This window comes from Ruegeria sp. HKCCA6837 (genome assembly GCF_013034475.1).
Lineage (GTDB): Bacteria > Pseudomonadota > Alphaproteobacteria > Rhodobacterales > Rhodobacteraceae > Ruegeria.
Map to the genome: position 1 here is coordinate 1 of NZ_WQGD01000005.1, position 54421 is coordinate 54421.

62 protein-coding genes (1 of these 62 cut by a window edge) are annotated in these 54421 nt (G+C 56.7%); 29 read left to right on the plus strand and 33 right to left on the minus strand.

What is annotated here, in order from left to right:
• Positions 1–429: 429 nt before the first annotated feature.
• Entirely contained in the window at positions 430–1452 is a 1023-nt protein-coding gene (locus tag GOV91_RS08820; protein ID WP_170570598.1) for an AraC family transcriptional regulator, read from the minus strand.
• A gap of 96 nt (positions 1453–1548) precedes the next feature.
• Between GOV91_RS08820 and GOV91_RS08825 the strand changes: the two genes are divergently transcribed.
• The 3 genes from GOV91_RS08825 to GOV91_RS08835 all read left to right on the plus strand — a co-directional run bounded on the left by GOV91_RS08825 (position 1549) and on the right by GOV91_RS08835 (position 5878).
• Positions 1549–3060, plus strand: coding sequence for a DUF1214 domain-containing protein (locus GOV91_RS08825; protein ID WP_217352023.1), 1512 nt, complete (start codon positions 1549–1551; stop codon positions 3058–3060).
• A gap of 34 nt (positions 3061–3094) precedes the next feature.
• On the plus strand, positions 3095–4588 hold the full coding sequence (locus GOV91_RS08830; protein WP_170570601.1) for a DUF1254 domain-containing protein: 1494 nt from the start codon (positions 3095–3097) through the stop codon (positions 4586–4588).
• Positions 4589–5281: 693 nt separating this feature from the next.
• The gene (locus GOV91_RS08835) at positions 5282–5878 is read left to right on the plus strand and encodes a hypothetical protein (RefSeq protein ID WP_171235225.1); all 597 of its coding nucleotides are present in this window, start codon (positions 5282–5284) and stop codon (positions 5876–5878) included.
• 134 nt (positions 5879–6012) lie between these two features.
• Here GOV91_RS08835 and GOV91_RS08840 read toward each other — a convergent pair whose 3' ends face one another.
• The gene (locus GOV91_RS08840; RefSeq protein WP_170704308.1) at positions 6013–6255 is read right to left on the minus strand and encodes a helix-turn-helix domain-containing protein; all 243 of its coding nucleotides are present in this window, start codon (positions 6253–6255) and stop codon (positions 6013–6015) included.
• A 106-nt stretch (positions 6256–6361) separates the two neighbouring features.
• On the opposite strand from GOV91_RS08840, the gene GOV91_RS08845 reads away from it, so the two are divergent.
• A complete protein-coding gene (locus GOV91_RS08845; RefSeq protein ID WP_170704309.1) occupies positions 6362–6664 on the plus strand; it encodes a hypothetical protein in 303 nt (100 codons plus the stop codon).
• A 253-nt stretch (positions 6665–6917) separates the two neighbouring features.
• Here GOV91_RS08845 and GOV91_RS08850 read toward each other — a convergent pair whose 3' ends face one another.
• Positions 6918–7187: a DUF2312 domain-containing protein gene (locus GOV91_RS08850; protein WP_171093977.1), complete on the minus strand. Its 270-nt coding sequence runs from the start codon at positions 7185–7187 to the stop codon at positions 6918–6920.
• 151 nt (positions 7188–7338) lie between these two features.
• Between GOV91_RS08850 and GOV91_RS08855 the strand changes: the two genes are divergently transcribed.
• On the plus strand, positions 7339–7557 hold the full coding sequence (locus tag GOV91_RS08855) for a hypothetical protein (protein ID WP_171235226.1): 219 nt from the start codon (positions 7339–7341) through the stop codon (positions 7555–7557).
• A gap of 10 nt (positions 7558–7567) precedes the next feature.
• Here GOV91_RS08855 and GOV91_RS08860 read toward each other — a convergent pair whose 3' ends face one another.
• On the minus strand, positions 7568–7783 hold the full coding sequence (locus GOV91_RS08860) for a hypothetical protein (RefSeq protein WP_171235227.1): 216 nt from the start codon (positions 7781–7783) through the stop codon (positions 7568–7570).
• A 244-nt stretch (positions 7784–8027) separates the two neighbouring features.
• On the opposite strand from GOV91_RS08860, the gene GOV91_RS08865 reads away from it, so the two are divergent.
• The 4 genes from GOV91_RS08865 to GOV91_RS08880 are packed head-to-tail and all read left to right on the plus strand — an operon-like array spanning position 8028 to position 10217.
• On the plus strand, positions 8028–8891 hold the full coding sequence (locus GOV91_RS08865) for an MBL fold metallo-hydrolase (protein ID WP_171177693.1): 864 nt from the start codon (positions 8028–8030) through the stop codon (positions 8889–8891).
• A 25-nt stretch (positions 8892–8916) separates the two neighbouring features.
• The gene (locus tag GOV91_RS08870; protein ID WP_171177695.1) at positions 8917–9345 is read left to right on the plus strand and encodes a YeeE/YedE family protein; all 429 of its coding nucleotides are present in this window, start codon (positions 8917–8919) and stop codon (positions 9343–9345) included.
• A complete protein-coding gene (locus GOV91_RS08875) occupies positions 9345–9776 on the plus strand; it encodes a DUF6691 family protein (protein WP_171177697.1) in 432 nt (143 codons plus the stop codon). The genes GOV91_RS08870 and GOV91_RS08875 overlap by 1 nt, the downstream gene beginning before the upstream one ends.
• A 9-nt stretch (positions 9777–9785) precedes the next feature.
• Positions 9786–10217 carry a TIGR01244 family sulfur transferase gene (locus GOV91_RS08880; protein ID WP_171235228.1) on the plus strand — a complete coding sequence of 144 codons (432 nt, stop codon included), beginning with the start codon at positions 9786–9788 and terminating at the stop codon, positions 10215–10217.
• Between the two features lie 13 nt (positions 10218–10230).
• Here the strand turns inward: GOV91_RS08880 and GOV91_RS08885 are convergent, their stop codons facing one another.
• The 5 genes from GOV91_RS08885 to GOV91_RS08905 all read right to left on the minus strand — a co-directional run bounded on the left by GOV91_RS08885 (position 10231) and on the right by GOV91_RS08905 (position 16147).
• Positions 10231–11334, minus strand: a complete 1104-nt coding sequence (locus tag GOV91_RS08885) for a FliM/FliN family flagellar motor C-terminal domain-containing protein (RefSeq protein WP_171235229.1) — start codon at positions 11332–11334, stop codon at positions 10231–10233.
• A gap of 78 nt (positions 11335–11412) precedes the next feature.
• Positions 11413–14091, minus strand: a complete 2679-nt coding sequence (locus GOV91_RS08890; RefSeq protein WP_171235230.1) for a sensor histidine kinase — start codon at positions 14089–14091, stop codon at positions 11413–11415.
• Positions 14091–14396: a hypothetical protein gene (locus tag GOV91_RS08895; RefSeq protein WP_171235231.1), complete on the minus strand. Its 306-nt coding sequence runs from the start codon at positions 14394–14396 to the stop codon at positions 14091–14093. Before GOV91_RS08895 ends, GOV91_RS08890 begins: the two co-directional genes overlap by 1 nt.
• Entirely contained in the window at positions 14396–14776 is a 381-nt protein-coding gene (locus GOV91_RS08900; RefSeq protein WP_171235232.1) for a response regulator transcription factor, read from the minus strand. The genes GOV91_RS08895 and GOV91_RS08900 overlap by 1 nt, the downstream gene beginning before the upstream one ends.
• 78 nt (positions 14777–14854) lie before the next feature.
• Entirely contained in the window at positions 14855–16147 is a 1293-nt protein-coding gene (locus tag GOV91_RS08905) for a helix-turn-helix domain-containing protein (protein WP_171235233.1), read from the minus strand.
• Between the two features lie 211 nt (positions 16148–16358).
• On the opposite strand from GOV91_RS08905, the gene GOV91_RS08910 reads away from it, so the two are divergent.
• The 4 genes from GOV91_RS08910 to aat all read left to right on the plus strand — a co-directional run bounded on the left by GOV91_RS08910 (position 16359) and on the right by aat (position 19586).
• Positions 16359–16895, plus strand: a complete 537-nt coding sequence (locus GOV91_RS08910; RefSeq protein ID WP_171177712.1) for a LuxR C-terminal-related transcriptional regulator — start codon at positions 16359–16361, stop codon at positions 16893–16895.
• Positions 16896–17045: 150 nt separating this feature from the next.
• Positions 17046–17546 carry an acetyl-CoA carboxylase biotin carboxyl carrier protein gene (accB, locus tag GOV91_RS08915; RefSeq protein ID WP_171235234.1) on the plus strand — a complete coding sequence of 167 codons (501 nt, stop codon included), beginning with the start codon at positions 17046–17048 and terminating at the stop codon, positions 17544–17546.
• 9 nt (positions 17547–17555) lie between these two features.
• Positions 17556–18902: an acetyl-CoA carboxylase biotin carboxylase subunit gene (accC, locus tag GOV91_RS08920; protein WP_171235235.1), complete on the plus strand. Its 1347-nt coding sequence runs from the start codon at positions 17556–17558 to the stop codon at positions 18900–18902.
• Positions 18903–18953: 51 nt separating this feature from the next.
• The gene (aat, locus tag GOV91_RS08925) at positions 18954–19586 is read left to right on the plus strand and encodes a leucyl/phenylalanyl-tRNA--protein transferase (protein ID WP_171235236.1); all 633 of its coding nucleotides are present in this window, start codon (positions 18954–18956) and stop codon (positions 19584–19586) included.
• On the opposite strand, the gene GOV91_RS08930 is transcribed toward aat, so the two are convergent.
• From GOV91_RS08930 to GOV91_RS08955, 6 genes are all read right to left on the minus strand, one after another.
• Positions 19541–19909, minus strand: coding sequence for a DUF2155 domain-containing protein (locus tag GOV91_RS08930; RefSeq protein WP_171177720.1), 369 nt, complete (start codon positions 19907–19909; stop codon positions 19541–19543). The genes aat and GOV91_RS08930 overlap by 46 nt on opposite strands.
• Positions 19906–20358, minus strand: coding sequence for an outer membrane lipid asymmetry maintenance protein MlaD (gene mlaD / locus GOV91_RS08935; protein WP_171235237.1), 453 nt, complete (start codon positions 20356–20358; stop codon positions 19906–19908). Before mlaD ends, GOV91_RS08930 begins: the two co-directional genes overlap by 4 nt.
• A gap of 11 nt (positions 20359–20369) precedes the next feature.
• A complete protein-coding gene (locus GOV91_RS08940) occupies positions 20370–20753 on the minus strand; it encodes an NADH:ubiquinone oxidoreductase subunit NDUFA12 (protein WP_171177723.1) in 384 nt (127 codons plus the stop codon).
• A gap of 80 nt (positions 20754–20833) precedes the next feature.
• Positions 20834–21196, minus strand: a complete 363-nt coding sequence (locus GOV91_RS08945) for a RidA family protein (RefSeq protein ID WP_171235238.1) — start codon at positions 21194–21196, stop codon at positions 20834–20836.
• 158 nt (positions 21197–21354) lie between these two features.
• The gene (gene clpX, locus GOV91_RS08950) at positions 21355–22623 is read right to left on the minus strand and encodes an ATP-dependent Clp protease ATP-binding subunit ClpX (RefSeq protein ID WP_171177726.1); all 1269 of its coding nucleotides are present in this window, start codon (positions 22621–22623) and stop codon (positions 21355–21357) included.
• A gap of 131 nt (positions 22624–22754) precedes the next feature.
• Positions 22755–23387 (minus strand): ATP-dependent Clp protease proteolytic subunit, encoded by a 633-nt coding sequence (locus GOV91_RS08955; protein ID WP_171177728.1) that lies wholly within the window; start codon positions 23385–23387, stop codon positions 22755–22757.
• A gap of 363 nt (positions 23388–23750) precedes the next feature.
• On the opposite strand from GOV91_RS08955, the gene GOV91_RS08960 reads away from it, so the two are divergent.
• A complete protein-coding gene (locus tag GOV91_RS08960) occupies positions 23751–24092 on the plus strand; it encodes a helix-turn-helix transcriptional regulator (protein ID WP_171177730.1) in 342 nt (113 codons plus the stop codon).
• Positions 24093–24153: 61 nt separating this feature from the next.
• Positions 24154–24291 (plus strand): entericidin A/B family lipoprotein, encoded by a 138-nt coding sequence (locus GOV91_RS08965; protein WP_171177732.1) that lies wholly within the window; start codon positions 24154–24156, stop codon positions 24289–24291.
• Positions 24292–25406: 1115 nt separating this feature from the next.
• Here the strand turns inward: GOV91_RS08965 and GOV91_RS08970 are convergent.
• Both GOV91_RS08970 and GOV91_RS08975 read right to left on the minus strand, forming a co-directional pair.
• Positions 25407–25856: a hypothetical protein gene (locus tag GOV91_RS08970; RefSeq protein WP_171235239.1), complete on the minus strand. Its 450-nt coding sequence runs from the start codon at positions 25854–25856 to the stop codon at positions 25407–25409.
• 107 nt (positions 25857–25963) lie between these two features.
• Complete coding sequence (locus GOV91_RS08975; RefSeq protein ID WP_171235240.1) at positions 25964–26284, minus strand: hypothetical protein; 321 nt, start codon at positions 26282–26284, stop codon at positions 25964–25966.
• 144 nt (positions 26285–26428) lie between these two features.
• Here GOV91_RS08975 and GOV91_RS08980 point away from each other — a divergent pair, with 144 nt between their 5' ends.
• Positions 26429–27229 carry a hypothetical protein gene (locus GOV91_RS08980; RefSeq protein ID WP_171235241.1) on the plus strand — a complete coding sequence of 267 codons (801 nt, stop codon included), beginning with the start codon at positions 26429–26431 and terminating at the stop codon, positions 27227–27229.
• Positions 27230–27313: 84 nt separating this feature from the next.
• On the opposite strand, the gene lepA is transcribed toward GOV91_RS08980, so the two are convergent.
• Entirely contained in the window at positions 27314–29113 is a 1800-nt protein-coding gene (gene lepA, locus GOV91_RS08985; protein WP_171235242.1) for a translation elongation factor 4, read from the minus strand.
• A 118-nt stretch (positions 29114–29231) separates the two neighbouring features.
• Entirely contained in the window at positions 29232–29762 is a 531-nt protein-coding gene (locus tag GOV91_RS08990) for a hypothetical protein (RefSeq protein WP_171235243.1), read from the minus strand.
• A 264-nt stretch (positions 29763–30026) separates the two neighbouring features.
• Here GOV91_RS08990 and GOV91_RS08995 point away from each other — a divergent pair, with 264 nt between their 5' ends.
• Together GOV91_RS08995 and GOV91_RS09000 are read left to right on the plus strand one after the other, a co-directional pair.
• Positions 30027–30335, plus strand: a complete 309-nt coding sequence (locus GOV91_RS08995) for a hypothetical protein (RefSeq protein ID WP_171094041.1) — start codon at positions 30027–30029, stop codon at positions 30333–30335.
• Positions 30336–30401: 66 nt separating this feature from the next.
• On the plus strand, positions 30402–31355 hold the full coding sequence (locus GOV91_RS09000) for a LysR family transcriptional regulator (protein WP_171235244.1): 954 nt from the start codon (positions 30402–30404) through the stop codon (positions 31353–31355).
• Here GOV91_RS09000 and GOV91_RS09005 read toward each other — a convergent pair.
• Entirely contained in the window at positions 31352–31795 is a 444-nt protein-coding gene (locus tag GOV91_RS09005; protein ID WP_171235245.1) for a low molecular weight protein-tyrosine-phosphatase, read from the minus strand. The genes GOV91_RS09000 and GOV91_RS09005 overlap by 4 nt on opposite strands.
• A gap of 27 nt (positions 31796–31822) precedes the next feature.
• On the opposite strand from GOV91_RS09005, the gene GOV91_RS09010 reads away from it, so the two are divergent.
• A complete protein-coding gene (locus tag GOV91_RS09010) occupies positions 31823–32521 on the plus strand; it encodes an NAD-dependent deacylase (RefSeq protein ID WP_171235246.1) in 699 nt (232 codons plus the stop codon).
• A 61-nt stretch (positions 32522–32582) separates the two neighbouring features.
• Positions 32583–33191 carry an HdeD family acid-resistance protein gene (locus tag GOV91_RS09015; RefSeq protein ID WP_171235247.1) on the plus strand — a complete coding sequence of 203 codons (609 nt, stop codon included), beginning with the start codon at positions 32583–32585 and terminating at the stop codon, positions 33189–33191.
• Between the two features lie 90 nt (positions 33192–33281).
• Here the strand turns inward: GOV91_RS09015 and GOV91_RS09020 are convergent, their stop codons facing one another.
• The 5 genes from GOV91_RS09020 to meaB all read right to left on the minus strand — a co-directional run bounded on the left by GOV91_RS09020 (position 33282) and on the right by meaB (position 36020).
• The gene (locus tag GOV91_RS09020) at positions 33282–33773 is read right to left on the minus strand and encodes a copper chaperone PCu(A)C (protein WP_171235248.1); all 492 of its coding nucleotides are present in this window, start codon (positions 33771–33773) and stop codon (positions 33282–33284) included.
• Between the two features lie 43 nt (positions 33774–33816).
• Positions 33817–34167 carry a hypothetical protein gene (locus tag GOV91_RS09025; RefSeq protein ID WP_171235249.1) on the minus strand — a complete coding sequence of 117 codons (351 nt, stop codon included), beginning with the start codon at positions 34165–34167 and terminating at the stop codon, positions 33817–33819.
• Between the two features lie 68 nt (positions 34168–34235).
• The gene (locus GOV91_RS09030) at positions 34236–34385 is read right to left on the minus strand and encodes a hypothetical protein (RefSeq protein ID WP_171235250.1); all 150 of its coding nucleotides are present in this window, start codon (positions 34383–34385) and stop codon (positions 34236–34238) included.
• Positions 34386–34575: 190 nt separating this feature from the next.
• Entirely contained in the window at positions 34576–34863 is a 288-nt protein-coding gene (gene rpmB / locus GOV91_RS09035) for a 50S ribosomal protein L28 (RefSeq protein ID WP_171094054.1), read from the minus strand.
• Between the two features lie 185 nt (positions 34864–35048).
• Entirely contained in the window at positions 35049–36020 is a 972-nt protein-coding gene (meaB, locus tag GOV91_RS09040; protein WP_171235251.1) for a methylmalonyl Co-A mutase-associated GTPase MeaB, read from the minus strand.
• 173 nt (positions 36021–36193) lie between these two features.
• Here meaB and hrpB point away from each other — a divergent pair, with 173 nt between their 5' ends.
• From hrpB to GOV91_RS09055, 3 genes are all read left to right on the plus strand, one after another.
• Positions 36194–38647 (plus strand): ATP-dependent helicase HrpB, encoded by a 2454-nt coding sequence (gene hrpB / locus GOV91_RS09045; RefSeq protein ID WP_171235409.1) that lies wholly within the window; start codon positions 36194–36196, stop codon positions 38645–38647.
• Positions 38648–38798: 151 nt separating this feature from the next.
• Entirely contained in the window at positions 38799–39257 is a 459-nt protein-coding gene (locus GOV91_RS09050) for an NUDIX hydrolase (RefSeq protein ID WP_171178093.1), read from the plus strand.
• An 89-nt stretch (positions 39258–39346) separates the two neighbouring features.
• On the plus strand, positions 39347–40825 hold the full coding sequence (locus GOV91_RS09055; protein ID WP_171235252.1) for an inorganic phosphate transporter: 1479 nt from the start codon (positions 39347–39349) through the stop codon (positions 40823–40825).
• Between the two features lie 6 nt (positions 40826–40831).
• Here the strand turns inward: GOV91_RS09055 and GOV91_RS09060 are convergent, their stop codons facing one another.
• The 3 genes from GOV91_RS09060 to GOV91_RS09070 form a co-directional block, all read right to left on the minus strand.
• Complete coding sequence (locus GOV91_RS09060) at positions 40832–41806, minus strand: 2-dehydropantoate 2-reductase (protein WP_171235253.1); 975 nt, start codon at positions 41804–41806, stop codon at positions 40832–40834.
• A gap of 77 nt (positions 41807–41883) precedes the next feature.
• Positions 41884–42846: a pirin family protein gene (locus GOV91_RS09065; RefSeq protein WP_171235254.1), complete on the minus strand. Its 963-nt coding sequence runs from the start codon at positions 42844–42846 to the stop codon at positions 41884–41886.
• A 123-nt stretch (positions 42847–42969) separates the two neighbouring features.
• Entirely contained in the window at positions 42970–43803 is an 834-nt protein-coding gene (locus tag GOV91_RS09070; protein WP_171235255.1) for a phytanoyl-CoA dioxygenase family protein, read from the minus strand.
• A gap of 210 nt (positions 43804–44013) precedes the next feature.
• Between GOV91_RS09070 and GOV91_RS09075 the strand changes: the two genes are divergently transcribed.
• Together GOV91_RS09075 and GOV91_RS09080 are read left to right on the plus strand one after the other, a co-directional pair.
• Positions 44014–44502 (plus strand): twin-arginine translocation pathway signal, encoded by a 489-nt coding sequence (locus GOV91_RS09075; protein WP_171235256.1) that lies wholly within the window; start codon positions 44014–44016, stop codon positions 44500–44502.
• Between the two features lie 18 nt (positions 44503–44520).
• Complete coding sequence (locus GOV91_RS09080; protein WP_254440632.1) at positions 44521–45105, plus strand: ferric reductase-like transmembrane domain-containing protein; 585 nt, start codon at positions 44521–44523, stop codon at positions 45103–45105.
• Here GOV91_RS09080 and argF read toward each other — a convergent pair.
• Together argF and GOV91_RS09090 are read right to left on the minus strand one after the other, a co-directional pair.
• Entirely contained in the window at positions 45102–46028 is a 927-nt protein-coding gene (gene argF, locus GOV91_RS09085; RefSeq protein WP_171235258.1) for an ornithine carbamoyltransferase, read from the minus strand. The two genes, GOV91_RS09080 and argF, sit on opposite strands and share 4 nt — an antisense overlap.
• Before the next feature lie 75 nt (positions 46029–46103).
• Entirely contained in the window at positions 46104–47291 is a 1188-nt protein-coding gene (locus GOV91_RS09090; RefSeq protein WP_171235259.1) for an aspartate aminotransferase family protein, read from the minus strand.
• A gap of 300 nt (positions 47292–47591) precedes the next feature.
• Here GOV91_RS09090 and GOV91_RS09095 point away from each other — a divergent pair, with 300 nt between their 5' ends.
• Complete coding sequence (locus GOV91_RS09095; RefSeq protein ID WP_171235260.1) at positions 47592–48473, plus strand: DMT family transporter; 882 nt, start codon at positions 47592–47594, stop codon at positions 48471–48473.
• Between the two features lie 33 nt (positions 48474–48506).
• Here GOV91_RS09095 and GOV91_RS09100 read toward each other — a convergent pair whose 3' ends face one another.
• Positions 48507–49310, minus strand: a complete 804-nt coding sequence (locus GOV91_RS09100) for an ABC transporter permease (RefSeq protein WP_171235261.1) — start codon at positions 49308–49310, stop codon at positions 48507–48509.
• A gap of 126 nt (positions 49311–49436) precedes the next feature.
• Between GOV91_RS09100 and GOV91_RS09105 the strand changes: the two genes are divergently transcribed.
• Together GOV91_RS09105 and GOV91_RS09110 are read left to right on the plus strand one after the other, a co-directional pair.
• On the plus strand, positions 49437–50012 hold the full coding sequence (locus GOV91_RS09105; protein WP_171235262.1) for a GcrA family cell cycle regulator: 576 nt from the start codon (positions 49437–49439) through the stop codon (positions 50010–50012).
• 5 nt (positions 50013–50017) lie between these two features.
• Positions 50018–50662 carry an NUDIX hydrolase gene (locus GOV91_RS09110; protein ID WP_217352025.1) on the plus strand — a complete coding sequence of 215 codons (645 nt, stop codon included), beginning with the start codon at positions 50018–50020 and terminating at the stop codon, positions 50660–50662.
• Between the two features lie 3 nt (positions 50663–50665).
• On the opposite strand, the gene GOV91_RS09115 is transcribed toward GOV91_RS09110, so the two are convergent.
• Positions 50666–51742 (minus strand): DUF2235 domain-containing protein, encoded by a 1077-nt coding sequence (locus tag GOV91_RS09115; RefSeq protein WP_171235263.1) that lies wholly within the window; start codon positions 51740–51742, stop codon positions 50666–50668.
• Positions 51720–54011, minus strand: a complete 2292-nt coding sequence (locus GOV91_RS09120) for a xanthine dehydrogenase family protein molybdopterin-binding subunit (protein ID WP_171235264.1) — start codon at positions 54009–54011, stop codon at positions 51720–51722. Before GOV91_RS09120 ends, GOV91_RS09115 begins: the two co-directional genes overlap by 23 nt.
• Before the next feature lie 112 nt (positions 54012–54123).
• On the opposite strand from GOV91_RS09120, the gene GOV91_RS09125 reads away from it, so the two are divergent.
• A protein-coding gene (locus tag GOV91_RS09125; protein ID WP_171235265.1) for a dienelactone hydrolase family protein crosses the window boundary here: on the plus strand, positions 54124–54421 show its beginning. Its footprint extends 431 nt past the window's final position; the window shows 298 of its 729 coding nt (coding positions 1–298); its start codon is at positions 54124–54126; the stop codon falls past the right edge of the window.

The following is a 54421-nucleotide window of genomic DNA, read 5'->3' on the forward strand; positions in this document are numbered from 1 at the left end:
CCCTTGTTCCCCCCTCTCGACCAAAGTAGTGGCCCAATTTTACGGGGCAAAGACATAAGCAGTTGGATCTATCAAATATCCAAATTGGATACATAAATAGAGCAAGCATCGAAATATCAGAATGTTTCCCGTAGTGAGTGCGGGCGTCATTTGATTACCTAGCACTTTCCTACAGCCCCGCGTTGATCCTATCCCAGGGTAATCGACGCGGGGCAACAGATAGAATCACCTCTACAAGCAAATAGTCTGCAACTTTGTCATTGTTCCAGTTCACTTTGTTTCTTGATCCTAAAAGAAAACGTATAAAGTGATCGAACTAGGTTAGCTTCCCGCCCTACTCGGGTTGGACGCGGTTACTCGTCGCATCCAACCTGAACTTAAATTTGTGAGCAATGCAGACGCCAACGGCTTGCTTTTGCAGACGACCATTCAAGTATGACCGGAATTCCTTTGGCGATAGTCAGAGGGTGCCAATCCCGTTACCTTCTTAAATGCGCGGCTGAAATTATTTGCGGTTTCGTATCCTAGCATGGAGGAGATACTGGAGACTGTCTCGCGCGTATCTGTAAGGAGTTCCTCGGCCCTTGCTACCCTGATATCGTTGACGATTTCGCGAAAACGAACCCCTTCGCTTGCTAACTTCCGTTGTAGTGTGCGAACGCCAAGATCGAGCGAACGCGCGGTGGCATCAATCGACATTTCCTCCCGATGAAGTTGTTGCCAAACCACCTCCTCGACTTGTCCTCTAAGTGTTTGAGGTGGGCCGCCCAATCGTTCGCGTGAAATATCTCCGACAGTTGTCGAGCCTCCGCTAAGTTTTTTGGGCGCGGCTTCGGAGCTCAAAGCCGAAGCTTCAAACTCAACCCCAAGGCGGGTGGCGTTCCAGATTACAGGACAAGCGTAAGTGTCTTCTGCCTCGACAAACCCAGGAACTTTCGGGAAGTCCAAGAGCACGGCCGATGGCTTCCAATCGTTTCCTAAATACGCGCGGAATATGCTCAGAAAAACCCCAACGGCCGAGAAACCGATGTCCGGATACGCGAAATGCGAGCGAAGTCCAAAACGATAACAGTAGCGCGCGCTAGTGCCCGAAGTTTCAAGCCACGCGCGATCCGTGGACGAATGAAATGGCATGACGGCAGAAGCTCGTATTAGCGCTGCCCCCAGCGTTGGAGCAGAAAGAACGTAACTCCCCCAGGCGCCGTAGTCAGCGACAGTGAGATACGGTGACCACAACAATCCGATGTTTTGTTGTCCCGTGGATCGTGCGGCTTCGTGCACAAAGGTCGCCAAGGCATGCTCCGAGATGTAACCGCCTCTTTCCTCAATGAAGTGAACAGGAAGATCGGCAGAGTCAAAAGCACGCAACAAGCGTCTTTCCCCAGCGGCCTCAAGCACAAACTGGGGCATCGCGCCCAAGGCCTTGGCCGAAATCATCGGTGGTAGGTTCAATCCGTCAACCCGCTTGTTCGCCCGCGTGTCGTGAAATGATACGCATCGGCTGAACGGATGTGCAAGCTTTCCCTAAACAGCAGGGAGCATTGCAATATGAAAATACTTCGGCCATTACACGGCGGTTTTTCGATGCATTTTTTGGGAATGGTGCTCGGCGCAGGTATTTCTGCTTCACCAGTTTTCTCCCAGTCCTTCAACGACACGGGCGACATCCTTGCACGATCAGCCGAGGTCGAGGACATCGAGTACAAGATTATGGTGCAGCGTGCCACCCAGACGGCCATTTGGGGAATGCCTGCCGCCGGTATGATCGATTTCCTCAAGGGCATTCGCCGCGACCTCGGTGGCGACTACAATGACATCATTTATCTCAACAAGCCGTTCGACTCCAAACATGGGTTTCTTACGGCCAACGATGTTACGGCCTATGCTTGGGCTTCAATGACCTCCGAACCCGGTCCCCTTGTCATTGAAGTGCCCGCTGCCACCGACAAGGTGAACTACTTCGGTACAATCGTGAATGCTTGGGATGTTCCTATTGTGGACGTAGGTCCCGATGGTTTCGATGAAGGTGTCGGCGGCAAGTACCTCATGCTACCCCCAGGCTACGAAGGGGAAATGTCGCTGGAGGAATTAACTGAAGCGGGATACCTTCCCTTTGAAACAGATACCTACGAATATGGTTTTTCGTTCCGGCCAAAACTGACGAATGGCGGAACGGACGCCGATGCGGCCGAGTACGCTCAGACGATCAAAGTGTACTACCTGTCCGAGGCCGACAATCCGCCACCCAACAACTATCTCGAAGCGTCAGAAGTGCCGTACGACTCGCTTCCATACTACAACGAGACATTCTTTCAGGACCTGAACGATTACGTTCAAAACAACCCGATCCGTCCACAAGACAAGGTTATGGTGAATTTTCTGAAAGATCTCGGGATCGAGAAGGGAAAGCCTTTCGAACCAAGTGAACTTCAAATGCAGGCAATGAACGAGGGATTGTTGCTCGCGTACGCCTCGATGCAGAACTACTTTGTGACGCCCGGGAAAGCCATGATCCCACTTTGGGTCGACGATAGCGGCGAGATGAGGAGCCAGTGGTTGATTTGGGATTTCGCGGATGGTCAACCCGAGGCTGGTTTCCCCTATGAGACTGAGACCGAAGTCCTTGTGGATGCGCGTGCGGGCGGCAGTTATTTCTGGATTACATACCTGCCGAAACAACTGGGCGGAGGTACATTTTATCTGACAGGCCTGCGCGACAGCGACGGGGAAATGTACGATCACAATCAGACCTATAAACTGAACGTCCCAGCGGATACACCTGCCGACGATTTCTGGTCCGTGATTGTTTATTCGATGGAGACCAAGAGCTTCATTCGGAACGTTGATCCTGTCGGTTTGTCCGAGCGCGACACTGATGCGATGCAGGCTAATGAAGACGGTTCTTACGACATCTTTTTTGGACCAGAAGCACCGGAAGGCATGGAAAGCAACTGGATACCAACCACAGAGCCGTACTTCCTTTTGTTTCGTCTATATGGGCCGCAAGACGGATGGCTGGAGAGTGGCTGGATGCTGGGCGATCTAGAAAAAGTAAACTGATCAAAACAAACAGTAATTCCCAATGGAGCGAACAATGAAAACAAAGTCGTTAGCTGTGCTGACTGCCCTGATACTCGCATCGCATTCTTCAGCCCAAGAATTCAAAGCCGACGTTCCTGAGAATGTTCTTACACCAGACAAGGTCGAGACCCAGACGCTTGGTGATCTGGAATTCTTCGATGGTATGCCATCACCTGAGACGGTGGAGAAAGTCTTCGACAACCTTGATCTGATCAGAGCAACGACGGCTTTCCTGGATGGCATGAAGATCGCTTCGCTTCGAGCTATGTTTCAGGGATACGAAGACTTGGGCGTCAATCCCAATGACGTCGTGATTGCAGAAGACCTGCTGGACGCGCGGTCCATCTGGCTGACGCCCAATACAACCACAATCTACATTGGTTCGAATGTCGATATCTCGGATGGCCCGATGGTGATTGAGGTTCCGGCAGGCCTGCTTGGGTTGCTTGATGACGCCGCGTTTGACTATGTGACGGATATCGGGGCGCTTGGCGCGGATAAGGGAGAAGGTGGCAAGTATCTACTTTTGCACAACGACGATGAAACGCCGGTGCCCGAGGGCTACTTCGAACTACGCACAAAGACATATGAGCACTGGTTGTTGCTAAGACGCTCGCCAGACGCAGACGGAGATACGGCTGGCCCTGTTGCCGAGATCAAGGCGGGTCTGAATATCTATCCGCTTAGTGAAGCGGACAATCCTCCCGCGGAAATTTTCCTGAATATCTCCGGTGTTCAACACAACACTGTTCACGCGAACAACGAAGACTTCTTTGAAGAGATCCACGTCGCACTCGAAAACAATCCAATTGGTGCGTTCAGTCCGGAAATTGTAGGAACGTTTGCTTCCATAGGGATCAGGAAGGGCGAGCCCTTCGAACCCGATGCCCGTATGCAGGCCATTTTCAAGGAGGCAGCAGCAATCGCAAACGCCACGGCGCGAGCGATCACGTATGCCTCGCGCGATCCGGGAGTTTTCTTTTATGAAGACCGGCAATGGAACTCACCGTTCCAACGCCAGAGCTATCTTTTTCTTGAGGACGGCGCGCGCATCCTCGATGATCGGTCGTACTTTTTCTATATGGCAACGGGCATAACGCCTGCGATGACCTCGCCACCGGTCGGGACGGGGTCTGTCTATGCGATGACAGCGCGAGACAGCAACGGACAGTACCTTGACGGCTCAAAAACCTATAAGGTAACGCTACCGGCGCCGGTTCCCGCCAAAAACTTTGCGTCGTTTATGTTGTATAGCGGACAGACTCGGTCAATCCTTGAAACTGACCAGCAATCCGGTGGTATCGACTCTAATAGACCGGGGATAAAACCTAATGAGGATGGGAGTACCAGCATCTATTTTGGTCCAGAAGCCCCAGAAGGTTGGGAGAACAACTGGGCGCAAACCATGCCCGGGCAAAGCTTCAACGTGATGATGCGCCTCTACGGCCCGCTCGAGCCTTGGTTCGACAAGACCTGGCGTCCCGGTGATCTGGAACTGGTAGAATAAAGCGACAACCGCGACTATCGGGCGACGCTACTTTTTGGCGTCGTCTGACATTTTTTCGGTGTCCGCTTCGGGCTCAATGCGGCCATTCGACGAAAAACTACTAATGACAATTGTGCGGACAAAACGGCGGTTCGCATTCATCGTCGCAGAGTCCGCATCCAGCCCAAACCGGACATTCGATACTGGAATTCGCAACGCCAGAGATGCAGGAAGAGGTACTTATCCGAAAGTCGCTTAGAGGGGAATTTTGCACTAAGCCACACATGACCCTTTTAACACCGATCTAGCGACGCCGTTCCTGACATCCGACAAAAAGCGGTGGAACTGCTAAGTGTATTCGAGTGTTCGAAGATCGGATGAATAACTAAAGGTGCTGCGGGAGAACGATTAGTCTTTGTTCGATACTTTGTTGCTCTTGATTTCGTAAACATCCGCAGATACTTCCAATCCGGCGTTCAGCAGCGCTTCATGGATGTTTGTGTACAACTCCTCCCGGCCTTGGAACATGCTGGGATAGTTAGGGAAAAATATCCGCCGTGATCATTGTCGCGTTGGCGATCTATGTAAGACACATCGTCCGCACTGCTGGAAAAGATCGCGAAGTCGATCCAGAGCAAGTGCAAAGGATCATGCCTGATCTGGACTACAGCCACCTGGACCGAGTGATGAACCGGCGAAGGAAGGGGTAGCGGGATGTTGAAGGTAGTTGTCTATGTTGGTGATCAAGAGGTCGCCCGAGCTGTGGCCGAGAACGATTCAGAACTCGCGGACGTGTCCGACTACAATATCCGGATGAACGAGCGTGCTGCCGAGCAGTTTGGCATTCAAGAAAGAGGTCTCGGCGGCCGGATTAAAGGCCACCCTAGAAATCAAACTGTTTGGTCGCTTGTTCGCAAGATCGCAGACCTTTGGCTTGCAGGGACTGGTGCTGGTGAAGAAAGCGCTCAGGCAAAGCTGCTGTCGTTGATCCGTGAGTCCATTCGCGAACTAGATGAGAGGGTCGAGAAGGAATCGAACCAAAGCGAAGATTGGAATGCTGTGATCAAGCAGATTTCTGATGACGAGCCGTATTCCCTGGGCTTCTACGCTGACAAATTTGAGTCGTGGACAGCGGACGAGATTGAAGCTCTTCGATGTGATGTGGTTGAGACAGCCACAGAGGAAGAACTAATGGCCGAGGTCGAACGCCGGCGAAGAGCTGGTCTACTGCCCAAGGAGGCCTCGAATGATGGCTTCTCAGATATGGTTGATGATCTCTGGGGCAAACTCGATACAGACCCAGACCGCTAGCACAGCGTACCTGCCGTCATTACCGAATATTTAACATAAGCTGTCCCATTGGCGCTGAAGTCAGACAGTTTTACTATCCGCAATCGCCCTCGCAGCACTCGTTTTACTCTGGCTATGAGTTTTGCTTTAAGATGTTACTCAGCCTCTTCTTCAATTTCAGAAACCAATTTGGTCAAAGTAAGACCCAGTGCACCACTGAGAAGTTGCAGCGTTCCCAGTGTTGGTTGATGCCGGCCGGATTCCAGAAGTGAGATGTATTGCATGCTTCGGTTCGCATGGGTGGCAAGCTCTTGTTGCGAAAACTCCTTGGCGAGCCTGTGACGACGCAAAACTCTGGAAAATGCTGCTAGTAATTGGTCTTCTGGTGCGTTCGCCATGTTTTGACAAATCGCCCACGCAACGCTAGTCGTCTATACAGTATACTTTGAATCTCAGAGTAAATTCCAACAGCACAAAGGTTTGGCAAAAAGCGGGGGCCGTTACATGGCGGAAAGAGTTCATCTGACAGAAGCCCAGATGATTGAAATACTGAACAGACTGGAAATGCGCTTCTTGGAGCGAATGGCTCTCGACAAAGACCACAAGACTTTTGTCAAACCGCACCTTGCTTCGGGTGAAATGCCAGCTCGAAACGGTGGTAGGCCACGGTCTCAATATGTTGGGCAACTGCATCTATCGATTTTGGAAGAAGATGAAGCCTGGTTCAAAATGACTGCACAAGCCAACAACCTTCAGTACGGAAAGTTCTTCACGTACTTACGACAAATCTTCGAGCAACACGGTTAGGTTCGTAGTGGAAGAATGCAAAAAGCCAAACTAGCTTTTTTGCTTAGAACAGGCGCGGGCGTCTAAAGGGGTATTCAATCCAAACACTCGTTAGTGATTCGCAAGGATAACCGCACTGCAATCTGGGGCTGCGATGTTTGATGTCTCCGCCCCAGATAGCAGTGCTATGTCGCTCTTCTTGGCATTCGCCAGCCCTCATCACCACTCCAAAGGCAAGTGACCTGAGTCTCAGAGCTGGTTCATAGACTCGGTTTTAGGTCATACCAAGAATTTCTTTGTACATTTCCAAAACCGCCTCTTCCTCGGCGATGTCATCCTTGTCCCGCTTTCGCAACGCGATCACCTTACGCATGACCTTGGTGTCGTAACCCCGCGCCTTGGCTTCGGCCATGACTTCCTTCTGTTGCTCGGCCAGGTCCTTTTTCTCGGCATCCAGACGTTCAAACCGTTCGATGAACTGGCGCAGCTCGCCTGCGGTTACGCGATAGTTGGCGGCGGCCTGATCTTCGGTGATATCTTCCATATGCGTCTCTCCCAAAGGCTGAAAATCTGATGCAAGATGCCGGATACAGTGCTGCCGCCCGGGTCGCAAGCACCCAATCCCCGGTCGCACTTGTACGATCTGATTCCATCCGTTAAGCGCGGTGTCAGTTCACGATGAGATGTGGGGAACCATGTTCGAATTCATCACCTGGGGCGGTGCAGCCCTTTCCCTTGCCGGGCTCTTTGGTCTGGTCTGGTGTATTCTTCGCGTGATGAAAGCGCGCAAGGCCGGTTTGTCGGATGACGAGTTGCGCACGGTGGTTCAGGGCGTTCTGCCCTGGAACCTGGCCTCTTTGTTCTTGTCTGTGATTGGACTGATGATAGTCATCTTAGGAATATCCTTCGGATGACCCCCCCTTGTCAGATCGGCAGGTTGTCGAACTGCGCTTCCATAGCGTCTTCACACAACGCCGCATCCAGACGCCGCAATCGAGATGGCACATGCATCCCCTGCTGGCGCATACGATCCACAACCTTGCTTACACTCGGTTGAAGCGCCAACCGCGTGTCCAGACACGCGCCTTCCAGTTTCTGCTCAAGCCGTTCTGCTTCGGAATACAGATTAGTTGCTGTCATAACCATCCTCCCAAGTGTTGCCAGTATTCCAGATATAGGTAACGGGAATACGACCCACAGATATTAACCTGAACTTGTGCGGGAATTTGCCTGACGTACTCGTAATTTCGGCAATTCGGCGCAGATAGGTTAAAGTTTAAGCCAATTTAACCGAACCTGCCTTGACGGGCATCAAATTCAGATTGGCAGTTGTGTCACATTCCAAATTACATATATGATATACACAACGGAAACGGAGGACCTCATGACGCCCGCAGTGAAAGCGTTTTTCGACGATCAGACCTTTACGGTGTCCTACGTCGTTCACGAACCACAAGGGCGCGCCTGCGCCATCATCGACAGTGTTTTGGATTTCGATCATGCCTCGGGTCGAACAGCGACCACATCTGCAGATCAAATCATCGACTATGTGCGCAGTCGCGATCTCAAGGTCGAATGGGTTTTAGAAAGCCACGTTCACGCCGATCACCTGTCTGCGGCCCCCTATCTGCAACAGGAACTTGGAGGCAAGATCGGGATTGGTGCCCAGATCGTTACCGTTCAGGACACGTTCGGCAAGGTCTTCAATGAAGGAACCGAATTCCAACGCGATGGCAGTCAGTTCGACGCGTTGTTCTCGGAAGGTGACAGTTTCCACATTGGCCAGATGCGCGGCGACGTGCTGCACACTCCGGGTCACACACCTGCCTGCCTGACCTATGTCATTGGCGACGCCGCCTTTGTGGGCGACACGCTGTTCATGCCTGATTTTGGTACAGCGCGCTGCGACTTCCCCGGCGGCTCTTCGGCAACCTTGTATGAGTCGATCCAGAAAATTCTGGCCCTGCCTGATGAAACGCGAATCTATGTGGGCCACGACTACAAAGCCCCGGGCCGCGAAGAATACGCCTGGGAAACAACGGTAGGCGAACAAAAGGCGCTGAACGTGCACATCGGACAGGGGCGTAGTATCGAAGAATTTGTGGAAATGCGCGACGCACGTGATGCGACCTTGGCGATGCCGCGCCTGATCTTGCCCTCCTTACAGGTGAATATGCGCGCAGGACAGATGCCTCCGGCGGATGAGCAAGGTGATGTCTTTCTGAAACTGCCGGTCAACAAGCTCTGACGCGAGTTAAAAAAGGATATAACTTATGGAAATAGAATGGGTCTGGGGCCTGTGCGGCGGTTTACTGATTGGGCTGGGCGGCGCAGTTTACCTGCTTGGGAATGGCCGGGTTATGGGCGCAAGCGGCATTCTGGGCGGCCTTGTTGACGGCAGCGCCCGCGATACGAAGGCCGAGAAGTTGGCCTTTGTTGCAGGCCTGATCGGCATGCCTCTTCTGCTGCGACCGCTGATCGCGCCCGAGGCCCAAACGCATCTCACCAGCAACTTGGGCCTTGTTGTCATAGCTGGTTTGCTGGTTGGCATCGGCACACGTATCGCCAATGGCTGCACATCTGGTCACGGGGTCTGCGGCATCTCTCGGTTCTCACTCCGCGGCATTGTGGCCACCGTCTTCTACATTCTCGCCGGGGGCGTGACCCTTGTTCTGCTACGCCATATCTGGGGATTGATCTGATGCGCCTTCTTGTTGCCCTAACGGCTGGATCACTATTTGGTGCCGGATTGTTGATTTCTGGCATGACCGATACGACAAAAGTTCAAGGATGGCTGGACGTATTCGGCAACTGGGATCCGACTTTGGCGTTTGTGATGGGGGGCGCCATTTTGCCAATGCTGGTCGCATGGCGACTGACGACCGGACGCAAGCCTTTGACCGGGAATGAATTTCCGCCTCCTGCGAAGCCCGAAGTGGATCGTAGACTGGTTGTGGGTTCAGTCCTATTCGGCATGGGTTGGGGGCTGGTTGGGCTCTGCCCCGGACCGGCCATGGCCTCGCTGAGTTATGGTGGGCTTGGAGGACTGGTTTTTCTGGTCGCAATGGTGGTTGGTATGTTCCTGGCCCCGACCTTTGGCGCGCAACTGGACAGAGCAGCAAACGCAGCCTAAGGAATTGGCATGGAGATTCGACCGATCACCCCCCGCTATGCCGTCTCACCGCAGATCACAGTTGATGATGTGCCAGCGATAGCTGCTGCCGGCTTTGTCAAAGTGATCTGCAACCGACCCAACGTCGAAGTTCCACCCACAATGCAATCCGACGCGATCGGTGATGCAGTGCGCGCTGCAGGCATGGAATACGAAGTGCTTGAGTTGACCCATCAGACCATGACGCCCGAGAATGTGCGGCGTCAGCGCGATATGGCGGAAAATTGTAGCGGACCGGTCTTGGCCTATTGCGCTTCGGGCACGCGATGTTCAGTGATTTGGGCTTTGGGTCAATGCGAACATATGAGCACGGATGACATCCTGACCGCGACCACAAACGCCGGATACCAGTTGGACGGTCTGCGCCCTGCTCTCGAGCAACTTCGCAGTAAGGCTGGTTAGACCTAAAGCGTTATTACTGTTCACCCAGCCCTGGTTCTGATGCGTTCAGACCGGCCAGCTGCGAGATTTCCGCCACCATCTGCTCAGAGTCGCCAATGACCAAATCCTCCGCAAGGATCCCGCCGGTCTCGGCCAAGGGCACCGGGGGCATGATTTCAACGGCGCTGTCAATTGGCGCGTCCAGGCTGCCCTGAAGGTTTAGCCCTGCCCGGCTTTCGATAAACTCCTGGGCTTCTGCTCCGCTCAGCGCTGGTAAAGCAGCATGCTCGTTTAATCGAATGGCCCTTAGACCACCGCACTGCCCCAAGCGACCAACACCTGCTCGCGTTCGTTCAATCGTCAGAACCTCAGTTCGATCCAAGCGCGCGCCGCGCAACGGCAGGACATCACCAACCTGCATCCCAGACAACGCGGACAATGGCAACGTCATCCGACACAAGGCCGCATTCAAATCCGCCCTTACCATACCCGAAGACTGTTCAATGCGGGGGCCTGCAGGGCTTGGGGTTTCCTCCACAGCTTCTGGCGCAACCGGTGCTTCGGGTAAAATGACCGAAATCTGCCCTTGCCGTACCCCGTTGGCCAAATCGACGGTCAGGTCGAAGATGCGATACTCATCCTCGGTCATGGTCAGAGACAAGCTCTGCAAATCTGCCGCGCGTGACGAATACTCGTTCCCCTCAAGGCAAACTTGTTCTGTCGTCGGGTCGATTAGACCCGCAGATCGAGCCAAAGCCGCTTCAACCAGTGGCGCGACCATGGCCGCGTCGGTATCTGTAAAGGCCCGTGGTGTTGGCGCGTCCGACATCACCTCACCGATGGTTTGCGTTTGAACGATGGCGGACACCAAGTGCGGGTCCAGGCACGTGGCTGCACGTCCCTGTGGCCCATCAAACACCAGTAGCAACCAGTCTTGACCAATCGCTTCAACCAGATGTTCAGCAGACTGACTGGTTTGTCTGGCCCCGATCACTGCAAGCGGCAAGTTCAGGCGATCCCCCGCGGCCCGCGCGAACCCCAAGCGCAGCGCCCGCAGAACCGAGCGCGGCCGGTCGTCCAAATCCTTTTGCCCAGCTGACAGTTTGCGCACCAATGCGGCATTGACGGGTTCTGACATAACGCCTGATCACCAATTGTTTCAGCAATTGGCAACAGGTTTACACCGTCGGACGTTACGAAGTTCTTTATGACCGCTTCACTGAGCGGCCTGTCGGTGCGCCAATGGCAGGCTGACTCGGAACGCCGCCCCGCCCTGCCCCGGTAAATAGCTGATCTCGCCCCCCAACCGCTGCATGATTTCGCGGCAAATTGCCAAGCCCAGACCTGCCCCTCCGGCCTTGTCGCCGCCGACGCGGGCAAATTTCTCGAACACCATCGAGCGCGCGCCGGGCGGAATGCCACTGCCATTGTCGATGAAATCTATGATTACGCGCCCGCCAACATCATATGCGGAAATGGTCAGAACGGGCTCGTCCGCGTCACAGTATTTCTGTGCGTTTGAGATCAGGTTAATGAACACCTGCCCCAACCTGTCCAGATCCGTGTGCAAGACAATCCGTTCGGCCGCACGGGCGCGACGCACGCTTATCTTGCGCCCAGCACCAGCCAATGCGCTGGACACGGCCCGATCCAGGACCGAGCGCAGACTATCATCACCTAAGTTGAGATTGACTTGCCCGTTTTCCAGCACGCTCAGATCCAACAGATCATCCAGCAGGCGGGTCAAACGCAGCGCTTCGTCATGGATGATCGTCGCGTATCGGGTCTGCTCATCCCTGCTCAGCCCTTCGGTATCGCGCATGATTTCAGAAAACGCGCGGATCGAGGTCATCGGCGTCCGCAACTCATGACTGACCTGACTCAGAAAGTTGTCCTTTTGCGCCGAAACCTGCGTGAGTTTGGCATTTGCTTCGCGCAGTTGCCGTGCCGTCCGGCTGAGTTCAGAGGACTTCACCTCAAGCTGACTGGAGTATTCCAGCAATTGCGCTGACTCATCCGCAACAGCCAAAAGGTCCTCGACCGAAACCGACGAGCCGCCGACGATCTGCCCAATCATGGCATGAGCCGTGGCCGTTCCAACTGATCCGCTCAATTCGCGTTCAAGGCGGCCCAGGAATGCTGGCGTGGGCTCGGGCAGATGCGATCGACCTCCTTGTTTCTCGGCCTCGGCCTGGAAAAACTCCTGCGCGGGCCCGGTGCCCAGAATCCGTTGGGTCATGATCATCAAATCTTCGCTTTGCGCGACCGATCCGGACCAGCCACGCGGCGCGACCGAATGATCGAATACATTGACAAATTGCGCGCCCTGCAACCGTTCCAACGGGCTGGGAAAACTCAGCAAAGAAGCCACACAGAACGCGATTGTGTTCAGCAACAGTGACCACATCACGGAATGGACCATTGGATCGATCCCCTCGATCCCGAACAAGGCCTGTGGGCGCAGCCAGCTTATGCCGAACAACCCGTTCTGCAGCACCGACTCCGGCATCGACGCGCCGCTCATGCCGGGCAACAACAAGGTGTAAATCCACAAAACAAAACCGACCGTCAGCCCAACCAGAGCCCCGGTTCGCGTGGCCCCGCGCCAAAACAGACCGCCGACCAAAGCGGGCAAAATTTGAGAAATCCCCGCAAAAGCGATCAATCCGATTGAAGCCAGCGCTGCGCCGCCACCGGACAGGCGGTAGTAGAAAAAGCCCAACGCCATAACAGCCGCGATGGACACACGACGGGCCATCAAAACGATATTGCGCACATCGCCAGAGACCGAGCCAGTACCTTCTTGTGTGTTCAACCAGATGGGCATGACAACATGGTTCGACACCATCGTGGACAAAGCCATGGCTGTTACGATCACCATCGAAGTCGCGGAAGAAAACCCGCCGATAAATGACAGCATCGCCAGCCAGTCATTGCCTTGCGACAAGGGTACGGTCAGGACGAACAGGTCGGGGTTGGCCCCTTGGGGCAGCAGGTCCAGACCCACTACGGCAATCGGTACTACAAACAAGCTCATTAACAGCAAGTAGAGGGGGAAAGCCCAGGCAGCAGTTCTCAGATGGCTTTCGTCGTCATTCTCGACCACCATTACCTGAAACATGCGCGGCAGACATATAAAGGCCGCCGCCGACAGGAATATAAAGGTCGTCCACCGCCCGGCATCAACATGCCATTGCCCGATTTCCGACGCGTCGATCCGCTCCATCATCGGGCCGATACCGCCAGCGATGCCCCACACGACAAAAACGCCGACCGCAATCAGCGCAAACAGCTTGACTATAGCCTCCACCGCAATGGCAGTAACCACCCCATGATGGCGTTCGTTCACGTCCAGATTGCGCGTTCCGAAGAGGATGGCAAAAACGGCCAAGCCAGCCGCAACCCAAAACACGCTGGACCCTTCGCGATACAGGCCCGATGGGTCAGCTTCGGCAAAGATCGAGAAAGACAGGGTAATCGATTGCAGCTGTAGCGCGATATATGGCGTTCCGCCCAATACCGCCAGAATGGTTACGCAGACCGCCAGCGTGTTTGATTTACCATAGCGAGACGACAGCAGGTCCGCGATTGAGGTCACTCTTTGACTGCGCCCCACACGCACCAGTTTGCGCAGCCCCCACCACCAGCTGACCATGACCAGTGTCGGGCCAAGATAGATCGTAACAAACTCCAACCCTGACCGCGCGGCGTTGCCCACGGCGCCATAGAAGGTCCACGCGGTGCAATAGATCGACAGCGACAAGGTGTAGATCAGCGGCGAGCGCAACCATTTCCCACGTCCAGCCGCAGCCATGCGATCCGCAGCAAAGGCGACGGCAAACAGAAAGACGACATAGCCCAGACAAACCAGAATCAGAACGTTTACGGTGGTCATCACTCGGCCCCTGTTTCAGGGTCCTCGGGCGTGCGCATACGGCGCGCGGCAAAGCCGAAGACCACGCTGATCAAGATCAGCGCGCCCCAGCAGACGAAGATGTAGAAAATTGCCGAAGAAAGCGGTACGGCCGCATCTCCGCTGGACCGATCCGGCCAAAGAAGCGGCAGTGCGAACAAGAGCGCCCCAAGAAACGGCAAAAGCCGGGCCGCATCCGTCAATCTGCGTCGGCGATAGCTTTGACGTTCCAGAAAAAGCGAGGGTCTGGCGCTGGATGGCTGACCTTTGTCGCTCTCGTCTGACATTACATTTGCGTCGCCTGCGCGTGAAGATCACGCACAGCCGTCAACACTTCGGCGTTGGAAAACGGTTTGGTCATAAAGCGGCTAACGCCTGCATTTTCTGCCATTTCCCGGTCGCGCGACTGCCCGCGCGCCGTCAGCATCAAGACCGGAAGGCTTGCCAGTTCTTCCATCTCTCTGAGATCGCGCAGAATATCCATGCCGTTTTTACCCGGCAACATAACATCCAGAATAACCAAGTCGGGCTGAGCCCCCTGGATAACCTCAAGCGCATCGGTGCCATCGCCATGAATCTCGACCTGCCACCCCTCGCGGGACAACAGGAACCGGATTGCTTCGGCAATGTTCGGCTCGTCCTCGATCAACAGAACCTTGCGGCTCATATTTTCTGTTCCTCCCCAAAACCGGTCGTCCGTCCCGCAACCGATTAGGATCAGATTAAGCGTTCTGTCAGGAAAGTGTCAAAAACCTTCGCTCAAAATCGACGGTTCGCGTCGAGCAGTGCATTCTTTGCGGGGGCAGACCCGGCAGTTCGGCCCAACTTGCGTAACCGGTGCGTCACCGGCTTGCTCTTGAACCGGCCGTACCAGCATGACAGATCGATAAGCCGGATCCTGATCATAGCCGGGCACCGCATGGGGCCACGCATAGGCAAAGCACTCGAACTCAGCCGAAGCCCGCCCGGTTTGCTCGACTTGCTTACGCACCGGAACCAAAGGTCGGTTCAGCGCCGTGAAAACAGGCCAAAGCGGACAAGCCTCGCCATGTCTGGGCATGGCAAATCCTGGTGTTGGTTTCAGAAACAAGATGCTGCCGGATGCATCGCACAACACCAACCCCGCCGGTTCAGAAACAACACTTTCTGGCAAAAAGGCCAAACGCCGCAGCACGGTCGCCATGTCGACAGAAAAATGATGGGCCAAATCAACGGGGTCTGGTTGGGCGCCCCGAACACGAGCGGCGACAGCATCCAGTGGCATTGCCCGGGCGTCAGCCCTGTAAATCTCCAACATCTCGCGTGCCAAGGTTTGGGCTGCTGTGGTATTTAGGCTGCTCAGATCGACGGCATCCGTAGCGCCCCCCTCTTCCAGTTCCGTGAAACTATAATCGCGGGCCTGGAAAAACGCTTCGACCTCCTCCAACGGAACGCCACGCGGGTCGACGGCTGCGTCGCTTTCATCCAGAAAGGTCACCAACGCCTTGGAGCTGTCCGCCAACCGCTCGGCATCCTGGTGCAGGTTTTTATGGAACCGTTCGCGCCATTCAGCCTCGATGTCTTCAGTATCCGCAAGAATCGCGGCCGTAGATCGAATCGCTGCCGCGGTCGACAAAACCTCGTGCATCGAGGCCGCCAGATGAGGGTCATGAGTCAGCCGGTCCGATAGGATCTCAACATTTCGTTCCAGCGAGACGACACGGCGATGCATCTGCGCCAGAACACCTGCCCAGCCGGTAAAGCGCCCGGCGAACTCCTCCAAGCTGTCCAACTCTGCATTCTGGCCAACCGCATCATCTGCCGCTTCGCGCAAGGCCGACACCAGCGTGGCTTCTATCCCTCGCGTCAACACCGATGGTTCAACCGACAGGGCCGCAGCAATATCCACCAGCAACTTACCCCCGATCCGACGGCGATTGTGCTCGATAAGGTTCAGGTAAGAGGCCGAAATCCCCGCCAAACGGGCCAGTTCCGCTTGCTTAAGCCCGGCAATCTGCCGCCGCTCGCGAATGCGGCTTCCAGTCAAAGCGTCACGCATGTTAGTTGCCTCCTGACCCGCGACAAGCTAAGCACCCCAAGTTATTTTCGAAACATACTATATTTCTCATTTAGTTAGGTCAAAATTTTCTATTTCGATTTACATAGTTTACACAATCCAGCCACACTCCACGACAGCGCAACTTGTCATCATCATGTAAGAAGTTGCTTCACCCCTTCTCTTCCGTGCTGTTTCCCGGCACGATACCCACATGAGCGACCCCGCCTTTGAATACGCACCCATCGGCCTTGTAGAGCTGGAAAACCGGATTATCCGGCGCTGCAATCTGCAGTTCTCGCGCACGTTTGGTGGTGAGGAAGCTGACTATCGCAATATGCCTTTGCTGCACCTCTATCCCTCGGTCGCCGATTGGGAGCGGATCGGAGAGCGCAGCCTGCAAGTGATGCGCGACACCGGATACTACACCGATGAACGCGTCATGCGGCGGCGCAATGGCGATCTGTTCTGGTGCCGCGCTCGGGGCCGCTCACTCACCCCTGATGACCCGTTCCGACACGGTATCTGGAGCTTTTCCGACATCTCGGAAGAACGACCTCTGGTTGAGTTGACGGTACGTGAACGCGAGGTGGCCATCCTGTCGTGTCGCGGCTTGTCGGCCAAGGAAATCGGTGGGGAACTGGGGCTGAGTTATCGGACAATCGAAGCCTATCGTGCCCGCTTGCTTGAAAAGTTCGGCGCTCGAAAACTTTCTGAGTTGGTCGCAAAGCTGTCGGGAATGCCATTGTGACCCATTCGGCCCCTTAATTTTAGCGGCAAACCAGTTCGCGATGGTGCGAGTCGGCGCTTTTCATGCACGGCTGCTTGGCCTATAACGCTGCGTAATTTGATTAGAGCCCGCAAAAACAGACGGGCCAAAGGGGAACCGTCGAGGACACTCATGACAGATACCAAACACGAAGCGGATGTGGCATTCATCAAGGCTCTGGCTGAATTGCTGCGCGAAAACGACCTGACGGAACTGCAGGTCAAACGCGAATATGGCGAGGAAGACAGCCTCAACGTGCGCGTCAGCCGCATGACACAGGCCGCAGCCGCTCCGGTTCAGGTCGCAGTACCCGCCGCGGCCCCTGCACCAGCCGTCGCCCCTGCGGCTGCCCCTGTCGCAACCGAAACCCCCGCAGCGCAAGAAGACCCGGCCAATCACCCTGGCGCTGTCACCTCGCCCATGGTTGGAACGGTCTATATGCAGCCCGAACCCGGCGCGCCTGCATTCATTAGCGTCGGTGCTTCTGTTTCTGAAGGCGACACACTGCTGATCGTCGAAGCGATGAAAACCATGAACCACATCCACGCCCCCAAATCGGGCTCGATTAAACGCATTCTGGTTGGCGATGGCGACGCAGTGGAATTCGGCACCCCTCTGGTCATCATCGAGTAAGGCGGGCCCATGTTCGACAAGATCCTGATTGCCAACCGAGGCGAGATCGCCCTGCGCGTCATCCGCGCCGCCCGCGAGATGGGGATTAAGACGGTCGCCGTCCATTCCACCGCTGACAGCGACGCGATGCACGTGCGCATGGCAGACGAATCGGTCTGCATTGGCCCCCCGCCTTCACCGCAAAGCTATCTGTCCGTACCGGCGATCATCTCGGCTTGTGAGATTACAGGTGCGCAAGCGATCCACCCGGGCTATGGCTTCCTGTCAGAGAATGCCGAGTTCGTGCAGATCGTCGAAGATCACGACATCACCTTTATCGGCCCCACCGCGGAACATATCCGCGTGATGGGCGACAAGATCACCGCCAAGGACACGATGAAGGCGCTGGGTGTGCCCTGCGTGCCCGGCTCGGACGGTGGCGTTCCCACGCTGGAAGATGCCAAGCGTATCGGTGAGGAATTCGGCTATCCCGTCATCATCAAGGCCACCGCCGGTGGCGGCGGTCGTGGCATGAAGGTCGCGATGAACGCTGATGAGATGGAAAGCGCCTTCATGACCGCGCGCGCTGAGGGAAAGGCCGCCTTTGGCAATGACGAGGTCTATATCGAGAAATACCTGACCACTCCCCGCCATATCGAAATTCAGGTCTTCGGCGACGGCAAGGGCAAAGCCGTGCATCTGGGCGAACGCGACTGCTCGTTGCAGCGCCGCCACCAGAAAGTGTTTGAAGAGGCCCCCGGCCCCTGCATCACCCCCGAAGAACGGGCCAGGATCGGGAAGATCTGTGCCGACGCCGTGGCCAAGATCAACTATATTGGCGCGGGCACAATCGAGTTCCTCTATGAAAACGGCGAGTTCTATTTCATCGAAATGAACACCCGCCTTCAGGTGGAACATCCTGTGACCGAAGGCATCTTTGGCGTCGATCTGGTGCGCGAGCAAATCCGTGTGGCCGCAGGCGTACCGATGTCATTTGGGCAAGAGGATCTAGAAATCAACGGCCACGCCATTGAGGTTCGGATAAACGCCGAAAAGCTGCCGAACTTTTCACCTTGCCCGGGTAAGATCACCGCGTATCACGCGCCGGGCGGTCTGGGCGTGCGGATGGATTCAGCTCTCTATGACGGCTACTCGATCCCACCCTACTATGACTCGCTGATCGCCAAGCTGATCGTTCAGGGCCGCGACCGGGCCGAAGCACTGGCGCGTCTGGAACGCGCGTTGGGAGAGTTGATCGTGGACGGCATCGATACCACAGTGCCTCTGTTCCATGCCTTGCTGCAGGAACCCGACCTGCACAGCGGCGATTACAACATCCACTGGCTGGAGCGCTGGCTTGCGGAGAACATGGAATAGTAACCTCCAAGAACCGGAGGGCGCACGCCTTCCGGTTCCCTCTTACCCAAAATGAGCCTATCCGCTGAACTTTTGCTGCACGGGTACTCCATCGGCATTTTCCCGATGGCCGAACATCGAGATGATCCCGAGTTGTTCTGGGTCGATCCAAAGTTTCGCGGCGTCTTTCCGTTGGACGGGTTCCATGTCTCGCGTAGTCTTTCACGCCGCATCCGCAATTGCGGGTTCGATATCACGATCAATCAGGACTTTTCAGGCGTCGTGGATGGCTGTGCCGACCGGGCCGACACCTGGATCAACGCAGAGCTGCACGATCTGTACCGCCAATTGCACCAAACAGGCTATGCCCATTCTCTTGAAGTCTGGGACGGAGCCGCACTTGTGGGCGGTGTCTATGGTGTAACTTTGGGGGCTGCATTCTTTGGGGAAAGCATGTTCTCACGCCGAACGGATGCGTCGAAAATCGCCCTTGCCTATCTTGTGGACCGCCTGCGACAAACCGGATTCCACCTGTTCGATACGCAGTTTCTAACCGCACACCTGGCCTCATTGGGTGCCATCGAAATTCCACGCAGCGCTTACAAAAAGGAACTGGAAGAGGCTCTGAATCTCAGCGCCGATTTCACAGCATCAATCGATCAGTCCGCAGCAGGTGTAATACAGCGGATCACCCAGACATCATAACGCGCATGGTCCAGCGCGTTCAGGGCCGGGGATGTTGCAATCATCCAGCCGTCAAACAACTGATCAGCTTTCCCCGTTTCCCAAATCGTCAAATAGGCAAACGCGTCACCCGTCGGGTTATCAACCGGATAACGACAATCCCCCAGGGCAACGTCCAAGCCAAAAACGGCTTCGGTCTCACCGCTTTGCATTTCAACATCGACGGTCTGCCCGCTGACTTTGTCCAGCCCACGCAACATTGCCCCCGGACCGGACTGGACCTTTTGCTGAGCAACAGCACTGGTCCCGACCATAAGAAGGGCAATTAAAGCAGCGCGGATCATTCGCTGCCATCTCCGGCCACAAACTTGACCAGCAGAGAGATCAGACTGACCGCGCCTTGCGTATCCTCAATCTCGTCTCCGGGTTCGAAATAGAATGGTGACCCGCCGGGCATTACCTCGACGAAATTACCGCCCAGCAGCCCCTCGGACGAGATCATAATGGCGCTGTCATCCGGCACCAGGACGCCATCGGCAATGGTGAAGGTCGTGTCTGCGCGATAAGTATCCGCGTTCAGCGTCACGCCGGTCACGGTTCCAATCTTGACACCTGCAAGACGAACATCCGTCCCGACACCGACCCCTTCCAACGATCTGAAAGACGCGCCAAGTTCATACCCGGCCGCGCCCTTCGACAGGCCCGTCGATTGGCTGGCGTAAACACCAAATGCCAGCGCACCGGCCAACACGACGCCACCGACAACAACTTCGGTCCAATTATGGCTCGACATCTTTGCCTCGCTTATTCCGGGCTCCAGGCCTCATAATCTTTGCGCTCAACCGGTTCGGCCCGACGCAGCGATCCGGCCGGCGTATAAGCCAGCGCAGTACCTGTCAGGTTTTCCTGATGTGGTTTTTCCCAGGATTTATGCGGTAAAGGTTTGTCCGTCGGAGGTTCGTCCCAGGTGCGGTGCAACCAGCCGTGCCATTCCGGGTCAACTCGACTGGCTTCGGCCTCGCCGTTGAAGATTACCCAGCGTTTGCTGTCGTCCGCTGTGCGATAAAACACATTGCCTTCATTGTCTTCGCCGACTTTGACGCCTTTTCGCGAAGTGTAAATCTGCGTGTTCAAAGTGGACCCGTTCCACCAGGTTACGGCTCGCAAAAGACTGTTCAGGATTCCCATCGGGTGCCTCCGGCATTTCGGTCGAGAAAAGGTATGGACCAAAGGCTCGCCAAGGTCCAGTGCCCCTGGTGCCGCAAGCGTCACTCCGGCAGAAACGCGGTCACTTCGATCTCGATCCTGTATTTCGGATCGATCAATCCACATTCAATCATGGTCGCTGCCGGAGGATTTGCGCCGAAAGTGTCCGCCAGAATGAGCCAGCAAGGCTCAAACTCTGTGCGATCCGGCAACATGTATGTCACCCGAACCACATCCTCGAGTCCTGCACCTGCCTTTTGCAGAGCAGTTTCAATGATGCTCAGAGCGGAGCGGCACTGCGCCACAATATCTTCACCCTGCCCAACCGTTCCGGCCACGTGAACCCAGCCGCCCGCGACAACCGCGCGGCAGTAACCAACTTTTTCCTCAAATTCGCCGCCTGATGAGATCCGCTGGATCGCCATATCGCTCCCTCTTTGTTGTTGGCAATCCGCAAACCGCCATGCCCATCGCAGGACCCCTGCGTTCATTTGGCCTGACTTTTTTCCGAGAAAATCAACTGCGTCGGCGGGGGCAAAGCCCCCAACCGCATTGTCAAAAACAATAGCCGCGACAGGGCAGCTTACCCAGCAGAAGCTGATTCAGGAGCCGCATCCGCATAGATGAACAAAGGTTGAGACTCGGACGCGACGGCCTCTTCGTTCACCACAACTTCGCTGACATTCTTCATGCCAGGCAGTTCGAACATGGTATCCAGCAGGATGTCTTCTAGGATCGACCGCAGTCCCCGTGCACCGGTTTTGCGCTCGATGGCCTTCTTGGCAATCGCTTTCAATGCGTCATCGGTAAAGTCGAGTTCGACATCTTCCAACTCGAACAGGCGCTGATACTGCTTGACCAAAGCGTTCTTGGGTTTTGTCAAAATGGTGACCAGAGCATCTTCGTCGAGATCCTCCAGCGTTGCCAGAACTGGCAAACGCCCAACAAATTCTGGGATCAGACCAAATTTAAGCAGATCCTCGGGCTCCAAATCCTTGAAAATCTCGCCAACGCCACGATCATCATTGTCGCGCACATCGGCTCCGAAACCCATGGCCGAGCCTTTGCCACGCTGCGCGATGATCTTATCCAGGCCCGCAAACGCGCCGCCGCAGATGAACAGGATATTGGTGGTATCCACTTGCAGGAATTCCTGCTGAGGATGCTTGCGCCCTCCTTGCGGCGGAACGCTGGCCACGGTGCCTTCCATCAGCTTCAGCAGCGCTTGCTGCACGCCCTCGCCCGACACGTCGCGCGTGATCGATGGGTTTTCGGACTTGCGCGTGATCTTGTCGACCTCGTCAATATAGACGATGCCGCGCTGCGCGCGCTCAACGTTGTACTCACTGGCTTGAAGGAGCTTGAGGATGATGTTTTCGACATCTTCGCCCACATAGCCAGCTTCGGTCAACGTCGTTGCGTCAGCCATGGTGAACGGAACATCCAGGATGCGGGCCAGTGTTTGAGCCAGCAGAGTCTTGCCGCAACCGGTGGGACCGATCAGCAAAATATTCGACTTCGCCAGTTCAATATCGCTGCCAGCTTTCTGAGCATGATTCAAACGTTTGTAGTGGTTGTGAACCGCCACCGACAAAACACGCTTGGCTGTGGCCTGACCGATCACGTAATCGTCGAGAACCTCGCAAATATCCTTTGGCGTTGGAACGCCATCAGACGACTTCAGCCCGCTGGCCTTGGTCTCTTCGCGGATGATGTCCATGCACAGCTCGACACATTCATCACAGATGAATACGGTCGGGCCTGCGATCAGTTTTCGCACCTCGTGCTGGCTTTTCCCGCAGAAACTGCAGTAGAGCGTGTTCTTACCGTCGCCGCCTGAATTCGTCGCCATGATCTACCTTTCGGGCCTCGTCCCTGCACCCCGTCAGGGATGCGCTTACGCCTGTTTGTGCAGCTTAGGCCAGCACTCTGGCGGCTACAATCTCAAAATGAACCCCGCGCCCAAGGCGCGGAGTGTCGGTCTCAGGCCTCATCTGTGTCCATTTTTGCACGGTTTTCGACGATTTCGTCGATGTGGCCCCAGTCTTTCGCCTCTTCCGGGCTCATGAAATTGTCACGGTCCAGCGCTTTTTCAACCGCCTTTTTGGTCTGCCCGGTATGACGCACGTAAATGTCATACAGGCGATCCTTCAGCTTTTGCGTCTCGGCTGCGTGAATCATGATGTCGCTGGCTTGGCCTTGGTAGCCACCGCTGGGTTGGTGAACCATGATACGGCTGTTGGGCAAGGAGAAACGCATTCCCTTCTCGCCACCAGCCAACAAAACCGACCCCATCGACGCCGCCTGACCGATCACCAATGTGGAACATTTCGGCTTGATGTACTGCATTGTATCGTAAATAGACAAACCGCTTGTTACTACACCACCAGGCGAGTTGATGTAGATCGAGATTTCCTTGTTCGGATTCTCGGCCTCAAGGTGCAACAGCTGCGCGACGACCAAATGGCTCATTCCATCATGAATCGGGCCGTTGATGAAGATGATCCGCTCTTTCAGCAGACGTGAGAAAATATCGTAAGCGCGTTCGCCCCGGCTGGTCTGCTCGACGACCATGGGAACGAGCGTATTCATGTAGGTATCTACGGGATCGAACATTCGGAACCTGCCTGCTTTGCTATGGATCGGGACACTACCCCAACAAGTATTACCCAAGTCTTAGTGTTGGCTCGGGGGGGCTGCAAGGGGGGGCAAGCGAGAACGATGAAGGAATGTAGGATGACACCAATTCCGCACAGCTCGACCCGTTGTTCGCGATCCGGAATACTTTTGAGCCACCGCCTAAACCACACAGCCTTAGTATACGGGGGAAAGCGGCGAGGGTTCCCCTTTCACTCATCACGGTATTTTGATTTATACATATGGAACAAAATGCACGAAACATGTAGGTGAGTGAACGGCGTAGTTGCGCCGTAATATGATAACGTTACCCATTGACGGGGTTAGCAAGGAACTAGAACGATGGCACTTCCACAGTTGTCCCAGGACATGCCCCAAGAAGACATGTATCGCATGGTAGAAAACGCCGCGCTTGCATCTAATTTTCTAAAGGCAATTAGTCACGAAGGACGCCTGATGATTTTGTGCCATCTGGTATCTGGTGAGAAGTCCGTCACAGAACTGGAAGGGCTTTTGTCCGCGCGGCAAGCCGCCGTATCCCAGCAGTTGTCGCGTTTGCGCCTTGAAGGATTGGTCGTACCTCGGCGGGAAGGCAAAGCAATCTACTATCGTTTGGCAGACGATCGTCCACGTCGGATTCTTGAAGTTGTCTACGAGCTATTCTGCGACAGAGACGCCTCCTAACTACTGGTCTGGTCAGTAGAAAGCTGCTACCGAAAATTTATCGAGCACCAAGGAGACGACTATGATCCGTGTATTTCTGATTGGCCTGAGCCTGTTTGCCCTGACCGCCTGCGAAACTGCAAAAGGCGCTGGCAAAGACATCGAAAAAGCCGGGGATGCCATCCAGAACGCTGCAACAGACGTGCAGGAAAACCTGTAAGCGTTTCTGACCCTGATCACCAAGCATCGGCATTTCAAGAAAGACGGGCTCCGGTGTCACTACCAAGCATCCGCGCTTGGACGCTTGGCCCTACGACTTGATCACAAGCCAAATACCGGGGCTCTTTTGTTCGCGCAAAAGAGCCCCGTTCCCGTTCAGCAGAGGGGTGAGTGGTAGCCTGTATGAAACCGTGATCCGGCAAAGGAAAAGGCGTCAGGTGCGCAGACGCGGTCTTTGCATGTACCCTTTCGGATACGCCTGACGCCTTACCGGGTCGGCGCGCCCCGAGGGACGTTCCGATCCTTTTGCCTCAGCCCCACCAGGGGCTTTGGCGATTGCTGAGAATCCATAGGGAAACACAGCATGCATCGGTAAACCAAGAGGATGATCAACTGACGTGGGCGGGCTGCCCGCAATCACCTGACCTCAACGGTAAGTCTTTGAAGTTCAGAGAAAATCCCAAGACCCTCTCAATCACTCCAACCCTCCGGCCCTTTGCGTACCGCCTTTGGCTCCGAGGATCCTGGGCGGTGTCAGGACTTTGGCATTCCGGCCGGCTTCGGACAAGAAAATAGCACTGCAGCATGAAAAATTGACGGGGATAAAATGTTGATATCCGCAGGGACATTTCTGTGGATAATCCGAGAAAGCGCGGCACTGCGCAGGGTTGATGGAGCATTTGCCAATACGGGTAGAAACCGCACTTTTTCCGCGCAATGCTGCAAGCGCGAACGCCAACATGCACTCTGCCGGGCGAAAAACACCAGGTTTGACAAGTTCTCTGCGCCTCAAACTATCGAATCGCGCACTCCGACGCGAGAGAAACACACTATCGCTTCACCTGGGACCGGATGGCGCGTAAGTCACCGCACGCAACGCCACGCTGAAGGTCCGCGAGGTCCAGACGCCCGTGGGTCGAGGAACACCGCATTCTGACCAAAACCAACTGAACCCTGTCGCGGGCAATGCGCGCCACCCGGCCCACCTCCCCCGGTGGAGACTATGGTTTCTCTACTGAGAAGCGGCCCGGCCCGGCTGGCTAACCTACACCTCCGCCGCGCAGACAATCGGGCGGCGGTCCATACCCCCTATTGTCCGACCGGGCCGGAACCGCTTCAGTTCACCTGACGTTCCAGAACGGTGCTGTAGGTCGTTCCATTTCGCAGGCTACGGAAATCCGCATAGATCTTGCCATCCTCATACCGCGCATCGATCAGCGCATTGGCCCCGATCACCAGCGGTGAGGTTTCAACGATGCCAATAGACCCTGAGCCATCGAGACTTATGGTGCCGGTGGCCTCGTACTCATTCCATTCTGTATCGCCATCACGGCGCCACTTGCTGGGCCCCCAGAAAACATTGTCTTCCTGCATCTGGACGTCGAGCATCCATTCGGCCTGATCGAACCGGGGCTGATCGCCCTTGTAGTAGTGGCTGGGCTGGACGGTCGTGTAAGACCCCAGCCACGTGCCGCGCAGGTCGGGCGTGGTATCGGCCAGAGCGGCCGTTCCAAGGGTGAGTGTCGTGGCCAAAGCGGCTGCTCCGGCAGTCATGTATCTGGTCATGGGCTCTCTCCTTTTTGTCTGGTCAACAGATTGGGAGGGCGCACACAGGTTACAACTTACCTAAGGGAAACTTCATAATTGGTTCACCGGGGGCTTAGAATGGGGCTTCAGGCCCATGCCAGAGCTGTCCCGACAATGACCAGCGCGATGCCGACCCCCTCGCGATAGGAAAAGTTCTCGCCAAACAGGAAATATGAGGCGATGGCGATCAACACGACCTCGGCCCCCAGAATGCCGGTATAGATGATGCCCAACCGTTCATTGCGCAGCGCGGCGAGTTCCAGTGTTGCGGCGGCCAGCAATGTGGCGACGATCAGTAGGGTCAGGCCAACACCGGGGATTTTCCACCAGAACTTCATCGAGATCATGGCCACGGAATAGAGACCCGCCGACCCAAGGGCGATGAGGGGGAGCATGGATATGGACATAGGGGCCTCCTGCCGAGGTTGCCGTTGGGTCAAGTTTAGCAGGAGGGCGGGTTTGGGGCTGTGAGGTTGGTCACAGTTAGTCGGTTATTTGAATTGAGGGCAGCGCCGGCCCGAGGGGGTGAGCGGCGTCTTGGAATTCGTCCAGTGGACGAATTCAGCCGCGAACGGGCGGATCCCCGGGCGCAAACGCGCCGCCCGTTTTGCCGGAGGCAAACCTTTGGTTTGACAGGGGCGGGTCGGCGCGGCCCGGCGGTGCCGCCGAGCGGGCGGGTTGAAACTACAGCGGGAAAAAATAGACGGTTTCAACAAGTTCATACGGCTGCTAAATTTTTCATAACCGACAAGTTTTTTTACAGATCCAGTTTGAGCAATTGTATGAAAGAACAATTTCCTGAAAGAAGCACGGCTATAGAGGGATTACTTCCAAAAGAGTTCGTTTTTGATTTGGGCCTTTATCTACAGACCTGTGCTCATATCGAACTTCTCGCTAGCGCGTTGATCGTTTGCCTGAAGGGGCTGACCCCAGAAAACAAAGATTGGTTTGAACAGTACTGCCAAGTCAGAAAGCTCTCTACCAAAGAACTCATCAAAGAATTTAAGGAAGCTAGCAAACTCGCGAAAAATTTCGGGTTCGATGAAGACTTGTCGGCATTGTCAGATTGGATAAAACGGTTTGTTCAAAACCGGCATATGGCTGCACATGGCGCTTTTTTTGGATCGCCATACGGCTTTCTACGTGTTGACTATGTGACGAATACTGGTTCCAAAAAGGCGCCCAACTTCAAGCGTGCCACTAGTGCCGTGACGCGAGAAAACATCGGCGAGGCGCTCCAAGACGCAGATCGAATCTACCACATTGTCCTTGGAATGATTGGCCGTATCCGAGAAGATTTGCCTATTAGAGTTTATCAAGCGATCGTGCCGATAGTAGAACACCCTTCTTAGGAAGCTCGGTTGCTCTCCCTATCCACCGAGTGGGGCCCCAGTTGGCTGCACCAAACGCTTTCGCGCACTCGCACTTAAAATGGATTAAGAATCCATTTTAAGTGCGGAAATAAACGCTTCCTGCGGGATATCGACCTTCCCGAACTGGCGCATCTTCTTCTTACCCGCCTTCTGCTTGTCCAGCAGTTTGCGTTTCCGAGTCGCATCCCCGCCGTAACACTTCGCGGTCACGTCCTTGCGCAGGGCCGAGAGGGTCTCGCGGGCGATGACCTTGCCTCCGATGGCGGCCTGGATCGGGATTTTGAACATATGGCGCGGGATCAGGTCCTTGAGCTTTTCGCACATCGCCCGGCCCCGCATCTCGGCCCGGTCGCGGTGAACCATGGTCGACAGCGCGTCGACCGGTTCGTCATTCACCAGCACCGACATCTTGACCAGATTGTCCTCGGTATAGCCGGTCATCTGGTAGTCGAACGAGGCATAGCCCTTGGTCACTGATTTCAGGCGGTCGTAGAAGTCGAAGACGACCTCGTTCAGCGGCAGGTCATAGACGACCATGGCACGGCTGCCCGCATAGGTCAGGTCCAGCTGGATGCCGCGGCGATCCTGGCAGAGTTTCAGCACGTCGCCGAGGTATTCGTCAGGCACCAGAATGGTCGCCTTGATGCGCGGTTCCTCGATATGGTCGACCTTGGACGGGTCGGGCATGTCGGCGGGGTTGTGCAGCTCGATCATCTCGCCGTCTTTCATGTAGACGTGATAGATCACCGACGGCGCGGTGGTGATGAGCTCGATATCATATTCGCGTTCGATGCGGTCGCGGATGACCTCAAGGTGCAGAAGCCCCAGGAAGCCGCAGCGGAAGCCAAAGCCCAGCGCGGCCGAGGTCTCCATTTCAAAGCTGAAGCTGGCGTCGTTCAGGGCCAGCTTGTCGATCGCATCACGCAGGTCTTCGAATTCGGAACTGTCGACGGGGAAGAGGCCGCAGAACACCACCGGCTGCGCGGGTTTGAAGCCGTCCAGCGCAACCTCGGTGCCGTTGCGGTCATTGGTGATCGTGTCACCGACGCGGGTGTCGCGGACCTGTTTGATCGATGCGGTCAGAAAGCCGATCTCACCGGGACCGAGGCTGTCGACCATCTCCATCTCGGGCCGGAAAACACCGACACGGTCGACGTGGTGCAGGGTGTTGTTCGAAATGAACTTGACCCGCATCCCCTTTTTCAGCGTGCCGTCCATGATGCGGACTAGAACGATCACGCCGAGATACGCGTCGTACCACGAATCCACCAGCATCGCCTTGAGCGGCGCATCCAGATTGCCCTGCGGTGCGGGCAGCTGTTTCACAATGGCTTCTAGCGTTTCGTGGATGCCCTGCCCCGTCTTGGCGCTGACCTGAATGGCATCAGTCGCGTCGATGCCGATCACATCCTCGATCTGTTCGGCCACACGGTCACAGTCGGAGGCAGGCAGGTCGATCTTGTTGAGCACCGGCACGATCTCATGATCGGCGTCGATGGCTTGGTACACATTGGCCAGCGTCTGCGCCTCGACCCCTTGGGTCGAGTCCACTACCAGCAGCGATCCTTCGACCGCGCGCATGGACCGGCTGACCTCATAAGCAAAGTCCACGTGACCGGGCGTGTCGATCAGGTTCAGCACGTAATGCTCACCATCATCCGCCGTATAGTCGATGCGGACCGTGTTGGCCTTGATGGTAATGCCACGCTCACGCTCGATATCCATGCTGTCGAGCAGCTGTTCCTTCATGTCGCGATCCTTGACCGTTCCGGTCTCTTGGATGAGCCGGTCAGCAAGGGTGGATTTGCCATGGTCGATATGCGCGACGATGGAGAAATTGCGGATATGAGCGAGGTCTGTCATGGGTTGGGGATATGTAGAGGAATCGTGGGTTGGTCAAGGTGGATTGAGTGCGCCGACGATACTATACAACGTCCTTCGACTTGTTCACCTCGGCAAGCCGTTTGACAATTGCTTGAGCCTACGATGAATTCCCGCAATCTGAAGCCAGCTTATAGTCCCGCTCTCGATCAAGAACGCCACGCCAATCAGCTTTCAAAATTAGGTCCCTAGGCAAAGGAACATGGCAAGTTCGATCCCGAGCATAGAAGTGGCGCCGGTTAATCACGAGGATTGGGAATGGTGTTTCATCCCCCTCAAACTCCGCCGTCAATACGGTTAGAAAATTGTCTTCATCATTACTTTGAAAGTCGCTTTCGACAAATCCGAGCGCCCTTACGATTTCTTCATCGAGAGCCTCAAAAAAATGGTCGGTAAAAATTACCATAAGGTCAAAATCAGAAAGTTGTTTTGAAGGATAGTTGAAGTCGATCTTCTGATTGAAATCCCCGCCGGTTACTTCAGTGGCGAGTTGACCGGAGATGCCTGAAATGAGCACTCTGACAGGTCTATCCAGGTCGTCTGATCGATCTTGAGCAGTGCTTTGCTCTGCCATGCCGAACACAAACATCAAAGTCGCGATTAAGAATAGTCCTGTTGTTTTTAGTTTCATTAAAACTTCCGCGTTCATAAACTTGAGTGTTGGAACAACCGTATAGCCAATAGTCCAGCAATCAAGCTATGTCGCGATGGGTGCGGGTTACACTCTTTCAGATGAATGCCGAGTTGAAGCCCGCCCTGCGGGCTAGGCGTTTCCGACTCGTGCAATCACTTTTTTGCAACGTACGATTGATCCGTTAACCACTTTGATTCATACTCCCGCTCAGACTGAGAGGGGCACAAGATCCCTCAGGGCAGGCAAAAACGAGGCATGAGCATGAAACAGTTCCTCTTAATCGCTTTCTGTGCCGCAACGATGACGGCCATCGCTCCGCAGGTTGAGGCCGCGCAGATCAAGCGCGCCTGCCTGGCGTCGGATCGGGCGGCGGCCACACGTGATCGGTGCAGCTGCATTCAGCGCGTGGCAGATCAAGCACTGACGCGCAGTGACCAGAAGACCGTCTCGAAATGGTTCGAAGACCCCCATCAGGCGCAAGAATTGAAGATGTCGAAGACCGCGCGTGATGATGCGCTGTGGGATCGGTATCAGAACTTTGGCCAGATGGCGCAGGCGATCTGCAGTTAACGCACCGCAAATCCTTGACCTGATGCAAGCTGCGCCCCAGAAAAGGCGCAGCGAAAGGTGTGTGCGATGGTGATGAAAGGGCTGACCCTGCGGGGCCTTGAGGTGTTCGAGGCTTTGGCGCGGACGGGATCGGTAGCGCAGGCCGCCGAGATCACCGGGCTTAGCCAACCATCCGTTTCTCAGCAATTGCGCAATCTGGAAAACGCGCTGGGCACCGATCTGGTCGATCATGGACGCCGCCCGATGCGACTAACGCAAGCCGGGCGCAGTTTTTTGGAACGGGCCGAGGCTGTTTTGGCCGAGTTGCAGATGGCGCAAAGCGAATTGTCGGTCATGGAGCTGGGGCACCTGACCACGCTTTCCATCGGGTTGATCGACGATTTCGACAACGATCTGACCCCACGGCTGGCCACGCTGCTGGCGGACAGCCTGACACGGTCGAATTTCAAACTGATCACCCTGTCCAGCCTGGATCTGTTCGAGGCACTGGCCGAACAACGGCTTCATATGGCTGTCACCGCCCATAGCGGCGAAGTGCTAGAGGGTGTGGTCGAATATCGTCTGGTGCGCGATCCATTCATTCTGGTGGCCCCGAAGGGATCTGGCGGCGTGGCGGCGGTGCAAGACGGTTTACCGTTTCTACGCTATGCCCGCGAGCAACTGATCAGTCGCCAGATCGAAGTGCATATGGCGCGTGAGGCGCAGGAGTTCGAGGAACGGTTTGAGATCGGGTCGCATATGGCGCTGATGGCCATGGTCGCGCGTGGCCTGGGCTGGGCGATCACCACGCCGTTGGGTTTCATGCGTGCAACACGGTTCCATGATGGCTTAGAGGCCCACCCTGCCCCGTTTGGAGATTTCTCTCGCACGATATCGCTTTTGGCCCGCACCGATTGGTCGGATCAGGTGCCGCAGGAGGTCGCGGGAATGACACGTCGGCTGATGCAGAACCAAATCATCGAACCGGCACTGAACAAACTGCCTTGGCTGAACGGTCAGTTGAAGGTGATCGGCGGCTAGCGCTCCAGATGAGAGGCCAAGCCAGCCACTGCTGCTTCGATCAGATCCAGTGCACCATCGAAATCCCGCGTGTAGTAGGGGTCAGGCACATGGTCCGACTGGGATTCATGGGCAAAGTCCGTCAACAGGCGCACAGGCGTGTTATTGCCTGCAGGGCGCAGGTCTTCGATATCCGCCATGTTGTTTGCATCCATACCGATGATCAGATCGAAACGTTCGAAATCGGCCGCCGTGAACTGACGGGCACGCAGGTCGCTGAGGCCATAGCCCCTGGCTTTGGCGGCGGCCTGCATCGGGCCATAGGGCGGTTTACCCGCGTGCCAGCCCATGGTTCCGGCACTGTCGGTTGTGTGATGCGGCGCGTGAGAGCGAAAGACGCCCTCGGCCGCGGGGGATCGGCAAATGTTGCCGAGACAGACAAAGAGGATACGGTGTGACATGGCAAAGCTGTACCGTGTGGAGGGGATATGGAAAAGATCGTCATTCTGACCGGAGCCGGAATTTCCACCGAAAGCGGGCTCAGCACCTTTCGCGATGAGGGCGGGCTATGGGCGCAGCACCGGATCGAGGATGTGGCCACGCCCGAAGGATTCGCCCGCAACCCGGCTTTGGTGCAGGGTTTTTACAATGCCCGTCGCGTTCAGGCCGCTGGCGTAGAACCAAATGCCGCCCATAAAGCACTGGCCCGGCTGCAAAAGGACTGGCCCGGTGAAGTGGTGATCGTCACTCAAAATGTTGACGGCCTGCATGAAGCTGGTGGCGCGCGAAATGTCATTCACATGCACGGGACACTGGCAGGTGCGTTGTGTTCAGCCTGCGGACATCGCTGGGGCGCTCCACCTGAGATGGCCGTGGGCGAACCCTGCCCATCCTGCAACCGGCCAACAGCCCGTCCCGATGTGGTCTGGTTCGGAGAGATGCCGTACCACATGGATGAGATTTACGACCATTTGGCCAGCGCATCGCTTTTCGCCGCCATCGGAACATCAGGTCAGGTTTATCCAGCAGCAGCCTTTGTGCACGAGGCACAAGCGGCAGGCGCGCAAACCGTCGAGATTAATCTGGAGCCAACGCTTGGGGCCTCGGGGTTTGACACATATATCCTTGGCAAGGCGTCAGAGACGGTGCCTAACTGGGTTGAGCAATTGCTGGCACGACCCTCATAAGATGCAGACAACACTATATTTTTTTGCTTAGATTGCGCCCGAAACGATTGGAGGATCAGCCATGGCCGACCAAGAACCCAAAACCGGCGAAATCCTGGAGGATGGCAGCATGGCCCAGCGCGACTTGCTGGGCGAGCAGCTATCCAATCTCTGGTGGACCTTTTTACTGCGTGGAGCGTTGGCGGGGATTGTTGGCATTGCTGCTCTGTTCTGGCCCTCTGGCAGCATCGCCGTGCTGTTGCAACTGGTCGGAGTACTATTGATCCTGGATGGCGGCCTGACTCTTTTTGGGGTTGGACGCCGTGGTGTTTTAGGAGGTGCCGCGATCGGCGCGCTAGTGATCGGTCTGATCCTGCTGATCTGGCCGGAAGGCACGGTCAAGCTCGCCTTTTTCCTGTTGGGTGCATGGGCGCTTATCATCGGGATCGGTTCACTGGCCGCCGCTCAGCAGATGCACCAGCGAGACCCGCAACGCGGATCAATGCGGGTTTCGGGCTTTGTTGCCCTGGTTGTCGGGCTGGTTCTGATGATCTGGCCAGCGGTGGCATTGGTGGCGCTTGGGTGGGGTATCGCCTTTTCGGCGCTTGCAATTGCTGCTGTCATGTTCTGGCTGGCCTCCCGGTTCCGAAAAGCGGGTGATCGGGTCGGACTAAAGACCGTGAATAAATAAAAGCCACCCCCTAAACAAACGTACTCAGGCCGGGCAATGCCCGGCCTGATGCATGGAAAAGGCGCAACGTGGCGCAAAGACAGGCGCGCTTTAATCCGTGCTCTCTCCGTGAGATCCGTGACCGCCATGACCACCTTTGTCTTGACGTTCCAGATCAACGGGTATCTCGATCTCGACCTCACCGGCATTCTCGAAAATCAGAGTGACGGGCACCATTGCGTCTTGCTCGAAAGGCGCTGTCAGGCCCATGAACATCACATGAGCCCCGCCGCGTTTCAGCATGTAGGTTTCGCCAGCGGGAATGACAAAGCCTTCTTCCACATGCACCATCTTGGCCACGCCGTTATCGTCGACCTCGTGTGTATGCAGTTCAACACGGGCCGCGGCGTCCGAGGTTGCGCCGATCAGGCGGTCATCTGCGACGCCCTGATTCTCGATCATCATAAAAGCGGCACCAGCCTTGGCCGTTTTGCCCGAAGAACGGGCATAAGCGTCATCCACCTTGATGGTGCCATCGGCCAGAGCGGGAATGGCCAGCGTGACTGCGGCCAGGGTTGCAAGCAGTTCGGATTTGAGGGACATCGCGCCTCTCCTTGTTGTTCAAAACTTTAGAAAAGATGGGTTTTCAAACAACAGAAGGCGGCGCGCGGGCCGGAGCGCGCGGCACCGGCAATGCGATCTGGTTGCCCACATCTCGCAATGGCGCGGGTTGCGCAAGTTCCGGCGCTGCGGGCAATGTGGGATGGGTCGCGGCAATTGCCCCCATGAGGGACAGCGCGTAATCCGGGCAATAGTGCGGTGGCGCAGTAGGTTGCCCACTTTCATCCATGTAGACAACGACCGGGCCATTTCCGGTGCACAATACCATCTGGCCAACAGCACTATTCATGCCGCGCGACATGGCAAGACCCTGCCCGGTCAGCACCAGAAGCAGGGATAAAACAAACGGCAGAATACTGGCGGTCTTAGGTCTCATCCTGACCTTGGTATAGGTCAGCGTGCAAAGGCGCTTCAAGCGCTAAAGGGTCGCGCTTGAAGCGGTTTTCAGTAGTCCACCCCAGGTCGTTTCACTTCGCTTGCAGTAAAGCTGGTGTGCGACCGGTTCACTTTGCGCTGCATCTGCGCACAGGCTGCAATTGCCTTGCGGAGCACAGCGGCCAGAAACAGAAAAATGTAGAAACTTTTTAACGACATATTCGGGCCCCCGCCTGATGAATGACCTAACGTTAAGTCAGATTCGAATCTCTGTATGTGAAGAAATTCACCAATCGAAAAAATTATTTCGAATTCGGGAACAATGCGAATTGCCGCCATATAGCCACAGGACAAAAAAGCCCCGCACCAAAAGGGTACGGGGCCTTAAATTACTTAATAGAATAAAGGCTTAGGCCGAGGCTTGCGCCTTGGCGATTTCCTTTTTCACTTTCAGAGCGTTTGCCGACAGCTCTTCGTCCTTGGCTTTAGCCAGGAACGCGTCCAGACCACCGCGGTGGTCTACCGAGCGCAGCGCAGCTGCCGAGATGCGCAGTTTAACACCGCGACCCAGGGTCTCGGACTGCAGGGTGACGTCGTTCAGGTTCGGCAGGAAACGACGTTTGGTTTTGTTGTTGGCGTGGCTGACATTGTTGCCAGTCATCGGGCCTTTTCCGGTCAGTTCGCAACGGCGCGACATGGTTTCTTCCTTTGTTTCTGGAGGCCGGGCTTCAGACCCTTGGCCAAATCACAAGGGGCGCAACCCGAAGTCGCGCCCGAAAACTGGTTGGATGCGTGTAGTGGGAATCGCCGGGAGGGTCAAGACAGGCCGCGCGAAATCTTTTATTTTGCACAGCCCGTAGGCTCCCCGACCAAACCCGACCATCAGGTCAGTGCACCGAGCAGTTCCTCTGCCGCTTTTGCCGGGTTCAAATGCCCGGCTGAGACTTCGGCGTTCAGACGCTCCATCTCGGCCTTGGCCTGCGGTGTGTCGAGGCGCGCAAGAAGAGCATGACGCACCTCTTGGTCGAACCAATACCGTGCTTGCGCCGCGCGATTGGCTTCCCAAATGCCATTGTCCCGACGCCATTGGGTCAAGGATTGCATTTCGTCCCACGCCTGCTCCAGCCCATGTTCTTCAACCGCTGATACGGTCATGGCCTTGGGAAAACCCTCGGGATCTTGCGGACGTTTACGCAGCAATCGCAACGCGCCCGCATAGTCCGCGCAGGTGCGTGTGGCAGTGGCCTTCAGGTCGCCATCAGCCTTATTGATCAGGATGACGTCGGCCATCTCCATTATGCCGCGCTTTACACCCTGCAATTCGTCTCCGCCTGCAGGGGCCAATAGCAGCAGAAACAAGTCCGACAGTTCGGAAACAACCGTCTCCGACTGCCCCACACCGACCGTTTCGATGAGCACCACATCATAACCCGCCGCCTCGCACAGGGCGATGGCCTCACGGGTGCGACGGGCTACGCCGCCAAGGTGGCTTTGGCTGGGAGAAGGCCGGATAAAGGCATTTTTTTCCCGACTCAGGCGTTCCATCCGGGTTTTGTCGCCCAGAATCGAACCACCCGAACGTGCCGAGCTCGGATCGACCGCCAAAACAGCCACGCGCAGTCCTTGCCCAGTCAGCATCATGCCGAAGCTTTCAATAAAGGTGGACTTGCCGACCCCGGGTGTCCCCGACAAACCGATCCGCAACGCCTGACGTCCCGATCCCGCAAGCTGAGTTAAAAGCTCGCTGGCTTGCGCCCGATGATCAGCACGATTGCTCTCGACCAGAGTGATGGCACGCGCCAGCGCACGACGCTCGCCGTTCAATATCCTGTCACTTAAACTGTCTGTCTGCATGCTTGTCCCGTTCCCTGAGGCAGGAATAGTTGCCGTGGTCCGGGGGTATTTGTCCAGACCGAAGGGCATGAGAATTGCGCGCAAAACAAATCCTGCGGCATTTCGTTCATGGCCTGCAGCTTGTGCAAGTGCGGGAACTGGACGCCGCCAGCACGATGGCGGATAAGGTGCGCATGACCAATCGCCTGCCCATAGATGACGCCGTTCCCGCCTTGCTGAATGCCTTGCGTGCCCGTGGACGCGCTGTGCTGCAGGCACCGCCAGGCGCAGGCAAGACCACGCGGGTGCCGTTGGCGATGCTCGAGGCCGATCTGTGCGACGGCAAGATTGTGATGCTGGAACCCCGAAGGCTGGCTGCGCGGGCAGCGGCAGAGCGGATGGCCGAAACTCTGGGAGAGCGCGCGGGGCAGACCGTGGGTTACCGCGTGCGCGGCGACGCGAAAGTGTCCAAAGACACGCGGATCGAGGTCGTCACCGAAGGCATCCTGACAAGAATGCTGCAATCAGACCCTGACCTGCCCGGTATCAGCGCGGTGATTTTCGACGAATTCCACGAACGCTCTTTGAACGCTGATCTGGGGCTTGCCCTGTGCCTCGAGGTGGCAGGTGCGCTGCGGGATGACCTAATCCTGCTGGCCATGTCTGCCACCTTGGATGCCGAGCCCGTTGGCCAATTGATGGACGCCCCGCTGATCACGTCCGAGGGGCGCAGCTTTCCTGTCAAGACCCGCTGGCTGGATCGCCCCTTGGGGCTACAAGCACGTCGTTTGGATGCGCTGGTAGAACTGGTGGTGCAGGCCGAACGTGAAACGCGCGCCACAGGGGGTGGTCTTTTAGTGTTCCTGCCCGGTGAAGGCGAAATCCGGCGGGCCGAGACCGCCTTGAAAGCCAGACTATCTGAAGCCTGTGCCGTGCATCCATTGTTCGGGGCAATGCCCTTTGCCGCCCAGCGCGCAGCGATTGCCCCCGCTAAAAGCGGGCGCAAAGTGGCGCTGGCGACGTCGATTGCCGAAACCTCTCTGACCATCCCAGATATCCGCGTGGTCGTGGATATGGGGCAAGCGCGGCGGGCACGGTTTGATCCGGGCTCGGGCATGTCGCGGCTGGTCACAGACCGCGTAACGCGGGCCGAAGCGACGCAACGCGCGGGTCGCGCGGGCCGTGTGGCCAAAGGCGTGTGTTATAGGCTGTGGTCAAAAGGTGAAGAAGGCGCTCTGGCTGCCTACCCGCCTGCCGAGATCGAGGCAGCTGACTTGACCGGACTGGCGTTGGAACTGGCGTTGTGGGGCGCGGACGCCAATGATCTGGCCTTTTTGACACCGCCGCCCGACGGAACACTGGCCGAGGCACGGGCATTGCTGACGATGCTTGGCGCACTGGACGATAAGGGGCGGATCACTGATCACGGGCGAGCCTTGGCCGCGTTACCTCTGCACCCCCGGCTGGGTCATATGTTGGAAAGCGCAGGTTCGCAAGCTGCGCCATTGGCGGCACTTATGGCTGAACGTGACCCCTTGCGCGGCGCCCCGGTCGATATCGCGCTACGGCAAGAGGCGTTGCGGGATGTGCGGGCGTTTCAGCGTAACCGCGTATGGCAGGTGAATATGGGCGCCATAGACCGTATCCAGGCCGAAACCAAAAGACTGCGGGCGCAGGCCAAGAACGGGTCCGAGCGCCTGAGCCCTGCGGCCATGGTCGCCCTGGCCTACCCTGATCGCGTCGGACAGCGGCGCAAAGGAGAAGCACCGCGCTATGTGCTGTCGGGCGGCAAGGGCGTTGTTCTGGATAATGGTGACACGCTGGCGGGCGCGCCTTACTTGGTTGTGAACGATACGGATGGCAACCCGCGCGAAGCAAAGGTACGCATGGCCACGCAGATCTCGGAACAAGAGATCCGGGATTTGTTTTCCGATCAAATCGCCTGGGTTGACAGTTGCACGTGGTCGAAACGCGAACGCCGGGTTGTGTCACGACGACAGGAACGGTTCGGTGCGATCACCTTGGATGATCGTATCTGGAAGGAAGTCCCGGATGAAGATGTCGCGCGGGCCATGCTGGACGGGGTCCGCGACCTAGGGCTGCGACTCGACGGGGCCGCCGGTCGACTGGCAGCCCGGGTCGAACTGGTGCGCGCAGACGGGACCGACCTGCCCGATTTCTCGGTCGAAGGCCTGATGGCCGACTTGGAGGATTGGCTGCTGCCGATGCTCTCAGACGTCAAAAGCGCGGAAGATTGGAAGCGTTTCGACCTGTTACCCGCCCTGCGCGCCCGTTTGGATTGGGCACAGACGCAAGAACTGGACCGCCGTGCACCGGGATCGTTTGAAACCCCATTAGGACGCAAGGTGCCGATTGACTACAGTGCAGCGGTGCCAGAAATCTCGGTCCGGTTGCAGGAATTGTTCGGCGTTTCGAGTCACCCGGTTGTCGGGGGCGCGCCGCTGAAAATTACCCTTCTGTCACCTGCGCAACGTCCGATCCAGATCACCCGCGATCTACCCGGATTCTGGGCTGGCTCTTACGCGGACGTGCGCAAGGATATGCGGGCCCAGTATCCAAAACACCCGTGGCCGGAAGACCCAACACAAGCCGACCCAACGCTGAGGGCAAAGCGCAGACGCGGCTAAGGCAAGATCGACCGGGGCTGAAACAGTGTTCAGCCACTCGAACCGAAAACCGCTCACGAATACGGAAAATCTGAAGATTTAATTGAAATTCAACATTTCCACTGTTACGTCCCTTCAGTTCCGATGACAGGATATGGTTGATACGCTGCGGATGGGTTCAAAACTGCGAAATATCTGGGAAGAGGTTGGTCGGCCTTTGTTCCTGCGCCCCAGACGGGTGCAGTTCGCGGCTTTGTGCACCCGAAAACACAAAGGGCAGAATGAGGTTCTGTTGATCACCAGTCGGGATACCGGGCGCTGGATCATTCCAAAGGGCTGGCCGATTGACGGTCTGGACGGGGCCGAAACGGCGCTGCAGGAGGCTTGGGAAGAGGCCGGAGTGCGGGCGGACAAGGTGGACAAGAAACCCATCGGTCACTTTACTTACGACAAAATCCTCAAGGACGGGTCGACGCAACCGGTGCTGACCAATGTATACCGGATTGTGGTGCGCAAGCTGGTCGAAGACTTCCCCGAAGCCCATCAGCGGACACGAAAGTGGTTTTCACCGGCCGAAGCCGCCACGCAGGTGCAGGAACCTGAACTACAGTCGCTGCTGCGTCAAATGTAACAACTTCGCAACAAATTGATGACATGCGGCTTGTCCTTGCAGCATCGAAACGTTAGCTGCGGGCCGTCTTTGAAAAACTGATCAAGCCCATGTCTGACACAAACCCCAAGCCGCGCTGGCAGGCGCTGGACAGCGACCTGCATCGCATTTCTCGCGTTGAAAACGCCAACATACACGTTTCCCGTCCTTTGTTGGCACCGGGAATCGCGTTGGCGTTCATGGTCGTTGCAGGACTGACAGCGGCCGTTCTGTTTGGTCAGGCCGATGGCAGCTACATCGTGGTCGCCGCTGCCGCTTTTGGGGCCTATATGGCGATCAACATTGGCGCAAATGATGTGGCCAACAACATGGGTCCAGCCGTTGGTGCAAACGCACTGACCATGGGCGGGGCCATCTTGATCGCGGCCATCGCCGAAAGCGCAGGTGCGTTGCTGGCAGGTGGTGATGTGGTTTCGACCATTTCCAAGGGGATCATTGATCCTGCGTCTGTTCAGAACAGCAGCGTTTTCATCTGGGCGATGATGGCAGCACTGATTTCGTCTGCCATGTGGGTCAATCTGGCAACTTGGGTCGGCGCGCCTGTGTCGACTACGCACTCGGTTGTCGGAGGCGTCATGGGGGCCGGGATTGCAGCAGCGGGGCTAAGTGCAGTCAATTGGGGCACGATGAGCGCAATTGCGGCCAGTTGGGTGATCTCGCCTGTACTGGGTGGTTTGATTTCCGCCGGTTTTCTGGCGCTGATCCAGACCAAGATTCAAAATCAGGATGATAAGATCGCGGCGGCCCGCAAATGGGTGCCCATCCTTGTGGCAGTGATGGCAGGGGCCTTTGCCACTTATCTTACCGTAAAGGGGCTTAAACGCATCGTTAAAATCGAACTTGAGATGGCGCTGTTAATCGGGTTGGGCGCAGGTCTGCTGTCTTGGTCCGCCACCGTCCCATGGGTGCGACGCAAGTCCGAAGGGCTTGAAAACCGAACGCGGTCACTGAAAGCTCTGTTTGGCTTGCCGCTGGTCATCTCGGCCACGTTCCTGAGTTTCGCCCATGGCGCAAATGACGTGGCCAATGCGGTTGGCCCTCTGGCCGCGATTGTGCACGCGGCAGAATTCGGGGATTTCGCGTCGAAGGTCTCAATTCCGCTTTGGGTAATGATTATCGGCGCGTTTGGGATTTCCTTTGGTCTGTTCTTATTTGGCCCCAAACTGATCCGGATGGTCGGTAGCCAGATCACCAAGCTGAACCCTATGCGGGCTTTCTGTGTCGCCCTTTCGGCGGCGATCACCGTGATCGTGGCCAGTTGGCTGGGGCTGCCTGTCAGCTCGACCCATATCGCAGTTGGCGCAGTTTTTGGTGTGGGCTTTTTCCGCGAGTGGGACTCCGAACGGCGACGTAAACGCGCCAACCTGCTGCGTGCAACAGGGCATAATCTGGCACCCGAAGAGTACCGCCGTCGTAAACTGGTGCGGCGCTCGCATTTTATGACCATCGTAGCGGCCTGGGTCATCACCGTACCTGCTGCCGCGACCATGTCAGCCATAATCTTTTGGATGCTAACTGCTTTCGCCTAAGGGGTCTTACAACCTGATCTGATCCGGGGTCAGCGGGTGATCAGGCGCGTGTTTGATCAGGTCGGACACTTGTATGCAGATGGGCGTCGGCACCCCGGTTTCATGGCCCAACCGTATTATGTGGCCTTGCAAACTGTCGATTTCCGTTTGTCGTTCAGCCATCAGATCATAGGCCATAGACGTCCGGGCACTGGGATCAATCGTCAGCATCCGGGCGGCGACGCGGGTAAACAGCGGAGTCGGCAGCCGCAGGATATGCGGGGTCATCCAAACCGGAAGCGGCGTGGTCGATGCCACTGGGTGCCCCGCCGCCTTGAGAACCAAAAGCGCCTCGGCCATCTGATCCGCAACAAGTAAACGCCAGTCGCGGCTTTTCAGTTGATCCACGATCGTCAAACCCGACAGCGCATTCAGCGCGTTGTTCAGATTGATCAACAGTTTGCCCCATTGCACGGCCTCGATCTGATCACTCGCCAAAACAGGCAGATCCGGGCTGCTGAGACGCTCGGCCAGATCTCCGGGCCCATTTTCGATGACGACTTCGCCCGAGGTGGCCCGGTGATAGGTAGTAGGTCCACTAGGCACCACGTTAAAGGGCACCATTCCGGCACGGACATCTCGCCCCTGCAAGGCAGCACGCAAGGTCGCAGCGTTTTCGATCCCGTTCTGCCAGGACAGAATCGGCGCGTCCGACGGTGCCTCAGCAGCGATCTGTTCGGCCATATCCGCAGTGGCACCCGATTTGACAGTGACGATGACCAATTCTGCATGAGCCAAACAAGTTGGATCTTGGCTGAGGTCTGGGGTATTGGCTGGTGCTGTGTAATTAAGCCCATCGAAATCCGTAACCGTCAGCCCGTGTTGGCGGATCGGGTCAAGCACACGGGCGCGGCCCAGCAGGGTGACGGAATGGCCCGCTCGAGCCAGTAATGCTCCGCAATAACAACCAATGCTGCCCGCACCTGCAATTACGAGTTTCATAATGCCCCCTCAGAAATACCTGAAAGGATCACCGCAAACGACCTGTTACACAACCCCGCCGCTTTTCGGGGCACTTGTCAACGTGCCAACCGAGGTTTGGTCCGTTCAAGCTCTTCAGAAATAGGGATAAACTCCTGATCGTCACCCGGTGGCAAATGGAACGCACCATTGGCCCAATCGGCGCTTTTCCACTCACGCGTTGCGGTTTCGATCTTTTCTTTCGAAGAGGAAACGAAGTTCCACCAGATATACCGGTCCTCGTTCAGCGTCGCGCCGCCCAGCAGCATCAGCCGCGCACCCAAGGGGCCCGCTTTGACCGACAGCTTGTCGCCGGGGCGGAAAACCATCATACGGCCTTCTTCAAACGTGTCGCCTGCGATCTCGACCGAGCCTTGAGTGACATAAACGCCGCGATCCTCTTGATCATCGGGCAGCGGGAACGAGGCACCGGGTTCAAGCTGCACGTCCAGATAGAAGGTTTCGGACAACATAGTCACCGGACTGGTTTCGCCATAGGCCGAGCCCAGAATCAACCGGGCGCTAGCACCCGCGTCCTGAAGATGCGGCAGCGCGGCCTGTTTGTGATGTTCGAAATCAGGGGCCATATCCTCATGCGCTTCGGGCAAGGCGATCCACGTCTGGATTCCAAAAAGACTATGCTTTTTACCACGCGTTTCGTCGCTTGTGCGTTCGGAATGTGTAACACCTCGCCCCGCGACCATCCAATTGACCTCACCCGGATAGATCATCTGGTGGGTGCCAAGGCTGTCGCGGTGCTCAAACTCGCCCTGATACAGATAGGTCACTGTGCCCAGTCCGATATGCGGATGGGGGCGCACGTCGATACCGCCTTCGGTGATGAATTCGGCAGGACCCATCTGATCGAAAAAGATGAACGGGCCAACCAATTGTCGTTTCACTGAAGGCAATGCGCGGCGCACTTCGAACCCGCCCAGATCGCGGGCACGCGGGATGATCAGCGTGTCCAGCGCCGGGTTTTCCGAGACGCAATCAGGATTATGGGTCGGATTCCAACTCATTTCAGCACTCCCTTGGTTGCAGATGGCAAAGCCATCCATCGTTCGCTCAAACAAGAGATAGACGCTTATTCCGCCCAATAAAGTGCGCAAACGCACAGATTGGGTGCATTGCCCCCCCCCCGCTTAGCGGGGCCATAAGCGGGGGAAAAAGGGGCCGTCGATCTTATCGCCTTCGCCATAACCCGCGGCTTCGAACTGCGCGCGCTCGTCTTCGGCCCAGTCGCCGCGGTATCGGATGACTCCATCTGGTGCAGTCATGCGAAGGGTGAAACGGCGGACCGTTTCCGACGGGGTCGTCGCGGATAGCCCGCCATGTAACGTTCGCATATCGAAAAAGATGCAGTCCCCAAGCTCCAGATCCCATTGCAACAGGTCATACGCTTCGGGGTCCGCGTTTACATCAGGTGGCGGGTGATAGGTTTGCCCGGCAACTTCAGTCGGTTCATAACTCGGATGCCCATCAGCAAAGCGCACCCGCATGAAAAGCTTGTTCCAGAGGTGTGATCCCTTGACGAAGGCGATACCGTTTTCCTTCGTCACCGGCTCCAGCGGCAGCCACAGCACGCACATAGTGCCCTCAAAATCGAAGTAGGACAGATCCTGATGAAAAGGTGGGCGCGAGGTTGATCCCGCTTCCCGCAAGAACCAGTTGTCCATGACAAGATTGACAGACGGAGCCCCAAGCAGTTCAGCAGCAAGTGGTGCACAGGGAGAGTGATGAACGAATTCGGTAAATTGGGAAATTTTGTTCCAGGCCCAGTAATCCTCGAAATAGCCGGGAGCGCTTGGGTCCTTGGTATGGCGTGTGAAATTGTCGGTCGGATTTTCAAGGTCGGCGTCGATGCCTTCACTCAACAACGACAGCCAGTCGCGCGAGAATTTGGACCTCAGAACAACTGCACCGTTGCGCCGGAAGGCAGCTATGTCCTCGGCTGAGACTTTATCCGCTTGTGTCATGGCACGACCTTTCGTTTCAGACACGATGAATACAAACATCGCACCTTGTAAAACGAAACGTCAAAGAGATTCGCTGCCGCTGCCCCTGTCCGTCTCACAGAACCGTGAGAGTAGGATTTTATGATCCGGTGCGCCTCGGAATCCATCGGAACCATGCTATCTTGAGTATCGTTGTCGGACCGAAAACGGTCGCGGATTGGAGGTTTCTCAATGGTTGACGCGTTGCTCTCCCGTCGTTCACTGATCACCCAAAGTGCCGCTGTTGTGGCAACTGGGGCCTCGGGGCTTTTGTTTCCAGCACGCGCGAGCGGGCTTGCGCCAACGCCATCTATGCGAGGCGGATCGAACAATTACCGTTCCGGAGCACCTATCGTGAACCGGATCGGTGGCGGTGGCTTCTGGATGACCGGCACGGTGCGGCGTGCAGGCGACGGAGCCCCCCTGCCCGGCCAACGCATTCAGATCTGGGCGCACACGACCGAGGGGCACGAGCGCGATCCGCACAGCCATGGCGCGACGTTGACGGATGCGAAGGGTGAGTTTCGGCTGGAGATGCCGCAGATCGTGCCCGCCTTCGGTCAACCTCACGGGCATTTGGCCTATGACAGCGGGGAGTTCGAGACCGTTTTCCTGCGCCCCGTGATGTCGAGTGCAGATGACAAGACACTAGCCGCGCATTTTGTATTGCAGCCGCTTTAAGAAGTGTTGAGGCGCAGTTTGATCTGGGTGCTGTTAAGTGCCGCGCTTGCTATCCCGATCATCGCAGCGGCCTATAGCCCTTATCTGGCGTGGCGTGATCCGATCTACATTCTCGCCGGATTTGCGGGCATTATCGGAATGTGCCTTTTGCTGCTGCAACCGCTGCTGGCCGGGCACTGGTTGCCTGGACTTTCCCCTGTGTCCAGCCGCCATTGGCACAGGCGGTGTGGATTGGCCCTGATCGTGGCCATATTGATCCATGTGGGAGGTCTATGGATCACCAGCCCGCCAGACGTAGTCGACGCCTTGCTTTTTGTTTCAGCCACCCCGTTTTCGAATTGGGGTGTCATCGCGATGTGGTCAGCTTTTGCAGCGGCTCTGTTGGGTGTCATGCGCCAACGTTTGAACCTGCGGTTTCGCCTTTGGCGACTTAGCCATACCGGTCTAGCAATGGTGACGATTATCGGCAGTGTTGTTCACGCGATGCTGATCGAGGGAACGATGGAAACCATGACCAAGACCACGTTATGCGTTCTGGTTCTATTGGCGAGCGCACGGACGCTCGCCAAGCTAAAGGTTTGGGATATCCGCCGACGAGCCTAAACGCCCAGGCACCACCGCATGACAGCCTTTTGCGCGTGCAGGCGGTTTTCGGCCTCGTCAAAAATGACCGAGTTCGGACCATCCATCACCTCAGAAGTTGCCTCTTCCTCACGGTGCGCGGGCAGGCAGTGCATAAACAACGCATCCGGTTTGGCGTGTGACATGAGTTCTATGTTGACCTGATAGGGGCGCAGCAGGTTGTGGCGGCGTTCTTTGGCAGACTGGGAATCGTGCATCGAAACCCATGTGTCCGCGACCACCAGGTCCGCCCCTTCAACGGCTTTGAACGGGTCGCGTTCCACCACGATTTGCGAGCCCTTCTGGCGGGCAAAACCCATGAATTCTTCTTCGGGATCAAATTGCGCCGGACCTGTGAACGTCAGATCGAACCCGAACTGGCCCGCCGCGTGCAGGAACGAGGCGCAGACGTTATTCCCATCTCCGGTCCAGACCACTTTTTTACCTGCGATGGGGCCGCGATGTTCTTCGAACGTCAGCACGTCGGCCATGATCTGGCAGGGATGCGTGCGGTCGGTTAGGCCATTGATCACCGGCACGTCCGAGTATTCTGCCATCTCGGTCAGGATCGTTTCATCAAAGGTCCTGATCATGATCATGTCGACATAACGGGACAGCACGCGGGCTGTGTCGGCAATCGTCTCGCCATGGCCCAGTTGCATGTCCTTGCCCGAAAGCACCATGGTCTGCCCACCCATCTGGCGCACGCCAACGTCAAAGGATACGCGCGTCCGGGTCGAAGGCTTTTCAAAGATCAGCGCGACCATCCGGTCTTTCAGCGGTTGCTCCTGATCAAGTGCTGCCTTGGGTCGACCTAGACGCGCCTGCTTCATTGCACCTGCCTGATCAATCATGGCCCGCAGGTCGGCGGCGTCGGTTTTATGGATGTCGAGGAAATGGTTCATTTTACTTCGCTTTTTGGCTGATGACGGGTGGGGGCCAGCCCCCACACCCCCGGAGTATTTGGGAAAAGATGAAGCTTAGGCCGTCGCAAGCTGGGTTTCGATTTGTTTCGCGGCCTTGTCGAGGCGGATCATGGCCTGTGCGATGTCATCCTCGGTCAATGTCAGTGGTGGCAAGAGGCGGATTACGTTGTCCGCGGCGGGGACGGTGATGACCTCGTGGTCATACCCCGCATTCACGACATCGATGTTGGGTGCCGTGCACTTGAGACCAAGCATCAGGCCAGAGCCGCGAACCTCTTCGAATACATCAGGGTGGTCGGCAATCAGACCTTCGAGTTTTTGACGTAGAAGGCCGGCCTTGCGGTTTACACCTTCGAGGAAAGCTGGCGTTGCGACCTGATCGATCACAGCGCAGCCCACAGCGCAGCCCAACGGGTTGCCGCCATAGGTCGAGCCATGGGTGCCAGCCGTCATGCCCGAGGCGGCATCTTCGGTTGCCAGCACCGCGCCAAGAGGGAAACCGCCGCCAATGCCTTTGGCGACCATCATGATATCGGGAGTGATCCCGGCCCATTCATGCGCAAAGAGCTTGCCGGTACGGCCAACACCACATTGGACCTCATCAAGGATCAACAGTAGACCGTTGTCGTCGCAAATTTGACGCAGAGCTTTGAGTTCAGCATCAGGCACCGGGCGGATGCCGCCTTCGCCCTGAACCGGCTCGATCAGGATCGCTGCGGTTTTATCGGTTATAGCGTTGGTGACGCCGTCAAGATCGCCGAAGGCAAGATGAACGAAGCCGGGCAGCAACGGGCCGAAGCCTTTGGTCATCTTTTCGGACCCAGCGGCGGCAATACCAGCCGAGGACCGGCCATGAAATGAGCCGTCAAAGGTTATGATCTCGACCCGCTCGGGCTGACCTTTCTCATAGAAATGCTTACGTGCCATTTTCACGGCCAACTCGCAAGATTCAGTGCCGGAGTTCGTAAAGAACACCGTATCGGCAAAGGTGTGTTCCACAAGTCTGTCGGCCAGCGCCTGCTGCTGTGGGATGTTGTACAAGTTCGAGACATGCCAAACGGCATGCGCCTGTTCGGTCAGTGCGGCCACCAGTGCCGGATGCGCGTGGCCCAGCGCATTCACTGCGATCCCCGCCCCGAGGTCCAAGAAACGTCGGCCATCCGCCTCGGTCAGCCAGGCGCCTTCGCCCTTCACAAATGTCAGGGGCGCACGGTTATAGGTCGGCAGAACGGACGGGATCATCGGATCATCCTTTTCGAATAGCTTGAGCCCTGTGAGTGATACACGAGAGCCTTGGTCGTCAACAGATTTGGTGGGGTTTGCGCAGATTTTGAACGCGCAATAGATCAAACGGGCCGGTTACGCGGTCAGGCGTCGGCGTCGGAGTCGCATGATATGTGCGGTTTTGATCATGCCGGTCGTATAGCGGCGTAAGTTCGATCTGGGAACCCTCTAAATGTATCGTCGATAATTATCGCCACGCGATGCTCGAATCAGGATTTCCTTCTTGTCTTTCGCGCCTATCTGCCGCACCGCTGAGACATGACGCATGCACGCCAAAACCCCGCCCTTGCAGCCCTGTTGATCTTTGCCGCCAGCGCTCTGTTGGCTGGCACAACACTGCTGGCAAAGGCGCTTGGGACGGATGCGTTGGGCCCGCCGCTGCACCCTATGCAGATCAGCCATGGGCGTTTTTTGTTTGCTTTTCTGGTGATCATCAGTGCGGTCGCGATTTTGCATCCACAGCTCAAACGCCCGCATTGGGGATTGCATATCGGGCGCTCCAGCTTTGGATGGTTGGGAATTACGCTTATGTTCGCATCGGTCGCGTATATCCCGATTGCAGATGCCACCGCGATTTCCTTCTTGAATCCGGTCTTCGCCATGGTTTTGGCGATCCCGCTTCTGAAAGAGGGGGTCGGTACCTGGCGTTGGCTGGCCGCAGCGGTCGCCCTTGTAGGCGCATTGATTCTGTTGCGCCCAACCCCTGCCAGCTTTCAACCTGCTGCCTTGTTGGCCTTGACCGCGGCCGCCGTGATCGGAATGGAGCTGATTTTCATCAAAAAGCTGTCTGGCCGCGAAATTCCCATCCAGATTTTGCTGGTGAACAACGCGATGGGATTGGCAATTGCCTCTGTCGCGGTGATTGCGGTGTGGCAGGCGCCAACTTCGGAACAATGGGCAGCATTGGCTGGAATCGGTGCTTTGATGGCCTGTGCGCAAGCCTGTTTCGTCAACGGCATGGCCCGGGCGGATGCCTCTTTTGTGGCGCCGATCAGCTATGCGACGCTGGTTTTTGCAGCGTTCTATGACTTTTTGGTGTTCGATGTGATCCCGGACCGGATCAGCCTGATCGGGTCTTTTACCATTCTGACCGGAGGGTTGATTCTGGTTTGGCGCGAAGCGGTTAGGCGCCAAAAATGACCGGTAAAAGACAGTTTACACGGGGGGTTCTGTTCAAGCCTTCAATCTGTACCCTGTGCGCAGCATGTGCCAGGTGATCACTCCGATCACAAGGGTTGCAAAGGAACAAACCACCATACCCAACCAGGGTGAGCTGTCTGAGACTCCGATCATGCCATAACGCAACCCGTCGATCAGATAGAAGACGGGGTTCAAGTGGGTCAGACGGTTCAGCACAGGTGGCAGCGCCTGAACCGAGTAAAATGTCCCCGACAGGAACGCCAGCGGTGTAACGATGAAATTGGTAATGGCCGCCATCTGGTCAAATTTGTTTGCAAAAATCCCGGCAAACAAACCAAGCGCGCCCATGAAAGCCCCGCCCAAAACGACGAAGATCATCGCGATAATGATGTTTTGTGGCACGATGCCAAGAACCAGTGCCAGCGCAACAGCGACGACGCATGCAATCAGGATGCCTCGGGCAATTCCCCCCGCCAGATAGCCAAGCAGAATCTCAAGCGGCGACAGCGGTGGCATCAGGGTATCCACGATATTGCCCTGCACCTTGGAAATGACCATCGAAGACGAGGTGTTTGCAAAGGCATTCTGGATCACGGTCATCATCATGATCCCCGGTGCCAGAAAGACCAGAAACGGCACGCCCATGACATCCGGTCGGCTGGGGCCGATAGCAATATTAAAAATCAGCAGAAACAACCCGGCCGTCACAAGCGGTGCCAGAATGGTCTGGGTCCAGACCGCCAGAAAGCGCAACGTTTCACGCTGCGCCAGCGTATAAAGGCCCATCCAGTTGACCGCTCCAAAGCGGCGCGCGGTCTGTTCTGCGGAATTCTGCATGGTTTACCCTCAACCTGATTCGAAGACAGCTTGTAACTCGGGCTGCAGTGTTTAGAATAGGGGGCTGAGACGATTTCCCAAGGCGGCCCGAATCCGGGGCCGCTTTCCGCTTTTGAAAGGCTAACGATGTCCTGGACAGACGAGCGCGTAGAACTGCTGAAGAAGATGTGGGGCGAAGGCCAGTCGGCCAGCCAGATTGCCAAAGAATTGGGCGGCGTGACCCGCAACGCGGTGATCGGCAAAGTGCATCGCCTGGGCCTGTCCAACCGGGCAGCGGGCGCTTCTCCGGCCAAGTCAGAGCCAAAGGAAAAACCAGCTCCGGCACCCAAGGCCGAGGCCAAACCAAAGCCTGCGCCCAAGACCGAACCCGCACGTCCGGCCCCTGCCCCCGCGGCCGAGGCCAAACCGGCCGTGCCTGCCCGCCGTCAGATCATCCCTGCTGGTCAACCGTTGCCTCCACAGCCGTCGGCCAACGAGATCAGCCCCGAGGCGTTGGCAAAGGTCAACGAGGTCGAAAAGAAGGCCAAGAAGCTGACGCTTATGGAACTGACCGAGAAAACCTGCAAATGGCCGGTCGGCGATCCAGCGACAGAAGATTTCTGGTTCTGCGGTCTGCCCGTTGAAGCAGGCAAACCCTATTGCGAGGCGCATGTGGGCGTGGCCTTCCAACCCATGAGCGCGCGCCGCGACCGACGCCGGTGACACAGATGCGCCAGGATCCGACAGCAATGGAGGATACCTGGCTAGCCCGTGCAAAGCGCCTGTTGGCCCTGTCTGAAACCGGCCAGCATTTCACCAAAGACCCTTTTGACCGGGAACGTTACGACGAGATCGCCGCCATGGCCCGCGCCATGCTGGCTGATCTCGGTCAGGTGCCGATTTCGCGGATAGAAGGGCTGATCACAGACCATGCGGGCGGCTATGCAACCCCTAGTATCGACATTCGCGGCGCGGTGATCCGGGATGACCACATCCTTCTGGTGCGCGAACGTAGTGACGGTCGGTGGTCGATGCCCGGCGGCTTTGCCGATATCGGCAGCTCTCCGGCGGAAAACATCGAGCGTGAGGTCTGGGAAGAAGCAGGGCTTCGGGTTCAGGCACGACACCTGTACGCCTTGCGCCATAAGGCGCGACACCCTTACCCGGCAGATGCGCGTGATTACTATAAGCTGTTCTTTTTATGCGATGAGGTAGGACAGGACGACCCTAAGACGGGAAGCGAAACCAGCGCGGTCGGGTTTTTCCCAATATCTCAGCTGCCTGACTTATCCCTAGCGCGAAACATCGAACGAGACATCGCGGAAGCATTAGAAACGCTATCCAACTCGTCTGCAACAGTGCTTTTTGACTAATCCCTACTGCGCAGGATGTGACGGCAGGTTCGGCATCGCCACCCAACCGGGTAGTTCGTCTGGTGAAACCGAGACGTGCAGACGCTCGGATTGGTCGCGGCCTACTTTGCGGTGTTTGCGTAGAAGGAAAATCTTGCCCCAACCGCGCCACGTGCCCACCGAACGCGCATGTGGATCAATGGGGAAGCGATCACGCCAGCCCTCAGGCAGCGGCAGCCCGTGCATCTCGGCCTTGTCCAGCATCCAGATCAAAGAGATGTTGCTGAGCGGTCGCGCCTCTTCGTACCCGTTCAACTGCCCGCCGACATCGCCATGAGTTCCGCGGAACCAGGCCTGTTCTACGTGACCCTTGAACTCAGGCGTGCATTTCCAAAGCACCGGGTCGAAAACCTCGCGTGTCTCGTCCAACGCCATCGCGTGATAGCCGTGGCGGGTGGAAGGGCCCAGTTGATGGTTGTGAAAGGCGTGGCGTTCTTCGGCCCAGCGCCACAACAGCGGCAGTCGCAGGCCCAACGCCTTGACCGTATCCCAGACCCCGATCATCTCGATCTCAACCCCGTCGTGGCAGAACTTGCGGCGAAAATCGCGTGCGGCGGTGCCGCTGGGATTGCATTCATAGTGGCGATAAGCTTGCTGGATGTTGCGCTCGGTCGCGTGTTCGGCCTTGAGCAGACCGATCATATCGATCACCCCGGCCAGACTGCGCACGCCGTACGCCCCACGCGAATAGCCAATGAAATAAATCCGATCCCCAGGTTTGTAGCGTGAGGCAAGATAGCCATAGGCGCGGCGGATCTGGCGGTTGATACCCCGCCCCATCATCACATCCAGCGAGGACTTCCAGCTTTCCCACTGCACGCCTGCCTCATAAAAAACCGAAACCTTGCTGCCCATTTCGCAACACAGCCGCAAGGTTTGCCCCGCATGGGTCTCGAACCCCGGTTCGAGCGTCGACATAGTGCCGTCAAGGATGATGACATGGCTGAGCGGTTCGCGGTGAAGAACCTCGGCAGAATGTTCGGACCGCAGGGGCCGTCCGAGCCATCCCAGAACCTTTCTACTCAGCCGCGACAGATTCATGCGTCAGCAATTCCCATACTCTTTGAGGTGTGAAAGGCATATCCGCCTGCCGCACCCCGTGATCCCAGAGCGCGTCCTGAACCGCGTTTGCCACCGCGGCCAGCGCGCCCACTGTACCAGCCTCACCGCACCCTTTCATGCCCATCGGGTTCGAGGTTGACGGAACCGGCACCGAGGTAAACTTAATCATGGGTATGTCAGTCGCACGGGGCAAGGCGTAATCCATAAACGAAGCCGTGAGCAGTTGCCCGTGTGCATCGTGCACAACACGCTCGCTTAGCGCCTGTCCGATGCCCTGAACCACCCCGCCATGAACCTGCCCTTCGGCCAGCATCGGATTGATAAGATTACCAAAATCATCAACGACCGTATAGCGATCAACCCACGTTTCCCCGGTGTAAGAATCGATCACGACTTCGGCAACATGCGCGCCGTTGGGATAGCTGCGGGCATCCAGGTTGGAGCGGGCTTCATGCTGTAGCAAATCCATACGTCCATCGATGCGCGCCATCTCGGCCGCTTCGGTCAGGGTCGGCGTCAGGTTGGACCCCGGCGCGCGGAATGTCTCGTGGTCAAAACTCACATCGTTTTCCTCGACCCCCATCTTATCGGCAAGATAAGGCGTGAATGCGGCGATCATCTTTTCGATGGTCGCCAGGGTCGCGGTGCTTTGCACCGTCACCGAACGCGATCCACCCGTGCCGCCGCCATGGGCAAGCCTGTCGGTATCGCCTTGAATGACCGTAATTTTATCCATGGGAATACCGGTCTGGTCCGACAGGAAATGGGCATAAACCGTCTCATGCCCCTGCCCGTTCGATTGAGTGCCTACATAAAGGTTCACCGTACCATCCTCGCAAAATTCGACCTTTGAGTTCTCGGAAGGGTCACCCAAAATGCTTTCGATATAGTAACATAGGCCCTGCCCCCGGATCAGGCCACGCTCGGCGTCTTTCGCTTTGCGCGCCGCAAACCCCTTGGCGTGGCTGGCTGCGCGGCTGAGGATCATGTCGAAATCGCCGACATCATAGGTTTCGCCAGTGGCCGAGGTGTAAGGAAAATTGTTGGGGCAGATAAAGTTCTTACGCCGCAGCTCCCACGGATCAACCCCCAACTCACGCGCTGCACGGTCCATAACGCGTTCCAACACATAGATCGCCTCGGGGCGGCCCGCACCGCGATACGCATCGACCTGCGTTGTATTGGTATAGAACCCCTCGACCCGCAGGTAGGTAGTTTGCACGTCATAGACACCCATCAGAACCTTGCTGAACAGGCTTGTCTGAATCGCCTGACCAAAATGGCTGTTGTAAGCACCAAGATTGACCTTGCTGTGAACGCGGTAGGCCGTGATCCTGTGATCAGCGTCAAAGGCTAGTTCGGCCAACGAGTGCAGGTCGCGGCCATGGTGATCGGACAGCATCGCCTCGGACCGGTCCGACATCCAGTGCACTGGCTGGCCCAACTTCATCGCAGCGACAGCGACGCAGAAATATTCGGGATATGGCATCACTTTCATGCCGAATCCGCCGCCCACATCCGGCGTGGTGACCCGGATATCCTCAGCATCAAGCTTCAGCTTTTGAACCAGTTGCGCTTTCATCGCCCAGACGCCCTGCCCGCCGTAAGAAAAATGCAGACGACCATCGGACCAATCGGCCTGACATCCGCGTGGTTCCAACGAGCTGATGATGACCCGGTTGTCCTCCACGTTCAGCGACACGGTATGAGCCGCGTCCTGAAAAGCGGCCTCGGTGGCGGCTTCGTCACCCAGCCCCCAATCAAAGGCCCGGTTGTCGGGGGCTTCTGGGTGCAGAATCTCACCGCCTGCCTTCACGTCCAGCTTGGCAGGGCGCTCTTCCGTGTCCATCCAGATCAACTCAACCGCGTCCTGCGCCTGTGCCAGCGTGTCCGCGATAACAACCGCCACCGGCTCGCCGACAAAGCGCACGCGGTCCTTGGCCAGCATGTGCCGCTCCGGAGCCGCAGCCTTCGATCCATCGCGGTTTTGTAGAACGGCGGCGTTTAGCACCGTGTCGATGCCCGAAGCTGCCAGATCAACCAACGTCATCACCAGTCGCACACCTTCGGCAGAGCGCGCATCCTCAAGGTCCAAATTTGTAATTTCTCCATGGGCAACCGGGCTGCGGAAGAAGGCAGCAAACAGCGCATTTTCAGGCACGGCATCATCCATGTAACGCCCCTGCCCAGTCAGGAACCGCTGATCTTCGGTCCGTTTGACGGGCTGGCTCCTGCCGAATTTTTCCATGGACGGTCCTCCTTATGGATCTTGCGGCCGAGCCTAGCCCGTGCCCCGACGATGTCCAGCGGGGCTCACGGAAATTCGTTTGTGCCTGCCAGATGTTGGAGTAGGTTTGGTCATGACCTGGACCCACGACACCGTTTTTCCTTTTTCCGCTACGCTAACTGGCGGTCAGAGCGTGACACATGACGTCTATGTCGGCGGAGAGGGGCCACCGATCCTGATCCTTCAGGAATTGCCCGGAATCGGACCAGAGACTTTGGCGCTGGCAGCAAAGCTGAACGCATCGGGTTTTCGTGCCTACCTGCCACATCTGTTCGGCACCTACGGCAAGGTCGAGATGGCCAAAAACACCGCCCGTCTATTTTGCGTTCGGAAAGAGTTCAACATTTTCGCCAGAGGCAAACAAAGCCCCA

Excerpts from the sequence above, each read along its gene's own strand:
- GOV91_RS08825 (WP_217352023.1), top strand. The coding sequence starts at position 1,549 with ATGAAAATACTTCGGCCATTACACGGCGGTTTTTCGATGCATTTTTTG.
- GOV91_RS08830 (WP_170570601.1), top strand. The coding sequence starts at position 3,095 with ATGAAAACAAAGTCGTTAGCTGTGCTGACTGCCCTGATACTCGCATCG.
- GOV91_RS08835 (WP_171235225.1), top strand. The coding sequence starts at position 5,282 with ATGTTGAAGGTAGTTGTCTATGTTGGTGATCAAGAGGTCGCCCGAGCT.
- GOV91_RS08840 (WP_170704308.1), bottom strand. The coding sequence starts at position 6,255 with ATGGCGAACGCACCAGAAGACCAATTACTAGCAGCATTTTCCAGAGTT.
- GOV91_RS08845 (WP_170704309.1), top strand. The coding sequence starts at position 6,362 with ATGGCGGAAAGAGTTCATCTGACAGAAGCCCAGATGATTGAAATACTG.
- GOV91_RS08850 (WP_171093977.1), bottom strand. The coding sequence starts at position 7,187 with ATGGAAGATATCACCGAAGATCAGGCCGCCGCCAACTATCGCGTAACC.
- GOV91_RS08855 (WP_171235226.1), top strand. The coding sequence starts at position 7,339 with ATGTTCGAATTCATCACCTGGGGCGGTGCAGCCCTTTCCCTTGCCGGG.
- GOV91_RS08860 (WP_171235227.1), bottom strand. The coding sequence starts at position 7,783 with ATGACAGCAACTAATCTGTATTCCGAAGCAGAACGGCTTGAGCAGAAA.
- GOV91_RS08865 (WP_171177693.1), top strand. The coding sequence starts at position 8,028 with ATGACGCCCGCAGTGAAAGCGTTTTTCGACGATCAGACCTTTACGGTG.
- GOV91_RS08870 (WP_171177695.1), top strand. The coding sequence starts at position 8,917 with ATGGAAATAGAATGGGTCTGGGGCCTGTGCGGCGGTTTACTGATTGGG.
- GOV91_RS08875 (WP_171177697.1), top strand. The coding sequence starts at position 9,345 with ATGCGCCTTCTTGTTGCCCTAACGGCTGGATCACTATTTGGTGCCGGA.
- GOV91_RS08880 (WP_171235228.1), top strand. The coding sequence starts at position 9,786 with ATGGAGATTCGACCGATCACCCCCCGCTATGCCGTCTCACCGCAGATC.
- GOV91_RS08885 (WP_171235229.1), bottom strand. The coding sequence starts at position 11,334 with ATGTCAGAACCCGTCAATGCCGCATTGGTGCGCAAACTGTCAGCTGGG.
- GOV91_RS08890 (WP_171235230.1), bottom strand. The coding sequence starts at position 14,091 with ATGACCACCGTAAACGTTCTGATTCTGGTTTGTCTGGGCTATGTCGTC.
- GOV91_RS08895 (WP_171235231.1), bottom strand. The coding sequence starts at position 14,396 with ATGTCAGACGAGAGCGACAAAGGTCAGCCATCCAGCGCCAGACCCTCG.
- GOV91_RS08900 (WP_171235232.1), bottom strand. The coding sequence starts at position 14,776 with ATGAGCCGCAAGGTTCTGTTGATCGAGGACGAGCCGAACATTGCCGAA.
- GOV91_RS08905 (WP_171235233.1), bottom strand. The coding sequence starts at position 16,147 with ATGCGTGACGCTTTGACTGGAAGCCGCATTCGCGAGCGGCGGCAGATT.
- GOV91_RS08910 (WP_171177712.1), top strand. The coding sequence starts at position 16,359 with ATGAGCGACCCCGCCTTTGAATACGCACCCATCGGCCTTGTAGAGCTG.
- accB (WP_171235234.1), top strand. The coding sequence starts at position 17,046 with ATGACAGATACCAAACACGAAGCGGATGTGGCATTCATCAAGGCTCTG.
- accC (WP_171235235.1), top strand. The coding sequence starts at position 17,556 with ATGTTCGACAAGATCCTGATTGCCAACCGAGGCGAGATCGCCCTGCGC.
- aat (WP_171235236.1), top strand. The coding sequence starts at position 18,954 with ATGAGCCTATCCGCTGAACTTTTGCTGCACGGGTACTCCATCGGCATT.
- GOV91_RS08930 (WP_171177720.1), bottom strand. The coding sequence starts at position 19,909 with ATGATCCGCGCTGCTTTAATTGCCCTTCTTATGGTCGGGACCAGTGCT.
- mlaD (WP_171235237.1), bottom strand. The coding sequence starts at position 20,358 with ATGTCGAGCCATAATTGGACCGAAGTTGTTGTCGGTGGCGTCGTGTTG.
- GOV91_RS08940 (WP_171177723.1), bottom strand. The coding sequence starts at position 20,753 with ATGGGAATCCTGAACAGTCTTTTGCGAGCCGTAACCTGGTGGAACGGG.
- GOV91_RS08945 (WP_171235238.1), bottom strand. The coding sequence starts at position 21,196 with ATGGCGATCCAGCGGATCTCATCAGGCGGCGAATTTGAGGAAAAAGTT.
- clpX (WP_171177726.1), bottom strand. The coding sequence starts at position 22,623 with ATGGCGACGAATTCAGGCGGCGACGGTAAGAACACGCTCTACTGCAGT.
- GOV91_RS08955 (WP_171177728.1), bottom strand. The coding sequence starts at position 23,387 with ATGTTCGATCCCGTAGATACCTACATGAATACGCTCGTTCCCATGGTC.
- GOV91_RS08960 (WP_171177730.1), top strand. The coding sequence starts at position 23,751 with ATGGCACTTCCACAGTTGTCCCAGGACATGCCCCAAGAAGACATGTAT.
- GOV91_RS08965 (WP_171177732.1), top strand. The coding sequence starts at position 24,154 with ATGATCCGTGTATTTCTGATTGGCCTGAGCCTGTTTGCCCTGACCGCC.
- GOV91_RS08970 (WP_171235239.1), bottom strand. The coding sequence starts at position 25,856 with ATGACCAGATACATGACTGCCGGAGCAGCCGCTTTGGCCACGACACTC.
- GOV91_RS08975 (WP_171235240.1), bottom strand. The coding sequence starts at position 26,284 with ATGTCCATATCCATGCTCCCCCTCATCGCCCTTGGGTCGGCGGGTCTC.
- lepA (WP_171235242.1), bottom strand. The coding sequence starts at position 29,113 with ATGACAGACCTCGCTCATATCCGCAATTTCTCCATCGTCGCGCATATC.
- GOV91_RS08990 (WP_171235243.1), bottom strand. The coding sequence starts at position 29,762 with ATGAAACTAAAAACAACAGGACTATTCTTAATCGCGACTTTGATGTTT.
- GOV91_RS08995 (WP_171094041.1), top strand. The coding sequence starts at position 30,027 with ATGAAACAGTTCCTCTTAATCGCTTTCTGTGCCGCAACGATGACGGCC.
- GOV91_RS09000 (WP_171235244.1), top strand. The coding sequence starts at position 30,402 with ATGGTGATGAAAGGGCTGACCCTGCGGGGCCTTGAGGTGTTCGAGGCT.
- GOV91_RS09005 (WP_171235245.1), bottom strand. The coding sequence starts at position 31,795 with ATGTCACACCGTATCCTCTTTGTCTGTCTCGGCAACATTTGCCGATCC.
- GOV91_RS09010 (WP_171235246.1), top strand. The coding sequence starts at position 31,823 with ATGGAAAAGATCGTCATTCTGACCGGAGCCGGAATTTCCACCGAAAGC.
- GOV91_RS09015 (WP_171235247.1), top strand. The coding sequence starts at position 32,583 with ATGGCCGACCAAGAACCCAAAACCGGCGAAATCCTGGAGGATGGCAGC.
- GOV91_RS09020 (WP_171235248.1), bottom strand. The coding sequence starts at position 33,773 with ATGTCCCTCAAATCCGAACTGCTTGCAACCCTGGCCGCAGTCACGCTG.
- GOV91_RS09025 (WP_171235249.1), bottom strand. The coding sequence starts at position 34,167 with ATGAGACCTAAGACCGCCAGTATTCTGCCGTTTGTTTTATCCCTGCTT.
- GOV91_RS09030 (WP_171235250.1), bottom strand. The coding sequence starts at position 34,385 with ATGTCGTTAAAAAGTTTCTACATTTTTCTGTTTCTGGCCGCTGTGCTC.
- rpmB (WP_171094054.1), bottom strand. The coding sequence starts at position 34,863 with ATGTCGCGCCGTTGCGAACTGACCGGAAAAGGCCCGATGACTGGCAAC.
- meaB (WP_171235251.1), bottom strand. The coding sequence starts at position 36,020 with ATGCAGACAGACAGTTTAAGTGACAGGATATTGAACGGCGAGCGTCGT.
- hrpB (WP_171235409.1), top strand. The coding sequence starts at position 36,194 with ATGACCAATCGCCTGCCCATAGATGACGCCGTTCCCGCCTTGCTGAAT.
- GOV91_RS09050 (WP_171178093.1), top strand. The coding sequence starts at position 38,799 with ATGGGTTCAAAACTGCGAAATATCTGGGAAGAGGTTGGTCGGCCTTTG.
- GOV91_RS09055 (WP_171235252.1), top strand. The coding sequence starts at position 39,347 with ATGTCTGACACAAACCCCAAGCCGCGCTGGCAGGCGCTGGACAGCGAC.
- GOV91_RS09060 (WP_171235253.1), bottom strand. The coding sequence starts at position 41,806 with ATGAAACTCGTAATTGCAGGTGCGGGCAGCATTGGTTGTTATTGCGGA.
- GOV91_RS09065 (WP_171235254.1), bottom strand. The coding sequence starts at position 42,846 with ATGAGTTGGAATCCGACCCATAATCCTGATTGCGTCTCGGAAAACCCG.
- GOV91_RS09070 (WP_171235255.1), bottom strand. The coding sequence starts at position 43,803 with ATGACACAAGCGGATAAAGTCTCAGCCGAGGACATAGCTGCCTTCCGG.
- GOV91_RS09075 (WP_171235256.1), top strand. The coding sequence starts at position 44,014 with ATGGTTGACGCGTTGCTCTCCCGTCGTTCACTGATCACCCAAAGTGCC.
- argF (WP_171235258.1), bottom strand. The coding sequence starts at position 46,028 with ATGAACCATTTCCTCGACATCCATAAAACCGACGCCGCCGACCTGCGG.
- GOV91_RS09090 (WP_171235259.1), bottom strand. The coding sequence starts at position 47,291 with ATGATCCCGTCCGTTCTGCCGACCTATAACCGTGCGCCCCTGACATTT.
- GOV91_RS09095 (WP_171235260.1), top strand. The coding sequence starts at position 47,592 with ATGACGCATGCACGCCAAAACCCCGCCCTTGCAGCCCTGTTGATCTTT.
- GOV91_RS09100 (WP_171235261.1), bottom strand. The coding sequence starts at position 49,310 with ATGCAGAATTCCGCAGAACAGACCGCGCGCCGCTTTGGAGCGGTCAAC.
- GOV91_RS09105 (WP_171235262.1), top strand. The coding sequence starts at position 49,437 with ATGTCCTGGACAGACGAGCGCGTAGAACTGCTGAAGAAGATGTGGGGC.
- GOV91_RS09110 (WP_217352025.1), top strand. The coding sequence starts at position 50,018 with ATGCGCCAGGATCCGACAGCAATGGAGGATACCTGGCTAGCCCGTGCA.
- GOV91_RS09115 (WP_171235263.1), bottom strand. The coding sequence starts at position 51,742 with ATGAATCTGTCGCGGCTGAGTAGAAAGGTTCTGGGATGGCTCGGACGG.
- GOV91_RS09120 (WP_171235264.1), bottom strand. The coding sequence starts at position 54,011 with ATGGAAAAATTCGGCAGGAGCCAGCCCGTCAAACGGACCGAAGATCAG.